The organism is Burkholderia sp. Leaf177, from assembly GCF_001424345.1.
In the GTDB taxonomy this organism is placed as follows: Bacteria; Pseudomonadota; Gammaproteobacteria; order Burkholderiales; family Burkholderiaceae; genus Caballeronia.
On sequence record NZ_LMPF01000025.1, the window covers coordinates 57,191 to 114,861 of the forward strand.

The 57,671-nt window shown below is 60.4% G+C and carries 50 protein-coding genes and 4 riboswitches (2 of these 54 running past the window's edge); of the genes, 22 read left to right on the forward strand and 28 right to left on the reverse strand.

Annotated features, from left to right (window positions below; translation table 11 throughout):
• Both mmsB and ASG35_RS26910 read left to right on the forward strand, forming a co-directional pair.
• Window positions 1-398, forward strand: partial view of a 3-hydroxyisobutyrate dehydrogenase gene (gene mmsB, locus ASG35_RS26905; RefSeq protein WP_056364886.1) — the final stretch only. The gene continues 493 nt to the left of window position 1, outside the view; only the last 398 of its 891 coding nucleotides appear in the window; the start codon falls outside the window, past its left edge; the stop codon is at window positions 396-398.
• Between the two features lie 267 nt (window positions 399-665).
• Window positions 666-1,013, forward strand: coding sequence for a hypothetical protein (locus ASG35_RS26910; RefSeq protein ID WP_056364889.1), 348 nt, complete (start codon window positions 666-668; stop codon window positions 1,011-1,013).
• 120 nt (window positions 1,014-1,133) lie between these two features.
• Here the strand turns inward: ASG35_RS26910 and ASG35_RS26915 are convergent, their stop codons facing one another.
• The 4 genes from ASG35_RS26915 to pdxY all read right to left on the reverse strand — a co-directional run bounded on the left by ASG35_RS26915 (window position 1,134) and on the right by pdxY (window position 6,272).
• Window positions 1,134-2,570, reverse strand: coding sequence for a dihydrolipoyl dehydrogenase (locus tag ASG35_RS26915; RefSeq protein WP_056364891.1), 1,437 nt, complete (start codon window positions 2,568-2,570; stop codon window positions 1,134-1,136).
• 19 nt (window positions 2,571-2,589) lie between these two features.
• Window positions 2,590-4,473 carry a glycoside hydrolase family 15 protein gene (locus tag ASG35_RS26920; RefSeq protein WP_268761141.1) on the reverse strand — a complete coding sequence of 628 codons (1,884 nt, stop codon included), beginning with the start codon at window positions 4,471-4,473 and terminating at the stop codon, window positions 2,590-2,592.
• Complete coding sequence (locus ASG35_RS26925) at window positions 4,466-5,278, reverse strand: SDR family oxidoreductase (protein WP_056364894.1); 813 nt, start codon at window positions 5,276-5,278, stop codon at window positions 4,466-4,468. The genes ASG35_RS26920 and ASG35_RS26925 overlap by 8 nt, the downstream gene beginning before the upstream one ends.
• A gap of 130 nt (window positions 5,279-5,408) precedes the next feature.
• Entirely contained in the window at window positions 5,409-6,272 is an 864-nt protein-coding gene (gene pdxY / locus ASG35_RS26930) for a pyridoxal kinase PdxY (protein WP_056364898.1), read from the reverse strand.
• Window positions 6,273-6,744: 472 nt separating this feature from the next.
• On the opposite strand from pdxY, the gene glgC reads away from it, so the two are divergent.
• On the forward strand, window positions 6,745-8,043 hold the full coding sequence (glgC, locus tag ASG35_RS26935; RefSeq protein ID WP_056364901.1) for a glucose-1-phosphate adenylyltransferase: 1,299 nt from the start codon (window positions 6,745-6,747) through the stop codon (window positions 8,041-8,043).
• A gap of 66 nt (window positions 8,044-8,109) precedes the next feature.
• Window positions 8,110-9,573 (forward strand): glycogen synthase GlgA, encoded by a 1,464-nt coding sequence (gene glgA, locus ASG35_RS26940; protein ID WP_056364903.1) that lies wholly within the window; start codon window positions 8,110-8,112, stop codon window positions 9,571-9,573.
• Here the strand turns inward: glgA and ASG35_RS26945 are convergent.
• From ASG35_RS26945 to ASG35_RS26990, 10 genes are all read right to left on the reverse strand, one after another.
• Window positions 9,570-10,229, reverse strand: coding sequence for a response regulator (locus ASG35_RS26945; protein WP_056364906.1), 660 nt, complete (start codon window positions 10,227-10,229; stop codon window positions 9,570-9,572). The genes glgA and ASG35_RS26945 overlap by 4 nt on opposite strands.
• Window positions 10,226-12,166: a type IV pili methyl-accepting chemotaxis transducer N-terminal domain-containing protein gene (locus tag ASG35_RS26950; protein ID WP_056364909.1), complete on the reverse strand. Its 1,941-nt coding sequence runs from the start codon at window positions 12,164-12,166 to the stop codon at window positions 10,226-10,228. Before ASG35_RS26950 ends, ASG35_RS26945 begins: the two co-directional genes overlap by 4 nt.
• 61 nt (window positions 12,167-12,227) lie before the next feature.
• On the reverse strand, window positions 12,228-12,758 hold the full coding sequence (mobB, locus tag ASG35_RS26955) for a molybdopterin-guanine dinucleotide biosynthesis protein B (RefSeq protein ID WP_056364912.1): 531 nt from the start codon (window positions 12,756-12,758) through the stop codon (window positions 12,228-12,230).
• Window positions 12,755-13,504, reverse strand: coding sequence for a peptidylprolyl isomerase (locus tag ASG35_RS26960; RefSeq protein ID WP_056364915.1), 750 nt, complete (start codon window positions 13,502-13,504; stop codon window positions 12,755-12,757). The genes mobB and ASG35_RS26960 overlap by 4 nt, the downstream gene beginning before the upstream one ends.
• Window positions 13,505-13,523: 19 nt before the next feature.
• On the reverse strand, window positions 13,524-14,201 hold the full coding sequence (narI, locus tag ASG35_RS26965; protein ID WP_056364918.1) for a respiratory nitrate reductase subunit gamma: 678 nt from the start codon (window positions 14,199-14,201) through the stop codon (window positions 13,524-13,526).
• 18 nt (window positions 14,202-14,219) lie between these two features.
• Window positions 14,220-14,888 carry a nitrate reductase molybdenum cofactor assembly chaperone gene (gene narJ, locus ASG35_RS26970; protein WP_056364921.1) on the reverse strand — a complete coding sequence of 223 codons (669 nt, stop codon included), beginning with the start codon at window positions 14,886-14,888 and terminating at the stop codon, window positions 14,220-14,222.
• Window positions 14,885-16,438 (reverse strand): nitrate reductase subunit beta, encoded by a 1,554-nt coding sequence (narH, locus tag ASG35_RS26975; protein WP_056364924.1) that lies wholly within the window; start codon window positions 16,436-16,438, stop codon window positions 14,885-14,887. The genes narJ and narH overlap by 4 nt, the downstream gene beginning before the upstream one ends.
• A complete protein-coding gene (locus ASG35_RS26980; RefSeq protein ID WP_056364927.1) occupies window positions 16,435-20,181 on the reverse strand; it encodes a nitrate reductase subunit alpha in 3,747 nt (1,248 codons plus the stop codon). Before ASG35_RS26980 ends, narH begins: the two co-directional genes overlap by 4 nt.
• Before the next feature lie 28 nt (window positions 20,182-20,209).
• Entirely contained in the window at window positions 20,210-21,595 is a 1,386-nt protein-coding gene (locus ASG35_RS26985; protein WP_056364928.1) for a NarK family nitrate/nitrite MFS transporter, read from the reverse strand.
• A gap of 16 nt (window positions 21,596-21,611) precedes the next feature.
• Entirely contained in the window at window positions 21,612-22,925 is a 1,314-nt protein-coding gene (locus ASG35_RS26990) for an MFS transporter (protein ID WP_082508637.1), read from the reverse strand.
• 221 nt (window positions 22,926-23,146) lie between these two features.
• Here ASG35_RS26990 and ASG35_RS26995 point away from each other — a divergent pair, with 221 nt between their 5' ends.
• Window positions 23,147-25,702, forward strand: coding sequence for an adenosylcobalamin-dependent ribonucleoside-diphosphate reductase (locus tag ASG35_RS26995; protein WP_056364931.1), 2,556 nt, complete (start codon window positions 23,147-23,149; stop codon window positions 25,700-25,702).
• A 49-nt stretch (window positions 25,703-25,751) separates the two neighbouring features.
• On the opposite strand, the gene ASG35_RS32490 is transcribed toward ASG35_RS26995, so the two are convergent.
• From ASG35_RS32490 to ASG35_RS27005, 3 genes are all read right to left on the reverse strand, one after another.
• Complete coding sequence (locus ASG35_RS32490; RefSeq protein ID WP_268761142.1) at window positions 25,752-25,877, reverse strand: hypothetical protein; 126 nt, start codon at window positions 25,875-25,877, stop codon at window positions 25,752-25,754.
• A 37-nt stretch (window positions 25,878-25,914) separates the two neighbouring features.
• A complete protein-coding gene (locus tag ASG35_RS27000; RefSeq protein ID WP_056364934.1) occupies window positions 25,915-26,268 on the reverse strand; it encodes a DUF4148 domain-containing protein in 354 nt (117 codons plus the stop codon).
• 348 nt (window positions 26,269-26,616) lie between these two features.
• Window positions 26,617-27,627 (reverse strand): LysR family transcriptional regulator, encoded by a 1,011-nt coding sequence (locus ASG35_RS27005; RefSeq protein ID WP_056364937.1) that lies wholly within the window; start codon window positions 27,625-27,627, stop codon window positions 26,617-26,619.
• A gap of 207 nt (window positions 27,628-27,834) precedes the next feature.
• On the opposite strand from ASG35_RS27005, the gene ASG35_RS27010 reads away from it, so the two are divergent.
• From ASG35_RS27010 to ASG35_RS27030, 5 genes are all read left to right on the forward strand, one after another.
• Window positions 27,835-28,716 carry an alpha/beta hydrolase gene (locus tag ASG35_RS27010; RefSeq protein ID WP_082508638.1) on the forward strand — a complete coding sequence of 294 codons (882 nt, stop codon included), beginning with the start codon at window positions 27,835-27,837 and terminating at the stop codon, window positions 28,714-28,716.
• A gap of 12 nt (window positions 28,717-28,728) precedes the next feature.
• On the forward strand, window positions 28,729-29,913 hold the full coding sequence (locus tag ASG35_RS27015) for an efflux RND transporter periplasmic adaptor subunit (protein ID WP_056364940.1): 1,185 nt from the start codon (window positions 28,729-28,731) through the stop codon (window positions 29,911-29,913).
• 118 nt (window positions 29,914-30,031) lie between these two features.
• Window positions 30,032-33,226, forward strand: coding sequence for an efflux RND transporter permease subunit (locus tag ASG35_RS27020; RefSeq protein WP_056364943.1), 3,195 nt, complete (start codon window positions 30,032-30,034; stop codon window positions 33,224-33,226).
• An 11-nt stretch (window positions 33,227-33,237) separates the two neighbouring features.
• Entirely contained in the window at window positions 33,238-34,776 is a 1,539-nt protein-coding gene (locus ASG35_RS27025) for an efflux transporter outer membrane subunit (RefSeq protein WP_056364944.1), read from the forward strand.
• Between the two features lie 114 nt (window positions 34,777-34,890).
• Window positions 34,891-35,124 (forward strand): hypothetical protein, encoded by a 234-nt coding sequence (locus ASG35_RS27030; protein ID WP_056366015.1) that lies wholly within the window; start codon window positions 34,891-34,893, stop codon window positions 35,122-35,124.
• 18 nt (window positions 35,125-35,142) lie between these two features.
• Here the strand turns inward: ASG35_RS27030 and ppk2 are convergent, their stop codons facing one another.
• Window positions 35,143-36,039: a polyphosphate kinase 2 gene (ppk2, locus tag ASG35_RS27035; RefSeq protein WP_056364946.1), complete on the reverse strand. Its 897-nt coding sequence runs from the start codon at window positions 36,037-36,039 to the stop codon at window positions 35,143-35,145.
• Between the two features lie 231 nt (window positions 36,040-36,270).
• Here ppk2 and ASG35_RS27040 point away from each other — a divergent pair, with 231 nt between their 5' ends.
• On the forward strand, window positions 36,271-36,840 hold the full coding sequence (locus ASG35_RS27040; RefSeq protein ID WP_056364949.1) for a DUF2878 domain-containing protein: 570 nt from the start codon (window positions 36,271-36,273) through the stop codon (window positions 36,838-36,840).
• A gap of 71 nt (window positions 36,841-36,911) precedes the next feature.
• Window positions 36,912-37,244 carry a hypothetical protein gene (locus ASG35_RS32345; RefSeq protein WP_235527737.1) on the forward strand — a complete coding sequence of 111 codons (333 nt, stop codon included), beginning with the start codon at window positions 36,912-36,914 and terminating at the stop codon, window positions 37,242-37,244.
• Window positions 37,245-37,250: 6 nt separating this feature from the next.
• Here ASG35_RS32345 and ASG35_RS27050 read toward each other — a convergent pair whose 3' ends face one another.
• Window positions 37,251-37,811, reverse strand: coding sequence for a histidine phosphatase family protein (locus ASG35_RS27050; RefSeq protein ID WP_056364952.1), 561 nt, complete (start codon window positions 37,809-37,811; stop codon window positions 37,251-37,253).
• 53 nt (window positions 37,812-37,864) lie between these two features.
• Window positions 37,865-38,021, forward strand: a riboswitch (cobalamin riboswitch).
• A 31-nt stretch (window positions 38,022-38,052) separates the two neighbouring features.
• Between ASG35_RS27050 and ASG35_RS27055 the strand changes: the two genes are divergently transcribed.
• Entirely contained in the window at window positions 38,053-38,286 is a 234-nt protein-coding gene (locus tag ASG35_RS27055) for a CbtB domain-containing protein (RefSeq protein WP_056364955.1), read from the forward strand.
• Between the two features lie 8 nt (window positions 38,287-38,294).
• Window positions 38,295-39,062 carry a CbtA family protein gene (locus tag ASG35_RS27060; protein ID WP_056364958.1) on the forward strand — a complete coding sequence of 256 codons (768 nt, stop codon included), beginning with the start codon at window positions 38,295-38,297 and terminating at the stop codon, window positions 39,060-39,062.
• 44 nt (window positions 39,063-39,106) lie between these two features.
• On the opposite strand, the gene ASG35_RS27065 is transcribed toward ASG35_RS27060, so the two are convergent.
• The 5 genes from ASG35_RS27065 to cobA are packed head-to-tail and all read right to left on the reverse strand — an operon-like array spanning window position 39,107 to window position 42,413.
• A complete protein-coding gene (locus ASG35_RS27065) occupies window positions 39,107-39,349 on the reverse strand; it encodes a DUF1289 domain-containing protein (RefSeq protein WP_235527738.1) in 243 nt (80 codons plus the stop codon).
• A complete protein-coding gene (locus ASG35_RS27070; RefSeq protein WP_056366024.1) occupies window positions 39,346-40,638 on the reverse strand; it encodes a cobyrinate a,c-diamide synthase in 1,293 nt (430 codons plus the stop codon). Before ASG35_RS27070 ends, ASG35_RS27065 begins: the two co-directional genes overlap by 4 nt.
• 1 nt (window position 40,639) lies before the next feature.
• Window positions 40,640-41,242 carry a cob(I)yrinic acid a,c-diamide adenosyltransferase gene (gene cobO / locus ASG35_RS27075; protein WP_056364961.1) on the reverse strand — a complete coding sequence of 201 codons (603 nt, stop codon included), beginning with the start codon at window positions 41,240-41,242 and terminating at the stop codon, window positions 40,640-40,642.
• Window positions 41,242-41,637, reverse strand: a complete 396-nt coding sequence (locus tag ASG35_RS27080) for a cobalamin biosynthesis protein (RefSeq protein WP_056364964.1) — start codon at window positions 41,635-41,637, stop codon at window positions 41,242-41,244. The genes cobO and ASG35_RS27080 overlap by 1 nt, the downstream gene beginning before the upstream one ends.
• Window positions 41,634-42,413 (reverse strand): uroporphyrinogen-III C-methyltransferase, encoded by a 780-nt coding sequence (cobA, locus tag ASG35_RS27085; RefSeq protein WP_056364967.1) that lies wholly within the window; start codon window positions 42,411-42,413, stop codon window positions 41,634-41,636. The genes ASG35_RS27080 and cobA overlap by 4 nt, the downstream gene beginning before the upstream one ends.
• Window positions 42,414-42,549: 136 nt before the next feature.
• Window positions 42,550-42,823, reverse strand: a riboswitch (cobalamin riboswitch).
• Between the two features lie 83 nt (window positions 42,824-42,906).
• A riboswitch (cobalamin riboswitch) is annotated at window positions 42,907-43,151 on the forward strand.
• 147 nt (window positions 43,152-43,298) lie between these two features.
• Between cobA and cobW the strand changes: the two genes are divergently transcribed.
• The 4 genes from cobW (at window position 43,299) to ASG35_RS27115 (ending at window position 49,830) form a co-directional block, all read left to right on the forward strand.
• Window positions 43,299-44,387, forward strand: coding sequence for a cobalamin biosynthesis protein CobW (gene cobW / locus ASG35_RS27100; RefSeq protein WP_056364975.1), 1,089 nt, complete (start codon window positions 43,299-43,301; stop codon window positions 44,385-44,387).
• A 3-nt stretch (window positions 44,388-44,390) separates the two neighbouring features.
• Window positions 44,391-48,164 (forward strand): cobaltochelatase subunit CobN, encoded by a 3,774-nt coding sequence (gene cobN / locus ASG35_RS27105; protein ID WP_056364978.1) that lies wholly within the window; start codon window positions 44,391-44,393, stop codon window positions 48,162-48,164.
• A complete protein-coding gene (locus ASG35_RS27110; RefSeq protein WP_156393379.1) occupies window positions 48,161-49,156 on the forward strand; it encodes an ATP-binding protein in 996 nt (331 codons plus the stop codon). Before cobN ends, ASG35_RS27110 begins: the two co-directional genes overlap by 4 nt.
• Window positions 49,157-49,278: 122 nt before the next feature.
• Window positions 49,279-49,830, forward strand: a complete 552-nt coding sequence (locus ASG35_RS27115) for a vWA domain-containing protein (RefSeq protein WP_235527766.1) — start codon at window positions 49,279-49,281, stop codon at window positions 49,828-49,830.
• Window positions 49,831-49,841: 11 nt separating this feature from the next.
• On the opposite strand, the gene cobJ is transcribed toward ASG35_RS27115, so the two are convergent.
• From cobJ to cobG, 4 genes are read right to left on the reverse strand one after another with little or no spacing between them, the layout of a single operon-like run.
• A complete protein-coding gene (gene cobJ / locus ASG35_RS27120) occupies window positions 49,842-51,518 on the reverse strand; it encodes a precorrin-3B C(17)-methyltransferase (RefSeq protein WP_056364987.1) in 1,677 nt (558 codons plus the stop codon).
• Window positions 51,506-52,231, reverse strand: coding sequence for a precorrin-2 C(20)-methyltransferase (locus ASG35_RS27125; protein WP_056364989.1), 726 nt, complete (start codon window positions 52,229-52,231; stop codon window positions 51,506-51,508). Before ASG35_RS27125 ends, cobJ begins: the two co-directional genes overlap by 13 nt.
• Window positions 52,232-52,858 carry a precorrin-8X methylmutase gene (locus ASG35_RS27130; RefSeq protein ID WP_056364992.1) on the reverse strand — a complete coding sequence of 209 codons (627 nt, stop codon included), beginning with the start codon at window positions 52,856-52,858 and terminating at the stop codon, window positions 52,232-52,234.
• Window positions 52,851-54,155, reverse strand: a complete 1,305-nt coding sequence (gene cobG, locus ASG35_RS27135) for a precorrin-3B synthase (protein ID WP_235527739.1) — start codon at window positions 54,153-54,155, stop codon at window positions 52,851-52,853. The genes ASG35_RS27130 and cobG overlap by 8 nt, the downstream gene beginning before the upstream one ends.
• A gap of 105 nt (window positions 54,156-54,260) precedes the next feature.
• A riboswitch (cobalamin riboswitch) is annotated at window positions 54,261-54,437 on the reverse strand.
• Between the two features lie 115 nt (window positions 54,438-54,552).
• Here cobG and ASG35_RS27140 point away from each other — a divergent pair.
• The 4 genes in view from ASG35_RS27140 to cobM are tightly spaced (at most 24 nt apart) and all read left to right on the forward strand, a layout consistent with a single transcriptional unit that may run on beyond the window.
• The gene (locus tag ASG35_RS27140; protein WP_056364997.1) at window positions 54,553-55,767 is read left to right on the forward strand and encodes a bifunctional cobalt-precorrin-7 (C(5))-methyltransferase/cobalt-precorrin-6B (C(15))-methyltransferase; all 1,215 of its coding nucleotides are present in this window, start codon (window positions 54,553-54,555) and stop codon (window positions 55,765-55,767) included.
• A 24-nt stretch (window positions 55,768-55,791) separates the two neighbouring features.
• On the forward strand, window positions 55,792-56,889 hold the full coding sequence (locus tag ASG35_RS27145) for a cobalt-precorrin-5B (C(1))-methyltransferase (RefSeq protein ID WP_056365001.1): 1,098 nt from the start codon (window positions 55,792-55,794) through the stop codon (window positions 56,887-56,889).
• A complete protein-coding gene (locus ASG35_RS27150; RefSeq protein ID WP_056365006.1) occupies window positions 56,886-57,608 on the forward strand; it encodes a cobalt-precorrin-6A reductase in 723 nt (240 codons plus the stop codon). Before ASG35_RS27145 ends, ASG35_RS27150 begins: the two co-directional genes overlap by 4 nt.
• Before the next feature lie 10 nt (window positions 57,609-57,618).
• On the forward strand, window positions 57,619-57,671 hold the beginning of the coding sequence (gene cobM / locus ASG35_RS27155) for a precorrin-4 C(11)-methyltransferase (protein WP_056365007.1). 676 nt of this gene lie beyond the right edge of the window; only the first 53 of its 729 coding nucleotides appear in the window; the start codon lies at window positions 57,619-57,621; its stop codon lies off the right edge, out of view.

Sequence of the window (57,671 nt, forward strand, 5' to 3'; positions counted from 1 at the left end):
CCGGACAAATCGCGAAAATCTGCAATAACCTGCTGCTCGGTATTTCGATGATCGGCGTGGCCGAAGCCATGCAACTCGGGGCATCGCTTGGAATCGATCCGAACAAGCTCGCCAGCATCATCAATACATCGACCGGACGTTGCTGGAGCGTCGATACGTGTAATCCCTACCCCAACGTGCTGCCGAACGCGCCGTCGTCACGCGGGTATACCGGGGGGTTCGGCGCGGATCTGATGCTCAAGGATTTGGGACTCGCGGTTGATGCAGCGCGTCAGGTGAAACAACCAGTGCTGCTCGGCGCGCTCGCTCAACAGCTTTATCAATCGATGAGCATGCAGGGCTTGGGCGGGCTCGACTTCTCCGCGATCATCAAGTTGTACAGTAACGAGGATGCCTGAATAAAATGCAGCAGTGAAAACACGTCTGTAGGTGCTTTATTAAGCTGCGTTGCAACATGTCGAACGCCTGCGCCATATGAGGCAAGGACATGGGGAATACGATGATTCGCTTCTTCTGAATTTGGCCTATTCTCAAAGCACGACGTTCATGTCTCCGTCTTAATTAGTAAGTAGATGACGAAGTCAGCGAAGCCGCTTTGGAATACTCATTAGGTTTAACCTAGCCGGCAACAACGCCGGCGGCAAGCCAGGATCAAGGAGAGCCAGATGCAAACAACTCGTCATTTCCACGTGGAATTGCGTCATGCAACAATGCCGACCTACGTGTTCAGTTATCTGTTCCCGTTGGTATTAGCGGTATATGAGCTTTGGCGTGTAGGTTCGTGGGTCGCGGTTCATGGTCTCAACTTCACGGACTTCAGCGCGATGAGTTACGAATTCGCGCTCATGCTGGCGGTTTTCTTGATGCAGGTCGTGGTCGAGATTGCGTTCATGGCAGCGGCCATGCTAACGAAACATCATGACGTCGCGCATCGTGCGGGGAATCTGCTACTCGGAATTTTCTGTTCGATGGTCGTGCTTGGTTTCGACCTCGCACTGCAATATGCAATGTAAGCAGTTTTTTTAAACGGCCAATCCGTTCCAGTTCTCGCAGCAATCAAAAGCCCGTTTGAACATGAAGTTCAAGCGGGCTTTTTTTCGTGCTGTGAGCGTGTGCAGATTTTAAGTAAAGCTTCAACAACCCACAGCGCTTGCCAGTTCCGGCGCTTTCTCCGCGCGTTCTTCGAAGCACTTCTTGTTCGCTTCCTTCAACGCCGTGCGCAGACCTTCCTCGACAACCGGATGGTAGTACGGCATCTTCAGCATTTCTTCGACGGTCAGATCCAGTTGCAACGCCCACGCAAGCAGATGTCCCAGATGTTCGATCGACGGCCCGCAACCTTGTGCGCCGAGCAGCTTGCCGGTCTTCGCGTGCGCATAGACATGCAGCAATCCGCGGTTTTGCCTCAGCACGCGGCTGCGACCCTGCGTTTCGAAAGAGACGCTGCCGGTTACCGTCATTTGTTTATCGAGGTCGTCATAAGACGCGCCCACAATCGCCACTTGCGGTTCACAAAAGACTAGCGAAAAAGGCACCTTGCGCTTGACGCTCTGCACCTTGGGAAAGTTGGCGGCGTTGTCGCCTGCCAGCTTGCCTTCGTCGGCGGCGTCCGAGAGAAAAGGGCGCGTATCGTCGCAATCGCCTGCGATAAAAATACTGCTGTCGCCGCATTGCATCGATTGTTCGTTGAAGACGGGAACGCCCTTTTTGTCGAGCTCGATACCGGTGGTTTCCAGATGCAGACTGCTCAGCGCTGGTTTCCTGCCGGTGGCGACGAGCACGAGATCGAAACGCTCGGTACGATCGGTGCCATCGAGCGATTTGAATCGCAGGGTTGGTTGGCCATCCTGCATTGTTTTTTCGTGGATGGTTGCATCCGGATCGAGGTAGAACTCCTCTTGCAATGCCTTGATCAAGGTATCGCGAACCGGCGTATCGGTGATTGCGCCCACCTGGTTTTTCTGGCTGAACATGAAAACGTCCACGCCAAGCCGCGATAATGCTTGGCCTATTTCCAGCGCGATTGGCCCCGCGCCGAAGACCGCGCAACGCTTGGGCAACGCCTTCAGATCGAAGACATCGTCGCTTGTGACGAGTTTGTCGCCAAAGATCTTGAAGTCGTCGGGAATGACCGATGCCGAGCCTGTCGCGATTACCACGCTTGCGGCGTCGATGCGCGTTGCGTCATCCACGATCAACACGTTGCGCGACTCGAAACGCGCGCGTCCGCGAATCACGGTTTCTGGCGGGAACGAACCGATTTCTTCCAGCACGCCCTTGACGAAATGATCGCGTTCACTACGCACATAAGCGAGCACGTGCTCGCTGTTGGCTTCGAGATCATGCGTGCCTTCTATGCCTCGCGCTGCTTGATCCTTTGCATCGTGCAAGCCGTTTGCGGCGGCCAGCAAAAGCTTTGAAGGCATGCAGCCCACGCGCGCGCACGTCGTCCCGAACTCAGCCGCTTCTATGATCACCGCTTCCTTGCCCGCGCTGCGTGCCGCACGATACGCGGCCATTCCAGCCGTTCCTGCGCCGATGACGGCGACGTCCACCTTGATCTGCTTCATCAGTACCCTTTAAGTGTTTCTACGACCATTCCGGATGTTCGCCACCGAGACTTCGGTCAAGCTGGAATGCCGCGCTTATCAAAGCCAGATGCGTGAGCGCCTGGGGAAAGTTTCCGAGCGCTTCTCCACTGATGGCGACTTCTTCCGAATAAAGCCCGACGTGGTTTGCGTAGGCAAGCATTTTCTCAAAGACCAGCCGGCCTTCATCCACGCGGCCCGCGCGCGCGAGCGCTTCGGCGTACCAGAACGAACACGCGCTAAAACCGCCTTCCTCGCCGGGAAGTCCATCGAGCGAATCGCCGCGCGTGTATCGAAAGATCAAGGGGTCGACACCTAGCTCGTTGCCGATCGCATCCAGCGTGGTCAGCCAGCGCGGATCCTTCGGTCCTATGAAACGCACGAGTGGCATCATCAGCGTGGATGCATCGAGCGTATTTGAGTCGGGCGTCTGCACGAAACTCTTGATTTCGTCGTTCCAGAAATTCGTGTAGATATCCTGATGGATTGCGTCTCGTACTGCGTTCCAGTCCTGGAAAGGTGCCGGTAGCGAACGCTTTTGCGCGAGGCGGATCGCCCGGTCGAGTGCAACCCAGCACATGAGCCTGGAATGCAGCAGCGGCCGTTCGCCGTTGCGGAATTCCCAGATTCCCTGGTCTGCGTTCTGCCAATTCTTCACCACGAAGTTGACAGTGCGTGTGACGTGCTGCCAGCCATCGTAGGAAATGGCCTCGCCGTATTTGTTGTAGAGATACATTGCGTCGAGCAACGCACCGTACACATCGAGCTGGGTCTGATCGCGCGCGCCGTTGCCGATCAACGGCGGTTCGGTGCCGCTGCCGTGGAGCGTATCGACTGCTTCCTCGTCGGGCGGTTCTTCGCCGTCGACGGCGTACATCACTTTGAACGAGCCATCGGAATCGCATTGCTGGTTGCGCGCGGCAATCCAGTTCTTGAAGTCGCGCGCCTCGCCTATGTAGCCAAGGCGCAGCAGGGCGTAGACAGAGAACGCGGCGTCCCGTATCCACGTGTAGCGGTAATCCCAGCGGCGGCCGCCATCGGGCGTTTCAGGCAGGCCGAAGGTGGGCGCGGCGACGATTGCGCCGGTTTCGCGCGAGCTCAGCAACTTGAGCAGCAACGCGGAGCGCATCACCACTTCACGATACCGCCCGTGATACGTCGATTTCGCCGACCACGCACGCCAGTAATCGATGGTGTCCGAGAGCGCCTCTTTGCACCGCAGTTCGGTGCAAGCCAGCTCTGATTCTGCGCCGAACATGAAGCACGCCGTCTCGCCTTCCTTGAGATCGAATTGCGCGAAGGCATCGTTTTTATCGATATCCAGCTTGACCGTGGACGCGAGCAGCAGCGATTCGTTCTTGCTCTTCCCCGAAGCCACGAAACGGACGCTGTTTTCATCGGCTTGCGTGGCTTCGTGGCTGCTACGGGCGTAGTCGAAGCGCGGCGCGCACTGCACGCGCACGGACATGTCGCCGTATTTCGCGCGCACCACGCGGACGATGCAGTTGAAATCGCCTTTCACTTCTTCATCGTCTTTTGAAACCGGCATGAAGTCGACCAGCTCACACACTGCCTCGCCGGACATGAAGCGCGTCAGCAGCACATTGGTCTCGGGCAGATACATCTGCTTGGTTCGCGCGATCTCGAAAGCCGGTGCAATGCTGAAGGTGCCGCCGCGTTTTTCATCGAGAAGCGCGCCGAAGATGGTCGGCGAATCGACGCGCGGAAAACACATAAAGTCGATCGCACCTTGCGTCGATACAAGCGCCGTCGTGCGCATATTGCCGATCACACCGTGCGCATCGATAGGAATGCCGTGCGGCGTGGGCGGGTTGGTCTTCACCGGGTTGTCGTCGTGTGGATCTTGCGCGCGAGGATCAGCCATTGTCGGCGAATCCGGGATACAAGGTCATGCCGCCATCCACGAAAAGCGTGGTGCCGGTCACGTAGTCGCTCTCGTCCGAAGCGAGCCAGACCACCGCGTTGCCAATGTCCTCAGCCTCGCCAATGCGGCCGTAGGGCACGAGTTCAAGCAGCTTATTCAGCGCCTCGGGGTTGTCCCAGGCAGACTTGTTGATCGGCGTTTTTATCGCGCCGGGGGCGATGGAATTTACGCGGATCTTGTGTGGCGCGACCTCTTGCGCAAGCGATTTCATCATCATCTGGATGCCGCCTTTCGACGTCGCGTAGTTCACGTGTCCGGCCCATGGAATGACTTCGTGAACCGAGCTCATGCAGATGATCTTGCCCAGCGCCTTCGATACCGGGCGCGGCCCCCGCCGGAGAAATTCGCGAACGGCGCGTTGCGCGGTCATGAACTGACCGGTGAGGTTGACGTTCATGACCGCGTTCCAGTCGGCGAGCGTCATGTCGATGAAGCGGGCGTCTTTCTGCAGGCCCGAGTTGGCGACCACGATATCGACCGTGCCGAAGCGCTGGATGAGCGCGTCGAACATGGAATCGATATCGCCTTCGTCCGAGACGTCGGCCTTGATCGCAAAGGCCTGGCCGCCGTCCCGTTCGATCTGGTTGGCGAGGCTTTCGGCTTCTTCGCCGTGGGAGTGGTAGTTGATGGCGACGCTCGCGCCGGCCTTGGCGAGCGCAAGCACGACGCCGTAGCCAATACCGGAACTTCCGCCGGTGACGAGCGCGACCTGACCTTCGAGTTTCTGACTGGATATCTGAGCCATGGCGTTCCCTGGTTCGATGCGAAACGAGCTCAAGCGCCAGCTCGCGATGCACCTGTTTGGGGCCGGTCCGAGCCGGCGACGTCATGGGTTGCAGCAAGTGCCGGTCCCGCCCGTGGACTGGCGTGGCGCCTTATTCCGCGTGCACGGCGAGCGCGGGAAACAACTCGGTCGGATGCGCGATTTCGTCCTGTGCCGCGACGATTTCCAGTTCGTATCGACCGGCTTCATAAGTGGTTTTTACGACCGCATTGACGGCGGCCAACGTATGTTCGAAAGCTTCGCGAACCGAATCGCCGAGCAACGTGCGCGCGAGGAAGACCGCGCTCGTCAGGTCGCCCACGCCGACCGGCTGACGTGCAAACGGATACAGCGGGCGCTGTGCAAACCACGCCTGCGTCTCCGTCACGGCGAGCATGTTGAAGGTGTCGGCGCGGCTGTTTCTGTCGATCAAATGCTTGACCAGGACGACCTTCGGCCCGCGCGCGATGATCTCGCGGCACGCATCGACGGCTTCTTCCACGGTTTCGATGGTCCGGCCGGTGAGCTTCTGCAACTCGATGTGATTCGGCGTCATGGCGTCGGAGATCTCGGGCATGTTCGTGACCAGATACTCCTGAATTCCCGGCTCCACGATGCAACCCGTCGCCGCGCCCATGACGGGATCGCAGAAATAAAGCGCTTTCGGATTCACGGCCTTCACCATCTTGACGATCTCGACCACCGCCGCGGCCTGGTCGGGTGCTCCGAGATAGCCGGAAAGCACGGCGTTGCAGCGCGGCAGTACGCCGATAGCCCCAACGCCTTCGATCACGCGCGTGAGCTCGCCGGCATCGACCACGCTGCCGGTCCAGCGACCATATTGCGTGTGGTTCGAGAACTGCACCGTGTTGAGCGGCCAGACGTTCACGCCCATGCGGCGCATTGGGAATACCGCCGCGCTGTTTCCGGCATGGCCGAAGACAACGTGCGACTGGATGCTGAGGACGTTATTCATGATGTGTTTTTTCGTCAGTGGCCGGAATGGCAATCGGGCGGTTTATAGCATTTATGGTCGCGCACATTATTGTGCCGTGGCGCATGGCGTCATGACGCGGGCTCGACCATATTTTGCATTTGCACGACACATCGCCATGAACATGTGCGCTTATTGATCCGTTTGGCACGGAGATTGCTCAAATCGCCGAACTCGATGAACACCAAAGTTTTCTTGCATGTTTCGCCTGTGCGGCCGGACGCTTCCGCCGTCGGCTAGATCTTTAGTGGCCGGATATGGAAAAGCAGGTGCGAACTGTTCACCTTTGCAGCAGAATCGTTCTCACGCGCATTGTTTCAAATCCATCCAATTCCTCTGGAGAAAATCGCACTCGTTGCTTTAAATCAACCCGGAACGCGCCGGCGACGCGCATGGTTGGTGGCTGAAAACTATTTAGAAACAGGCCGCAGAGGCCGCAAAAAAGGAGGTCAGTATGGAGACGCTGAACAAGGAAAGACTGTCGCAAAGTCATACGGATCTGCAAAAGAACACGCTGGCTATTGTCCTTGCAGGCGGCCGGGGCACGCGCCTCGGAGCGCTGACCAACAAACGCGTCAAGCCAGCGGTGCATTTCGGCGGCAAGTACAGGATCGTCGACTTTGCGTTGTCGAACTGCCTGAATTCGGGCATCCGGCGAATTGCCGTGGTCACGCAATACAAGGCGCATTCGCTCCTGCGCCATTTGCAGCGCGGGTGGGGTTTCCTGCGCGGCGAGTTCAACGAGTTCATCGATATCTGGCCCGCGCAACAACGCGTGGACGCAAGCTGGTATCGCGGTACGGCGGACGCCGTGTTCCAGAACCTCGACATAATCCGTTCCATTGGCCCGGAGTACATCGTCGTGCTAGCGGGCGATCATATCTACAAGCAGGACTACACGCGCATGGTGCTCGACCATGTGGAAAGCGGCGCGGATTGCACAGTGGGTTGCATTGAAGTGCCGCGCATGGAAGCCACCGCGTTCGGCGTCATGCATGTGGATGAGCAACGGCGCATCACGGCGTTTCTCGAAAAACCCGAAGATCCGCCGTCGATGCCAGGCAAGCCCGACATCGCGCTGGCGAGCATGGGCATCTACGTGTTCAGCGCGAAGTACCTGTACCAGTTGCTCGAAGAAAACATCCTGACGTCGCAAACGGACCACGATTTTGGCAAGGACATCCTGCCTCGTGTGGTCACCAGCGGCCGTGCGATCGCGCATCCGTTCGGGATGTCATGCGTGACGTCGGAAACGGATCCGAACGCACCGCCGTACTGGCGCGACGTGGGAACCGTCGATGCTTATTGGGCGGCCAACCTTGATCTGGCATCCACGATTCCCGCACTCGATCTCTACGATCGCCGCTGGCCGATCTGGACCAACCAGGAACAGTTGCCGCCAGGCAAGTTCGTGCGCGACCTGCACGGGCAGCAGGGCGCGATCAACAACCTGCTGGTCTGCGGCGGTTGCGTGATCGCGGGGTCGCAAGTGGCGCGGTCGGTGTTTTCATCGGCGGTGCGGGTCAACTCGTTTTGTCATATCAACGAAGCGGTGTTGTTGCCGCAAGTGACGGTCGGGTCGAGTTGCCGTCTCAAGAAAGTGGTGATCGACCGGGGTTGCACGTTGCCGGAAGGGCTCGTGATTGGCGAAGATCCGCAATACGACGCTGAACGGTTCTACAGGACGGAAAGCGGTGTGGTGCTGGTGACGCAAGAGGCGTTGACACGTCTCGGACAAGCAAAGCAGTCATAGTTCGCTAAACTGCGTCCAGATCTGCGCCGATGATTCCTGTCGGCGCCACCAGCCAATGGGGAACCGATGACCGTATGCGTGCTGCATGTTGCAGCGGAGATGTATCCGCTTTTGAAAACCGGCGGCCTGGCCGATGTCGTGGGCGCCCTGCCGCCGGCCCAGATGCAAGTGGGCACGGATGCCCGGGTGATCCTGCCGGCGTTTCCGTCCGTGGTGGCGGGTTTGACGCAGATCGAGCACGTGGCGGATCTCGGGCCGGCGTTTGGAATCGGCAATGTCAGGCTCGAACGCGGCGTGCTCGCGCCACATGCAATCGTGGTGTACATCGTGCGCGCCGATGCCTTCTACAACCGGCCGGGCAATCCCTACCTGGATTCATCGCACACGCAATACGCCGATAGCGACCGGCGCTTCGCGTTGCTCGGATGGGCGGCGGCGCGCATGGCCCATGGCGCCGATCCCGCGTGGCAACCGAACGTGCTTCACGCGCATGACTGGCATGCGGGTCTCGCGCCGGCTTATTTGCGGGCGTGGGAGCGGACTTCGGGCAGGCCGCGAATACCATCCGTGATTACGGTTCACAACCTTGCCTATCAAGGCGTTTTCCCGGCGGCCGGATTTGGTGTGCTGCAATTGCCGGCGGATTTTTTTTCTGTCGATGGAATCGAGTTCTACGGCCATCTTTCTTTTCTGAAGGCCGGCCTTTTCTACGCCGATCGCATCACGACCGTGAGTCCGACTTATTCCCGCGAGATTCAGACGCGGGTCCAGGGCGCGGGCCTCGACGGTCTGTTGCGCACCCGTACGCACGACATCAGCGGCATTCTCAACGGTGTCGATAAATCGGTCTGGAATCCGTCGACCGATACCGCCATCAATACGCAATATTCGATCGACAAGTTTTCGGGCAAAGAGAAATGCAAGGCCGCATTGCAGGAGCGCATGGGGCTGGCGCGCGATCCGGAAGCGCTTCTGTTCGGCGTGGTGAGCCGTTTGACGGAGCAGAAGGGCATCGATCTGTTGCTTTCCGTGATTCCCGATATTGTCCAGCGCGGCGGTCAGCTCGTCGTGCTTGGCACCGGCGATCCGGCGCTCGAAAATGGTCTCAAGAACGCGGCGGCGGCCAATCCGCAAGCCGTCGCGGTGGAACTGGGATTCGACGAAACGCTGTCTCATTCGATCATCGCGGGCAGCGATATTGTGATGGTCCCCTCGCGCTTCGAACCGTGCGGCCTGACGCAGCTTTACGCGCTGGCTTATGGATCGTTGCCGCTGGTGCACTGCGTGGGCGGTTTAGCGGACACGGTGGTGGACACATCGCTGGAAAATCTCGCCGACGAAATCGCCACGGGTTTTGTCTTCGAGAAGTTCGACCGGCCGTCGATTGTCGCGGCTATCCGGCGCGCGTTTGCGTTGAAAGCACGCCGCCCGGATTGGAAGGCGGTCGTTCATCGCGCGATGGAGCAGGACTTTGGCTGGGAAGCGTCGGCGCTGCGCTATGCCGATGTATATCGCGACCTGACGTCTTAGGTATCCGTATCGCGTGCGAGCGCGTGAATCGCGATCTGCACGCGACTGGTCAGATTGAGCTTGCGCAGCACGTTGCGCACGTGAATCTTGACCGTGCTTTCGGCCAGATCGAGTTCGCGCGCAATGTCCTTGTTGCTTGCGCCGCGCGCCACGATCCGCACGATGTCCCGTTCGCGCGGCGTCAGGGCCGACGATTCGCGGGTATCGCGTGCGGGAAGTTCCTCGGCTTTTAGCGGTGCTCGCATCTTCGCGATCAAGCGTTGCGTCATGCTCTCCGCGATCACCGATTCGCCATTGGCGGCGCGGCGGATCATGGTGGCGAGGGCATCAGCGTCCATGTTCTTGAGCAGATATCCGCACGCGCCTTCGTGCAGCGCGGACGTGAGTTCGTCCACGTCTTCGGATACCGTCAGCATGATGACCGCGGTATCGGGCAGGTCCTGCTGCAACAACTGCAGCGTCTCGATGCCTGACAAACCCGGCATGTTCAGATCGAGCAGCACCACGTCCGGCCTGTGCTGCTTTGCGCGCTTGATTCCCTCGATACCATCGGCGGCATCGCCCACGACCTCGAAATCCGGCTGGCGCTGCAGCAATGCATGCACGCCCGAGCGAAACAGCGTGTGGTCGTCGATCAAAAGAATGCGAATAGTCATGCTGTCTGCCTTCTGCTCGCAGGCAGAAAAAGATTCACTTGCGCGCCGCCGCCCGGCCGGCTTTCAAGTCTGAGTTGTGCGCCAAGACGCGCTGCGCGCTCGCGCATGATGTGAAAGCCGACATGCGCTTCGCCGCGGCTGGCGATATCGGCGGGATCGTAACCGTCTCCGTCGTCCTGCACACTCAGATGAAAGTCCCGGGCATTCCTGATCACAACGCGCACATTCGACGCCGACGCATGCTTGCGGATGTTCGACAACGCCTCCTGCAAGATGAACAGCACCTGCAACTGCTGATCGGAGGGCAAAGGCAAGCCGCTCGCCTCTTCGTATTCGAGTTGCAACGGCGTGCCCGATTGCCGCTCGAATCGCGCAACCGTTTCCTCGATGGCGTCGCGAAGACTTCCAGCGCCGAATTTCGTACGGAAATTCACCAGCAACTCGCGTACGTCTTCGTAGCTTTCCTCCAGCCCGCCGCGCAGCAGCGGCACGATCTCGCGGACTTCGGCCATGTCGTCGCGGTTCGCGGCGGCATCGAGCAGATGCAGTTGCATCTTCAGGAAATTGAGGCTTTGCGCGATGCTGTCGTGCAAGCCCTGCGCGACCAGATGACGCTCCTGCGCGACCGCAAGCTGGCGCGCCGCCGCAGCCAGCCGATGATTCTGCAGCGCCGTCCCGAGATGCCGTCCGAGCGTATCCAGCAAGCGTGTATCGGAAGGCTGGATCTCGCGTTCATGGCGAAAATGCAGCGAGAAGGAGCCAAGGGCAATTTCGTGCGAGACAATACCGAACGCCGCAACCGCTGAAAAACCGGCGTTTCCGCAATCGGAACCACTTTGCGGCGCACTGAACGAAGGCCGTCCCGCGCGCAGATCCTTGATCACCGCAATGCCGCTGGTCGCCACCGCGCCGCATACGCAATCGCGCGCGGGCATGCATCGCTCGACGTGAGTCATGTGTTCCGGCAATCCCTGGGACACGACCATGTGAAGGTTGTCGTCGTTCTGGGCGAGGATGCGTACGGAGCCCGCGTCTGCATTGAATTGACGGATCACGCGCGTCAGAAAACCGCGGCACAGCACTTCCACGTCGTGCGCGCCGTGCAGGAACGCGGTCATTTCATAAAGCGCGAGCAGTTCGCTATTGCGTGCCGAAAGTTGCGCGGTCTTGTGCGTGACACGCAGCGCAAGATCCCGGTAAAGGCTTTGAAGCTCGCCCGCCATTCGATTGAAACCTTGCGCCAGCCGGCCGAATTCATCGCGCGATTCGACCTGCAAGCGCGCGGTGAATTCGCGTTGTTCGATACGCGATAACCCCCGTTCAAGCCGTCGCACAGGCAATACGAACCACGCGTAAAGCAGATACACGATCGCGATGGTGCCAAGGCAGGCGAGCGCCGCGAGCGCGAGTTGCGAGCGCCTCAACCACGCGGTCTTGCGCGCATTTTCCTGCTCGATGAGGCGCACGAGCGCATCGGCTTGAGCCACGAAGGCGGGCAGGCGGTCGAGATACAGGTACGGAGCGGAAGCGTTTTGCTCGACAGCCGGTTTGAGCACGTTGTGCCAGATCGCGGAGACAGTGTTGAACTGCTCGCGTATGGCGGTGGTTTCGGGAAGAAAAAGTGGCCGGACGGGATCGCCTTGTGCGAGCCGTGCGAGTGTCTGATCGAGCAGGGCGCTCTGCGACGCTACGTTCGCGGGACGAGCGGCGCGAGCTTCAGAAAGCTGGATCGCGATATTGCCCGCGCGCATGCGCAGGCTTCCGGCGTCGTTGATCGCGGCGCCGGCGCCCTCGAGTTGCCAGGAGAGCCACAGCGTCCCGACGATCATTGATAAAAACAACGTCAGCGCCACGCCCGACAACATGACGATGCGAGTGGACAGCCGGTAGCGCAGCGGCGTGACGAGTGAAGTCGCTTGAGGCAGATGGTCGGACATTGAACTGCGGGAAGGCGCCGGAAAAAAGCAAAGGGTCCTGATTATCCGGCGTGCGTGCAGTTCAGGGTGAGAGCCCGACTGTTTTACATATGAACTCCCCAATCTCCGCAACGCCCGCCAGGGGCAGAAGCGGGACATTGGGTGCGTCATGAAGACGCGGGGCGTCATCGGTGGCAATGGCGAGGATGGCTGTATCGGAGAGATAAAGCGGGTCGCGGCCTTCTGCCGGGCGGACGACTTCCAGACGTGGCAACGGTTCGCGCGTGAAGCCTTCCACCAGTATCAGATCGGCAGGACTCAGACGCGCGATCAGATCGGCGAGCGGGGGTTCGGGGCCACCATGCAGTTCGCGCACGATGGCGTATCGATACGGCGACGCAATCAGCACTTCTCCCGCGCCGGCCGCTCGAAACCGCGCGCTGTCCTTGCCAGGCGGTTCCAGATCGATTGAATGATGGCTATGTTTCACCACGTTCACAATCAGGCCGCGCGCGCGAAACCACGGCAACAGCAATTCAATCAGCGTGGTCTTGCCCTGTCCCGATCGCCCGCAAATACCGAAGATGCGCAGCTCCGCCGCCGTTTGCGTCATAGTGCATTCCCGTCCTTCCACCCTTTGATGTCCGCACGCGCTACGGCTTCGGTGACGTAGCGCTGTTCGGCAAGGTCGCGCAGCGCGAGCGACATGGCGTCGCGAATACGCAGTTCGACCTGCTCGAATGGCAACACCTTGCCCGGCGATTTTTCGTGGACGCGGACAATATGAAATCCGAATTCCGTTTCCACGAGCGCAGGGCAGAGCGTTCCGGCGGGCGCGGCGAATACCGCGCGCTCGAATTCTGCCACGGTATCGCCGCGGCCAATTTCTCCGAGCGCGCCACCATCCATACCCGACGGACAATTCGACAGCGTCCGCGCGGCATCGACGAAACGGAGTTCGACATCAGTGCCCGCACTGACCAACTCGTCGAGCGTTTGCTGGGCGCGCTTTTTCAGCGCTGCCAGATCCACGCGTTCGGTCACCTGGAAAAGGATGTGGCTGACGCGCGCGCGCTCGTTGACGCGCCAGCGTTCCTGATCCGCCAGATAGTGGCGCTCGCACTCTTCGTGCGTGGGCGCCGCAGTCCCGGCAAGCTGATGATCGAGCAATGCCTCGATCAACTGCTCGTCGCTGGCTGCCGGCGCCAGCTTCAGGCGCGCGGCTTCGTCGAGCAGCACGCGGCGCAACACGGCCGCCGTGAGTGCCGCCTGATGCGCATCGGGTGTGTCCGCATTGGCGGGCAACTCGCGTTCAATATCGTCGTCCGTCAGTTCTGTGCCATTGACTATCACTGCCATGATGTTCCCCTTCCAGCGATCAACGCGGACGCACGAGTTGCCATGCGCGGCCAAGATACGTCACGGAGCCGAAGCCGCTCCAGACGTGCACGAGCCGCGTGAACGGGAAGATCACGAAGAGCGTCATGCCCATGAACAGATGCGCGCGGAACAGCAACGGCGTTTCAGCGACGAAGCTGGCTGCGTCACCGCGGAACGTGACCACGTGCTGCGCCCACGTCATCAACTGAACCATCATGTGCCCGTCCATGTGACCCGAGGACATGCCTATGGTCGTCAGCCCGAGCATCAACGTGACGAGGATCCAGAGCAGCAGGACCTTGTCGCCGGTACGAGTGACGGCCGATACACGCGCATTAGTCATACGACGGTGAATCAGGATGAGCAGGCCCGAAAGACATAGCCATCCCATGATGCCGCCGGCGATCATTGCGACTGCCTGTTTCGTGCTGTGATCGATGCCGAGAAAATCCCACACCGCGACCGGTGTCAACAAGCCGACTAGATGCCCGAAGAACAACCCGAGAATGCCGATGTGGAACAGGATATTTCCGAGCCGCAGATTGCCGCGATGAAGCAGCTGCGAGCTGTCGGTTTTCCACGTGTACTGCTCGCGTTCGAAACGCGCGAGGCTGCCAAACAGGAAAATCGCGGCTGCAATGTACGGATAAATGCCGAACAAGAATTGATTGAACATGAGCGTTGTCCCTTGAACTCAGTTGGCCGTGGCGGGCGGGCGCGGATGGAAATGCATCGGCTGGGCCATCGGCGTGGACGTGGATGGAGCAAGCAAAGGTTCGACACCGTCTGCGCCCGGGCCGAAGCGTTCGAGCGCCTCGTCCATGTCGCGAATGGGTGGAATCTCGGCAGCTTGCGGCACGACATCCGTCATTGAACGCAAGACGGTGAATACGCGCGCGTACGGGCTTTCATCGCGCGCAAGACGGTCGCCCAACGCAGCGAGGACGTGGATGGCTTCGTCGAGTAACGTTCGCGCTTCGGACGGCTCTACGTTGCCGAGCACCTCCAGGAAGAGCGGCACGTGATCGGGCAACTCGTTGGTCGCCATTTCCAGGCCGTGGCGGCGGTATTCATCGAGCAGATCGACCATTGCTTGTCCGCGATCACGGCTTTCGCCGTGAACGTGCTCGAACAAATGCAGCGAATGCGCGGGATTACGGTCGAACGTCGCGACGTAGTTCTCCTGCAATTCGATCAGCGGCGAAGCATCGAGCAAGGCGAGCAGCGGCTGAAGCGCGGCACGGGTCGTGTCCGGGAACGCGTTTAGCTCCTGATCGATCTCGCCGAGTGCGTCGAGCAATTCCTGCTCGGGGTAATCGAGCAGGCTCGCCAGCAACGTGTAAATGGAAAGCGGATTGTTCACGACGCCACCTCTGCCTTCTTGCGTGACTTCGGCATGTCCGCGAACACTACGCTGCCTTGCGGTTTCTTGCCGAACAACGATCCCTCCGATACCCCGCCCGAGCAGCCGTTGCCGAACGTGAAACCGCAACTGGCTTTGTCGTTGAAGCTGTCTTCCACGATTTCCTTATGCGACGACGGCACCACGAAGCGATCCTCGTAATTGGCGATCGCCATGGTCTGATACATGTCCTCGAATTGCGCGGGCGTGATGTTAAGCCCCGCGAGCAATTCGGGTTCGGCGCGGCCGTGCACGACTTCCGCGCGCTTGAACGCGCGCATGGCGAGCATGCGTTCGAGCGCGGACGTGACCGGCGCTTCGTCGCCCGCGGTCAGCAGGTTCGCCAGATACCTGACGGGAATACGCAGGCTCTTCACGTCCGGAATGATCCCGTCCATGCCGATATGACCCGCGTCCGCCGCCGATTGAATTGGCGAAAGCGGCGGGATGTACCAAACCATCGGCAACGTCCGGTATTCCGGATGCAGCGGGAACGCGATCTTCCATTCCACGGCCATCTTGTAGACCGGCGATTTGCGCGCTGAATCCAGCCAGCTTTGCGGAATGCCTTGCGCGAGCGCTTCGGCCTGCACTTTGGGATCATGGGGATCGAGGAACACGTCGAGTTGCGACTGGTACAGGTCCTTCTCGTTCTCAACCGATGCCGCATCGCCAATCTTGTCGGCGTCGTACAGCAGCACGCCGAGATAACGAATCCGTCCGACGCACGTTTCCGCGCACACGGTCGGCTGACCCGCTTCGAGCCGCGGATAACAGAAGATGCACTTTTCGGCCTTGCCGCTTTTCCAGTTGAAGTAGATCTTCTTGTACGGGCAACCGGAAATGCACATGCGCCACCCGCGGCACTTGTCCTGATCGACCAGCACGATGCCATCGTCTTCACGCTTGTACACGGAACCGGACGGGCACGACGCCACGCACGCCGGGTTCAGGCAGTGCTCGCACAGACGTGGCAAATACATCATGAAGGTGTTTTCGAACGTGGAATACATCTCCTTCTGCACGTTCTCGAACAATGCATCACGGCCACGCGATGAAAACTCGCCGCCCAGGTCGTCTTCCCAGTTCGGACCCCATACGATCTTCTCCATCTTCTTGCCGGTGATGACGGAAACAGGGCGCGCGGTCGGCGGTGTTTCGCTCAGACGCGCTTTTTGCAGATGCTCGTAGTCGAACGTGAACGGCTCATAGTAGTCGTCGATAGCCGGCAGATTCGGGTTCGCGAACAGGTTCGCAAGCACCTTCAGCTTGCCGCCCTGACGCGGACGCAGCCGGCCGGCCGCGTCGCGAATCCAGCCGCCTTGCCACTTCTTCTGGTTCTCCCATTCCTTCGGATAGCCGATGCCCGGTTTCGTTTCCACGTTGTTGAACCACGCGTACTCCACGCCATCGCGCGACGTCCACACGTTCTTGCACGTCACGGAGCACGTATGGCAGCCGATGCATTTATCCAGGTTCAGCACCATTGCAACTTGCGCACGAATTTTCACGATGCAGCTCCTTCACTTTCCTTGAGCGGACCTTCGAGCCACGCCACTTTTTTCATCTTGCGCACGATCACGTACTCATCGCGATTCGATCCCACCGTGCCGTAGTAATTGAAACCGTAGGCTTGCTGCGCGTACCCGCCAATCATGTGCGTGGGCTTGAGCACCGTGCGCGTGACTGAGTTATGGATACCGCCGCGCATGCCGCTGGTTTCAGCGCCCGGCACGTTCACGATCTTTTCCTGCGCGTGATACATCAGGCACATGCCGCGCGGCACGCGCTGGCTCACCACCACTCGCGCGGTCAGCGTGCCGTTCACGTTGAAAACTTCGACCCAGTCGTTATCGACAAGACCGGCTTCTTTCGCTTCCACTTCCGACACCCACACGTGAGGGCCGCCGCGCGAAAGCGTCAACATGCGCAAGTTGTCCGTGTAAGTGGAGTGAATGCCCCATTTCTGGTGCGGCGTGATCCAGTTCAGCACGAGTTCATGCTCGCCATTGGGCTTTGCGCCGAGCATGGCGGTGACCGTTTTGGTGTTGATCGCCGGGCGATACACGCACGAACCCTCGCCGAAGTCCAGCATCCATCGGTGATCCTGATAGAACTGCTGGCGGCCCGTCAGCGTGCGCCATGGAATCATTTCATGCACGTTCGTATAACCGGCGCTGTAGCTCACTTCCTCGGATTCGAGACCTGACCACGTTGGCGCGGAAATGATCTTGCGCGGTTGCGCCTGGACATCGCGGAACCGGATCTTGTCGTGTTCACGGCCGAGCGCGAGATGCGCGTGTTCGCGTCCCGTGATCTTCGACAACGCTTCCCACGCCTTCACCGCAACGTGCCCGTTCGTTTCCGGCGCGAAGGTGAGGATCATCTCGGCGGCATCGATGGCGCTATCCAGCCGCGGCCGTCCCTGGCTTACGCCCGGTTCGGTGACGGTTTTCGTGATGTGCGCGAGTTCGCCGACCTCATGCGCGCTGTTCCAGTTGATGCCCTTGCCGCCGTTGCCTTGCGTGTCGAGGAGCGGTCCGACCGACGTGAACTTGCGATACACGTCCTTGTAGTTTCGTTCGACGACCGTCATGGAAGGCGCCGTCTTTCCCGGAATCAGGTCGCATTCGCCGGCGCGCCAGTCCTTTGGCTCGAACGGCTGGCCGAGTTCGCCCGGGGTGTCGTGCATGAGCGGCGTGCAGACCAGGTCGGTGCGCGTGCCCAGATGCTCGCCGCCGATTTCCGCGAACTTCTCGGCAATGCCCTTGTAGATTTCCCAGTCGCTCTTGCTTTCCCACAGAGGCTGCACGGCTTCCGACAACGGATGAATGAACGGATGCATGTCCGACGTGTTCAGGTCGTCCTTCTCGTACCACGTTGCAGTCGGCAACACGATATCGCCGTAAAGGCAGGTCGTGCTCATGCGGAAATCGAGCACCGTCAGCAGATCAAGCTTGCCTTCGGCCGCTGGGCGCACGTTGACTTCGCCCGGCATGATGGCGTCGTTTTCGTCGGAGAAGAGGGCGTTCTGCGTGCCGAGCAAATACTTCAGGAAGTACTCGTGGCCCTTGCCCGAACTGCCCAGAATGTTCGAACGCCAGACAAACATGTTGCGCGGGAAGTTGACCGGGTTGTCCGGATCGTCGCAAGAGAATTGCAGCTTGCCCGACTTGAGGCGGTCGACCACGTATTCCACGGGTTTCATGCCGGCGCGAGCGGCTTCGTCGGTAAGGTCGAGCGGATTGGCGCCGAGTTGCGGCGCGCTTGGCAACCAGCCCATGCGCTCGGACTTGGCGTTCAGGTCGAGCATGGAAAGGTTCGAATACTTCCCCATCTGCGCGGTCGGCGCGAGAATTTCGCTCAGGCCCACCTTCTCATGACGCCACTGGCTCGTGTGGTTGTAGAAGAACGACGTGCCGTTCATCTGGCGCGGCGGCTTCGACCAGTCGAGCGCGAACGCGAGCGGCGCCCAGCCGAATTGCGGACGCAGCTTTTCCTGCCCCACGTAATGTGCCCAGCCGCCGCCGCTCTTGCCCACGCAACCGCACATCATCAACAGGTTGATGATGCCGCGATAAATCATGTCGTTGTGATACCAGTGATTGAGCGCGGCGCCCACGATCACCATGCTCTTGCCTTCGGTCTGATGCGCATTGGTCGCAAATTCGCGCGCGACCTGGATCACGAGGTTACGCGGGACCGTGGTGTGCTTTTCCTGCCATGCGGGCGTGTAGGGAACGTCGTCGTCGTAGCTCGTTGCAACGTTCGGTCCACCGAGGCCCTGGTCCACGCCGTAGTTCGCCATCTGCAGATCGAACACGGTCGCGACAAGCGCGCTGGTTCCATCGGCGAGCGTGACGCGCTTGGCCGGGACATGACGCTCCAGCAGCGCGTTGTGCTCGCTGCCGAAGTACGGGAATCCGACCTTCACGACTTCATCGTGCGCGCCCGGGTGAACCATTGTCAGGCGTGGATCGATAACGCGTCCGCTGCCGCCGTCCTTGAGTTCCAGGTTCCAGCGCCCGACCTTCTCGCCGTTGTTGTGCGACGCCTCGTTCCAGCGGAAACCGACGGTGCCGTTGGGCGCGACGATCTCGCCGCTGGCAGCGTCGAGCACGAGCGTTTTCCATTGCGCGTTGTTCGCTTCGTCCAGGTTGTCAGCGAGATGCGATGCACGCAGGAAATGATCGGGAACGAGCATTCCACCGTTGTCGCGCAGGAGCACCAACATGGGCATGTCGGTGTATTGCTTCACGTAGTCGCGGAAATACGCGGATTTGTTCGATGCATTCGCTGCATGGAATTCGGTGAGCACGACATGGCCCATTGCCATTGCAAGCGCTGCGTCGGTGCCTTGGGTGGGCGCAAGCCAGATATCTCCGAACTTGACCATTTCGCCGAAATCCGACGATACCGCCACGGTCTTCGTGCCCTTGTAGCGGACTTCGGAATAAAAGTGCGCATCGGGCGTACGGGTTTGAGGAATGTTCGATCCCCACACCATCAGATACGTCGAGTTGTACCAGTCGGCCGATTCCGGCACGTCGGTTTGCTCGCCCCACACTTGTGGGGAAGCGGGCGGCAGATCGCAATACCAGTCGTAGAACGAGAGGCACACGCCGCCGATCAAGCTGAGATAACGCGAGCCGGCCGCGTATGACACCATCGACATTGCGGGAATGGGGGAGAAGCCGATCACCCGATCCGGCCCGAACTTGCCGATGGTGAACGCATTCGCCGCCGCGATCATTTCGTTCGCCGTGTTCCAGTCGGCGCGCACGAAACCGCCGAGTCCACGCACGCTCTTGTAGCGCTCGGACTTCACGGGATCCTGGCTGATCGATGCCCACGCCGCGACCGGGTCCAGGCTTTGGCGGGCTTCGCGCCACATTTCCATCAGGCGGCCGCGGATCATCGGGTACTTCACGCGTTGCGCGGAATACACATACCAGCTATACGATGCACCCCGCGGGCAGCCGCGCGGTTCGTGATTGGGCAAATCTGCGCGCGTGCGCGGATAGTCGGTCTGCTGCGTCTCCCAGACGATCAGGCCGTTCTTCACATACACCTTCCACGAGCACGAACCCGTGCAGTTCACGCCGTGCGTGGAGCGCACGATCTTGTCGTGCTGCCACCGGTTCCTATATCCGTCTTCCCACTTGCGGTCTTCGTTGACAACCGCGCCGTGGCCGTTTGCGAACGTCGATTGCGTGCGCTTGACGAACTTCAGGCGATCCAGAAAATGACTCATTGTTGTGTCCTGTGTCGAATAGGGCGCGTCAGCAAGGCATGCCGGCGTTGCGGCGTGCATAGAAGAACCACGTGATGGCGACGCACGTCACGTAGAACGCGATGAATACATACAGCGCGGGAACGGCCGAGCCGGTCATGTCGAGCGCCGTGCCAAATGTTTTTGGAATGAAGAAACCGCCGTACGCGCCGATCGCTGCAGAAAAGCCCAGCACGGCCGCGGATTCCTTCGCTGCGTTGTGCAGCGCCTGGCGCTGGCCGGCGGCATCCATTCCCTTCGAGAGCCGTTGATGCTGGGTCATGAAGATCACGGGAATCATGCGAAACGTTGAGCCGTTGCCAATCCCAGCCAGCATGAACAACACGATGAACGCGCCGAGAAAACCGCCGAAGTTGCCGGTCGTACCCGCGCCCGGCATGAACGAGATGACAACGAACACCGCCGCGATCATGCCGACGAAGGTCCACAGCGTCACGCGCGCCCCGCCCAGGCGGTCGGAAATCCAGCCGCCGATGGGGCGCGTCAATGCGCCTGCAAGCGGTCCGAGGAACGCATAGGCGGTCGGATTGATCGATGGAAATTGCGCCTTGGTCAACAACGCGAAACCCGCGGAGAAACCAATGAACGAACCAAACGTACCGATGTACAGCCAGCACATGAGCCAGTTATGCATGCGCTTGAAAATGACGGCCTGATCGGCGAATGAGGCCTTCGCGTCGGCGATATCGTTCATACCGAACCATGCCGCGATAGACGACACGACAATGAACGGAACCCAGATAAACCCGGCGTTCTGCAACCAGATGCCGTGCTCGACGCCGTCTTTGACAAACGTTTGTCCGCTGCCCGCAAACGATGCGAACGCGGCGGTTGCGATCACGATCGGCGTCACGAACTGGACCACCGAAACCCCGAGATTGCCGATACCCGCATTCAAGCCCGTTGCCAGTCCCTTTTTTGCCTTGGGAAAAAAGAAGCTGATGTTGGCCATCGACGAACTGAAGTTCGCGCCGCCGAAACCGCACAGCAACGCGAGCACGAGCATGGTGGAATAGCTCGTGGATGGATCGCGCAACGCGAAACCCATGCCGAGCGCGGGGATCAGCAACGTGGCCGTGGAAACCGCGGTAAAACGCCGGCCGCCAAAAATGGGGACCAGAAACGAATAGAAGATACGCAGCGTGGCGCCTGAAAGCGCGGGCAATGCAGTCAGCCAGAACAGCTCGTTCTTCGTGAAGTGAAAACCGCCCTTGTCCAGATTGACGACAACGACGCTCCACAACGACCACACCGAAAACGCGAGCATCAACGCCGGGATAGAAATCCACAGGTTGCGATTGGCAATCGCCGCGCCGCGTGTTTTCCAGAAAGCCGGATCTTCCGGCTCCCAATTTTTCAGCACATAGTTGGACATGATTTTGCCGGTGGGATTAAACGGATGCGCGTGGCTGCACAGCGGTGCCAGGCGCGCGGAAGGAGAAATACATCCAGATCAGGCTGACAGCCGTCGCGCCGAAAAGCAGCATGAAACAGGAGCTGGCAACGCCAGTCAGGTCCGCGAGCGCGCCGAAAAGAATCGGCAGCGCGAAGCCTGCAAGGCCGCCGGCAAGACCGACAACGCCGGATACGGCGCCGATGTTGCCGGTGTATTCGTCGGAGACGAACTTGAATACCGAGGCCTTGCCGATCGCCATTGCAATGCCGATGGTGAACATCAGCACGGTGAACAACGTGGGCGAGAGCGCGATGTTGAACGCCAGCGGGCCTTGCGCCGATTGCACGATCAGCGCGGTGTCGGGGTAGCTCAGCACGAACAGGCATGCGAGCACGGTCCACATCACGATCCACGTGGTTTTTTGCGCGCCGAAGCGATCCGACAACCAGCCGCCGACTGCGCGCAGCACGCCGCCGGGCAGCGAGAAACACGCCGCCAGCAATGCGGCCTGTTCGATGTGAAAACCGTAGTGACTGACGTAGTAATGCGGCAGCCAGAGCGAGAGGCCAACATAACCGCCGAACACGACCGAGTAGTACTGCGAGTAACGCCACGCGCGGCGATCCTTCATCACGCTCAACTGACTTGCAAAACTCGGCGGGTTTTCCACGCGATGCGCAGGATTGGTCGCGGACGTTAGCCAGAACAGGATGGCCGTCACGAGCATGGCGATGGCGTAGACCTTCGGTACGATCGTCCATGTGCCGGCCGTCACGATCAGCACGGGCGCAACGAATTTGGTCAATGCCGTGCCGCTGTTGCCTGCGCCGAAGATGCCCATGGCAAGGCCCTGGCGGTCCTTCGGAAACCAGCGCGCCACATACGGCGTGCCGATCGAAAAACACGCGCCCGCGAGGCCAACCAGCAGACCCAGCACAATGAATTGCCAGAATTGCGTGGCGTAAGCCATCAGCCAGAGGGGAATGATGGTGACGAGCATCGTCAGGAAAAAGACGATGCGTCCGCCAAAGCGATCCGTATAGATGCCGAGCGGCACGCGCGCGAGGGAACCCGACAAAACCGGCGTTGCCGCGATCAGGCCGAATTCGGTATCGGAAAGGCCGAGCTGCGTTTTCAGCGGAATGCCGAGAATCGCGAACATCATCCAGATCGCGAAGCAGATGGTGAAAGCGAACGTGCTCGACCACAGCACGCGCCAGGCGCGCGGATCGGCGGTCGATGCAGCGTCCGGCCTCAAGGGTGGCGGAATGGAACGGGATTTGCCAGTTGGCGTGCGTGCGGCCGTCATGGAGCGTGCTCGTCGATTAAGTTTGCGTTGAAGTGCGGATCGACTGCAAGATTAGGAACTGCGCGGCGTGCCGCCCATTCGCCGATGGGATGACGCGACTTCATGTCGCTCCTCCAGGGGGACTACTCCGGAAGGCGTAGTCCCGTGATGAAACGACCACGGGCGGGGCTTTGGCGTCGCGGCACCAACCAACGCATGACTGCGGGACATGAGGACAGAACATGGCTGAAGACGACTTGAAGCTGACGGTTTCACCGCAGCAGTTTTCCATCGACGTAATGCTGGAAAAGTACGCGAAGGGCGACGAAACCCGTATCGACGATATTTACCGGCGGGTCGCGCGCGGCGTGGCGCTGGCGGAGCCCGAGGCGCTTCGCAAACAGGCCGAAACCGAGTTCTTCGAGAATTTCCAGCGCGGCGCGCTGGGCGCGGGCCGCATCATGAGCGCGGCCGGGACGGGCATTCAGGCAACGCTCATCAACTGCTTCGTGCAGCCGGTAGGCGACGCAATTCAGGGCGTCGATGAAAACGGCTTGCCGGGCATCTACGTGGCGCTGCTGCAGGCAGCCGAAACCATGCGGCGCGGTGGCGGCGTGGGCTACAACTTTTCCGCTATCCGTCCGAAGGGCGCGCGCGTGCATTCCACGGGTTCGGCGGCGTCGGGACCGTGCAGTTACATGGATGTATTCGATGCATCGTGCAGGACCGTGGAAAGCGCGGGCTCGCGGCGCGGCGCGCAGATGGGCATTCTCGATTGCACGCATCCGGACCTGCTCGAGTTCATCGCGGCGAAGCACGTGAAGGGACGGTGGAACAACTTCAACGTATCGGTCGCGGTGACCGACGAGTTCATGCAGGCTGTATCGGACGATGCGTCGTGGCAGCTCGTGCATCGCGCTGAACCATCGCCCGCGTTCAAGGCTTCCGCCGACGCGCATCAGCGTGACGACGGTTTGTGGGTGTATCGCGAGGTGCAGGCGCGGGAGGTGTGGGACACGATCATGCGATCGACCTACGACGTGGCCGAACCGGGCGTGGTCTTCATGTCGCGCATGAACGACGACAACAACCTGCGCGCCGTGGAAACGATCCGCGCAACGAATCCATGCGGCGAGCAACCCTTGCCTGCATATGGATGCTGCAACCTCGGGCCGTTGAATCTGACGCGTTTCGTGCGCGATCCGTTTGCGCAACAGCACGGCGGCACGCCGGTTTTCGATTGGGACGCGCTTGCCAAAAGCACGCGCACGCAGGTTCGTTTTCTCGACGACGTGCTCGACGTCACGCTCTGGCCTCTGCCCGAGCAAGACAAGGAAGCGCAGGACAAGCGGCGCATTGGCGTTGGGTTCACAGGTCTCGGCGATACACTCGTGATGCTCGGCGTGCGTTATGACTCGCGGGAAGGACGCGATTTCGCCACCCGCGTGGCGCGCACGATGCGCGACGAGGCGTATCGTGCATCGGTGGGACTGGCGCGTGAACGCGGCGCCTTTCCGCTCTTCAATGCAGAAACGTACCTTGAAACAGGCACTTTCGCGTCGCGCCTGCCCGACGACCTGAAGGCCGAGATCCGTCGCGACGGCATTCGCAACAGCCATCTGCTTTCCATTGCGCCTACCGGAACGGTGAGCCTCGCGTTCGCGGACAACGCGTCCAACGGCATCGAACCCGCGTTCTCGTGGACTTATACCCGCACGAAACGCATGGCCGACGGCAGCAGGCAATCGTTCGCTGTTGAAGATCACGCGTACCGGTTGTATCGCGAGCTTGGAGGCGATGTGAAGTCGCTGCCCGACTATTTCGTGAGCGCGCTCGACATGTCCGCGCACGATCATCTGGAGATGATGGCGGCGGTTCAGCCGTTCGTGGATACATCGATTTCAAAAACGGTAAACGTGCCCGCCGATTATCCCTTCGACGCCTTCAAGGATCTTTACTTCGATGCATGGCATCGCGGACTCAAGGGGCTTGCCACGTATCGGCCGAATGAAACGCTCGGCGCCGTGTTGTCGATTACGCCGGAAACGCCGGCTGTGATCGCTTCGGATCCGTCGGATGCAGCCGACTCGGAAGTGCAGCTCGATCCGTTGCGCATTGCCATCGATCACCGGCCGCGCGGCGAGTTGCCGGCGATTATCGAGAAGGTGGAATACCTCACGCAAGCGGGCAAGAAGTCGCTTTACGTGGCGGTGTCGTTCATGGAGATCACCGGGCGGCTTGGCGGCGAAGATGTCACCATCGAGCGGCCTATCGAGTTCTTCATTCCAACGGGTCAGCGCGACGAATCGCAGCAGTGGATCACGGCGACCATGCGCTCGTTGTCGCTTGCGGCGCGCGGCGGCTTCGTGGCGCGCAATCTGCAGGACATGCGCAAGGTATCGTGGGATCGCGGCCAGGTGCGGCTAGGTGACGTAGAGCGTCTCGATGGCCACAGGTCGCCGCGTTGGCATGATTCCGAAGTGGCCGCGCTCGCGTATGCGATCCAGCAGATCTTGCATCGACGTGGTTTTCTCGATGTCGAAGGCGGACAAGTGCCGTCGCGTCTGCTTGCGCAACATCGCAAGGAAAGCGCGGCCGTGACGCTCGGCGCTCAAGAACTCGCCGATGACAGCGCCGACATCACGGCCGTTGTCGAGGAAAACGCCGATGCCGCCAATCCTCATGCATTGCTGCCTATCCCCGGCCGCAAATGCCCGACGTGCGGTGCGAACGCAATGATCCGCAAGGACGGCTGCGACTTCTGTACGGCGTGCGGCGAAGTGGGCGCTTGCGGGTAATACAGTTTGAATCGTTATTGTCCGCGGACCTCGTGCGTCCGCGGTCAATTCAATTCTCTAGCTCTACAGCAGCTTCTTCGTGCATGACCGGCCTGAAGGGCGTCCATAGCGGCGGTGCTTCGGGCAACCAGTCATCGAGTGCGGAGAAGTCTTCCAGCGGTGCGAGATCGTCCATGATCGGCTCCTGATTATTCAGCGTGAATTCAACGCAATTACCGGATTTGCGGCTTGCCGCTTTGCGTGACCGAGCCGTTTGCGAACTCGACTATGGAACGATTGCGTTCTTCTGCAATCGCCGCATCGCGGGCACGTTGTTCATGTTGAGCCGCGATCGCAACGCCTGCCATGCTGCGATCCGGATACGTATTGCGGTTCAGTGCCGGCAACGTTCCGTTCGCATACGAAGCCGCGAGTTCGGCGCGAACCTGCTCGCGTGTCATCGTGCTTTGCGCGGTGGTCGAGGTTTGATATGTTCCAGCGCGGCCAATGCCGCCATCGGCAAAAGCGGTCGTTGAAACAAGTGCGGATACAGCGGAAAGCGAGAGCGCTGCGATTGCGGTTTTCACGGTGTTGCTCCTGTCGGTTCAAGCGAACGCACGATTCAATCGATGCCATTCGAATAGATGCACGGAGCAGCGAACGGCAAATGTGAGTGCCGCGCTGCGACAGGACGAAATGTAGTCAACCGCGACTGCCGGATAAATGATGCTTAGGCGAATTGATTAATCACAAGATCCGAACAATCGCAAAGCGCCTTATTCCAAGGGGTTTTGGAAGAATGCTATTGAAGCGATAGCGGCTTTAAGCCCTTACATTGGAAGTGGTTGAAGAAGGGAATTGGAATGCGAATGACATTAAGCGGCGAAGGGTTTAATTGCTTTAAATGCAAGCGGCTAAACCCTTCAGCACGATATTTAAACAACCACTTCAGCGGTTCCTGCAACATCCGGCGTTCCGTGCTTCACGACAACCGAACGCGCCGTCGCGGTCGGCAAGCAGCGTTCTTCTGCGTCTTCCTGACCGGACAGTAATGGGCAACGCTCGAACAGTTCGGCGGCCCAGTCGACGAATACGCGCACCTTCGGCGACAAGTGCCGGTTATGCGGATACACAACCGAAATAGGCATGGGCAACGGCTTCCATTGCGGCAGCACTTCGACCAGTTCGCCGGAACGCAAATGCGGGAGCGCCATGAAGCGCGGGACCTGAACGAGCCCTACGCCCTTTACGCCGCAAGCCAGGTAAGCCTCGGCGTCGTTCACGGCGATGGCGCCGCGCATCTTCACATCGACCGATTTCCCATCGATGACAAAATCCATATCCATCACGCGGCCAGTCCGGCTCGAAAAATAATTCACCGCCGTATGCTGCTGCAATTCCTCGATGGTATGGGGCACGCCATGCAGTTCCAGGTAATCCGGACTAGCCGCGGTCAGCCCTTGAAAAACGCCAATCCGTCTTGCAACGAGACTAGAATCCTGCAAAGTCCCCACGCGAATCACGCAGTCCACGCCTTCCTGAATCAGGTCGACCGGTTTGTCGCCGAATCCGATCATCAACTCGATGTCCGGATAACGCGTATGGAATTCACACAATTGGGGCATGACGATCATTCGTCCGATCGACCCAGGCATATCGATCCGCAATTTGCCGCGCGGACCTTTACCCGTATTTGCGAATGAACTCTCGGTTTCTTCTATGTCCGCGAGAATCCGCACGCAGCGCTCGTAGTACGCGGCACCGTCAGGCGTGAGGTTCAAGCGTCGTGTCGTACGCTGCAGAAGACGCACGTTGAGAAACGCTTCAAGGTTCTGAATAATCGTTGTCACCGAGGCGCGAGGCATATCCAGCGTGTCTGCCGCGCGCGAAAAACTATTGGTATCGACGACTCTTGTAAATACCTGCATAGCTTGTAGCCGGTCCATTTTTCTCTCACCGTCAAATCTTCGCAGCGAATGGAATAAAGGCGCTGCGAGGATGTTGTAGGAATGGGCAGTGTCAATCGATCGTGATTGTTCAGCGCGACCGAATTGTGTTGCCGGATTATAGGCATTTATTTCGAAAGACACAGACCTCAGAATTCGTTCCATCGCAACTAAGGTGGGACAAGCGCGGACGCGCTGTAAATAACCATGGCATCGACGCTGGATCTGGGCCTCTGCATAGAGGATGTTCGAATCGCGGGACATGCGCAACCCATAACCTTGCGCAGTTATCGCCCCGCATCGGACGGCACCGTTCTGCCGGTCGTGCTTTATTTTCATGGCGGCGGTTTTGTTCGCGGCACGCTGGACGACGCGAATATTGCCGCCACGACGATTGCCCGCGACACACCCGCATGGGTCGTCTCGGTCGGTTATTCGCTCGCGCCGGAGTTTCCTTTTCCGGCGGCGCCCGAAGATGCATATCGGGCGGCGCAGTGGGTGGTAGCGAACGCTCGTGCGCAAGGTGCCGATGCAAATCGCATCGGCGTGGCGGGACACGATGCAGGCGGCAACCTCGCTACGTGTCTTGCGGCGATTGCGCGGGATCGCGGTGACATTGCGATTCACGCGCAGGCCTTGCTCGCGCCGTTGCTCGATCCGAGCATGACGCGCATGGCCGACGAGGCCAAGGTGCTCTCGCCGGACATTTGCGCGTCCGAGTGCGCGCAGTGTTACCGGGCGTATTTGCCCAATGCCTCGCAACGGCTTCATCCGTATGCGGCGCCGCTGGAATCGCGGCGCCTTGCAGGGCTGCCGCCGGCGCTGATTGCAAGCGCCCAGCACGACTTGCTGCATATAGAAGCCGAGAAATACGCGGGTGAATTGATCGCAGCAGGCGTGCCGACTGAAGTGACGCGGCACGTCGATGCATCGCATTACGGGTTGGTCGCGGATCCGTCCGCGCTCGCCGATGTAGTGGCGTTTTTCAAAAAGCGGCTTAGAGACAGGGCCGATCGTGCAACGCGTACGAGCGCCAGGCCGAAGGCTCACGCGGCACCCCAAAAATTTAAAACAATCTCAACGACTTAATTGGAGCATCGCATGTCCATCACTCGCAAACGAATTACCGTCGCGCTAGGGGCGACGCTCGTCGTGGCAGGCATCGGCACATACACCGCCATGCATGGTTTCGGCCTGCCCGTGAACAACGCCGAGGCCGCTGTTCAGGCCGCGCCGCCGGCAACCGAAGTCGATGTCGCCACGGTGGTCTCGAAGACCATCACCGACTACCAGAACTATTCGGGCCGCCTCGAAGCCGTCGATAAAGTCGATATCCGGCCGCTCGTGCCCGGAACGATCGTCGCCGTGCATTTCACCGATGGCGCGCTGGTCAAGAAGGGCGATCCGCTCTTCACCATCGATCCGCGTCCGTACGTGGCGGCAGTCGATCAGGCCGCGGCGCAGCTTGCGGCCGCTCAGGCGCGCAACGGATATACGTCGACGGATGCAGCGCGCGCCGAGCGTTTGCTTACGGACAACGCGATCGCCAAACGCGATTACGACGAGAAGCAGAACGCCGCGCACGAGGCGGCCGCCAATCTGAAGGCGGCGCAAGCGGCCCTCGAAACCGCGAAGATCAACCTGACCTACACGCATATCGTGGCGCCGGTTTCCGGCCGCGTGTCGCGTGCGGAAATGACGGTGGGCAATATTGTTTCCACGGGTTCGAGCGCACCGTTGCTGACCACGCTGGTTTCGGTATCGCCCATTTACGCATCGTTCGACGTCGATGAACAAACGTACTTGCGTTACCTGAGCCGCGACTCGCGCTCGAGCGTGCCGGTTTCGCTGGGTCTTGCAAATGAAGATGGTTTCTCGCGCGAGGGCAAGGTTGCATCGGTGGATAACCAGCTGGATACCGGCTCGGGCACCATTCGCGTGCGGGCTCGCTTCGACAACAACGACGGTTCGCTGTTGCCGGGCCTGTATGCGCGCATCAAGGTCGGCGGCGGCACGCCGCATCCGGCGGTGCTGATCGAAGATGCGGCGATTGGTACGGACCAGGACAAGAAATTCGTCATGATCGTCGATAAAGACAGCCGCGTTCAATACCGTGAAGTCACGCTCGGCACCCAGAGCGATGGTTTGCGCGTGATCGTGAAGGGCTTGCAGCCGGGCGAACGGATCGTGGTGAACGGTCTGCAGCGCGTGCGTCCGAACGATGTCGTCAAACCCAATTCGGTAGCAATGGCGAGTGCGTCGCCAGCAACAAAAGAAGCTTCATAAGACGCGCTTTATAGCCGCTTAACGGTGGCTCCTGGCGTGCGTCGACAGCGGCGGATCTTTCACGAGACCCGCTGCGGGAAACGTGCGCGCAGCCTCTCATGCTTATAAAGAAACCGTCATGAACATTTCCAAGTTTTTCATCGACCGCCCGATCTTTGCGGGCGTGCTCTCGGTGCTTATTTTGCTGGCGGGTGTCATCGCCATGTTCAAGCTGCCGATCTCCGAATATCCGGAAGTCGTGCCGCCGTCCGTGGTCGTCCACGCGCAATATCCGGGCGCGAACCCGAAGGTGATCGCCGAGACTGTGGCCTCGCCATTGGAAGAGCAGATCAACGGCGTGGAAGACATGCTGTACATGCAGTCGCAAGCAAACAGCGACGGCAACCTGAACATCACGGTGACGTTCAAGCTCGGCACGGACCCGGACAAGGCACAGCAACTGGTGCAGAACCGCGTGTCGCAAGCATTGCCGCGTTTGCCGGAAGACGTGACGCGGCTTGGCGTGACGACGATCAAGTCGTCGCCGACGCTCACCATGGTGGTTCACCTGAACTCGCCGAATAACCGCTACGACATGACGTATCTGCGCAACTATGCGCTGATCAACGTGAAGGACCGGCTCGAGCGTATTCAAGGCGTGGGGCAGGTCCAGCTCTGGGGTTCGGGCGATTATTCGATGCGCATCTGGCTCGATCCGCAAAAAGTCGCGCAACGTGGCATGACCGCGACCGACGTGGTGAACGCAATTCGCGAGCAGAACGTGCAGGTGGCGGCCGGTGTGATCGGCTCGTCGCCGACGTTGCCGAACGTGCCGTTGCAACTCAACGTGAACGCGCAAGGGCGCTTGCAGACCGAACAGGAATTCCGCGACATCGTGCTGAAGACTTCGCCCGATGGTGCCGTCACGCACTTGCATGACGTCGCGCGCGTGGAACTGGCGGCATCGGAATATGGCTTGCGTTCGTTGCTCGATAACAAGACTGCCGTTGCAATGGCGATCAACCAGCAGCCGGGCGCCAACTCGCTGCAGATTTCCGACACGGTGCGCAAGACCATGAAGGAATTGCAGGCGGATATGCCCGCAGGCGTTGAATACCAGATCGTGTACGACCCGACGCAGTTCGTCCGCTCCAGTATTGACGCCGTGATTCACACGCTTGCCGAAGCAATTGCGCTGGTCGTGCTGGTGGTGATCGTGTTCTTGCAGACGTGGCGCGCGTCGATTATTCCGTTGCTGGCCGTGCCGGTTTCGATCATTGGTACGTTCTCGTTGCTGCTTGCGTTCGGATTCTCGATCAACGCGTTGTCGCTCTTCGGGATGGTGCTCGCCATCGGGATCGTGGTGGACGATGCAATCGTGGTCGTGGAAAACGTCGAGCGAAATATCGAAGCTGGTTTATCGGCGCGGGAGGCGACCTATCAGGCGATGCGAGAGGTGAGTGGGCCAATCATCGCGATTGCGCTGACGCTGACGGCTGTGTTCGTGCCGCTCGCGTTCATGTCGGGCCTGACGGGTCAGTTCTACAAGCAGTTCGCCATGACCATCGCCATCTCGACGGTGATCTCCGCGTTCAACTCGCTGACCTTGTCGCCGGCTCTCGCGGCATTGCTGCTGAAGGGCCACGATGAACCGAAGGACTGGCTCACGCGCGGCATGGATCGTGTGTTCGGCGGTTTTTTCCGCCAGTTCAACAAGGTCTTCAAGCGTGGTTCGGAAAAGTACGGCAAGGGCGTGACGGGCGTCATCAACCGCAAGGCCGTGATGATGGGCATCTACGTGGTGCTGCTGGCTGGCGCCGTGCTGATGGGCAAGGTCGTGCCGGGCGGCTTCGTTCCCGCGCAGGACAAGGAATACCTGATCAGCTTCGCGCAACTGCCTAATGGTGCATCGCTGGATCGTACGGAAGCGGTGATTCGCCAGATGACCGATATCGCGCGCAAGACGCCGGGCGTGCAAAGTGCGGTGGAATTTCCGGGTTTGTCGGTGAACGGCTTTACCAACTCGTCGAGCGCGGGCATTGTGTTCGTGACGCTCAAGCCATTCGATGAACGCAAGGGCAAAGCGTTGTCAGCAGGTGCAATCGCGGGTTCGCTGAACCAGCAATACGCGGCGATCAAGGGCTCGTTCATTGCCGTGTTCCCGCCGCCGCCGGTGCTTGGCCTCGGTACGCTGGGTGGTTTCAAGTTGCAACTGGAAGATCGCGGCGCGCTGGGTTATGCCGCGCTGAACGACGCAACGCAGGCGTTTATCAAGCGTGCATCACAGTCGCCTGAACTCGGGCCGACGTTCTCCAGCTACCAGATCAACGTGCCGCAACTGAACGTGGATCTGGACCGTGTGAAGGCGAAGCAACTGGGTGTGTCCGTCACAGATGTTTTCAGCACGATGCAGGTGTATCTCGGCTCGTTGTACGTGAACGACTTCAACCGCTTCGGCCGTGTGTATCAGGTCCGGGTGCAGGCGGATGCGCCGTTCCGTGCCAACTCGGACGACATCGGTTTGCTGAAGACGCGTAACGCGAATGGCGAAATGGTGCCGCTGTCGTCGCTTGTCAAGGTGACGCCTACGTATGGTCCGGAAATGGTCGTGCGCTACAACGGCTATACGTCAGCCGATATCAACGGTGGTCCGGCTCCGGGTTATTCGTCGGGTCAGGCGCAAGCTGCCGTTGAACGCATTGCAGCGGAAACGCTGCCGCGCGGCATCAAGTTCGAATGGACCGACTTGACGTATCAGCAGATCCTCGCAGGCAATGCGGCGTTGTGGGTGTTCCCGATCAGCGTGCTGCTCGTGTTCCTGGTGCTGGCTGCGTTGTATGAAAGCCTGACGCTGCCGCTCGCCGTGATCCTGATCGTGCCCATGAGCATTTTGTCGGCGCTGATTGGCGTATGGCTGACCAATGGCGACAACAACATCTTCACGCAGATCGGCTTGATGGTGCTGGTGGGCTTGTCGGCGAAGAACGCCATTCTGATCGTGGAGTTCGCACGCGAGCTGGAAATGCAGGGGCGTTCCATTGTGGAAGCAGCCATCGAAGCCAGCCGCCTGCGTCTGCGCCCGATTCTGATGACGTCGATTGCCTTCATCATGGGCGTGGTGCCGCTGGTGATTTCATCGGGCGCCGGTTCGGAAATGCGTCACGCGATGGGCGTGGCCGTGTTCTTCGGCATGCTCGGCGTGACCTTGTTCGGCCTGATGCTTACGCCGGTGTTTTATGTGCTGTTGAGAAAGCTGGCTGGCGGCGAACATCTCGTCGACAAGCATGGCCACAATCCGCACATGCGCGGTGTCAATGCTTCGCTTGAAGCATGAGAGAGATTGAAATGAAAACGCTGAATATCAAACGATGGCTCGGATTGTCGGCGCTGCTCGGGTCGCTGCTGGTGGTCGCGGGCTGTTCGCTCGCACCGACCTACGCCAAGCCCGACGTCAAGGAACCGGCCGCGTTCAAGGAAACGTCGCAGACGGTGCTCGCCGCCTCCGAGCAAGGCACGTGGAAGACGGCGCAACCGTCGGAACAGGTCATGCGCGGCGAATGGTGGACCGTCTTCAACGACGACACGCTGAACGATCTCGAACGCCAGGCCGCCGATGCCAACCAGAACCTCAAGGCAGCGGCAGCACGCGTGAAGGAATCGCGCGCGATCAACCAGACGGCGCGCGCGGGGTTGTTCCCGACGCTCGATGCGGGTTTCGGCCCGACGCGCGAGAAGTTGTCGCCCGCGTCGCAGCTTCAGCCGCAGAACGTCAACATCCCTTCGCAGACCTTGTGGCGTGCGCAGGCTAGCGCTTCGTACGAAGTCGATCTGTTCGGGCGCGTGTCGGATTCGGTGAAGGCTGCGAACGCCGACACCGCGCAAAGCGAAGCGCTGTTCCGCTCGGTGCAACTGGCGTTGCAAGCCGACGTGGCGCAAAACTACTTCAATCTGCGCGAACTCGATGCCGAGAACGACGTGTTCGCCCGCACGGTCGCGTTGCGCGAGCAAAGCCTGAAGCTCGTGCAGCGCCGCTTTGCCGAAGGCGATATCAGTGAGCTGGACGTCGCGCGCTCACGCTCCGAACTGGCAAGCGCGAAGTCGGATGCGATGACCGTGCAGCGCATGCGCGCGGCATCGGAACATAGCCTTGCCGTATTGCTCGGCAAGTCGGCATCGCAATTCACGATGGCCGCCAACCCGCTGACGCCCGTCGATATCAAGATTCCGCCGGGCCTGCCTTCGTCCTTGCTCGAACGCCGCCCGGATATCGCGGCGGCAGAACGTGCAATGGCTGCGGCGAATTCGCGTATCGGCGTGGCGAAGTCGGCTTTCTTCCCGTCGCTGAACATCACGGGTTCAGGCGGTTTTGAATCGGCGACGCTCGGCGATCTCTTCAACTGGTCGAGCCGTACGTTCCTGCTCGGACCGTTTGCCGGCACGGCGCTCAACCTGCCGATCTTCGATGGCGGACGTCGCAAGGGCAATCTCGCGAACGCGCGCGCCATCTACGAAGAGGATGTGGCGAACTATCGGCAGCAAGTGCTGGTGGCATTCCAGGAAGTCGAGGACAATCTCTCCGACCTGCGCATTCTGGAAACGCAAACGCAGACCCAGGCTGAAGCCGTGAGCGCGTCGAATCGTGCAGCCCAGCTTTCGCGCACGCAATACACCGAGGGCGCAATCAATTACCTCGATGTGATCGATGCCGAGCGCACCGTGCTGCAATCGCAGCGCACGGCGGTGCAACTGGCGGGCGTGCAGGCGACGTCCACGGTGAACCTGATCCGTGCGTTGGGCGGCGGCTGGGGCGATATGCCGGTGGCATCGGCTGAGCCGGCTCCGGCTGCATCGGACGCGTCGAGCGCGAGCGTGGCATCGCGTTAAGCGGTACGACTGAAGTGCGATTGTTCAATCCGCGCGACAAGTGTCTTCGATTACAGCGGGTTTATCCGGAGGCTCCCGATCCGTAGAATTCTAATTATGGATACGGGAGCCGTCATGAAAGCTTTAATTGAACGACAACTCTACCGGCCTGCCGTCGTACTTCCTCTGTTGGTCCTGATGCGCCTGATGGTGACGCTCGATTTCAACCTGATGCAAGTGACGTTCGTCGTGGTCATGAAGAGTTCGCAATACATATTTCAAGTGGTATTCAAGCATCGCCATGATCGTGGCGATGCTCAAAAACAGCAGCACGTTCATGCAATGCATGAAAAGACCTGCCACTGCTGAAACGCGTTTCAACCAGCCTCAATACACTTCCGGAACGATCATGTTTTGCGGCACAGGCTGGCGCAGATAATCATCGTTGTACACGCGGTCGGGCAATTCGATCGTGGGGTGTTCGATCTCGTGATACGGCACCTGGCTCAGCAAATGGCTGATGCAATTAAGGCGAGCACGTTTTTTATCGACCGCTTGCACCACCCACCAGGGCGCCTCGGGAATATGCGAGCGAGCCAGCATCACTTCCTTCGCCTGCGTGTAAGCCTCCCAGCGGCGGCGGCTTTCAAGATCCATCGGACTCAGTTTCCACTGCTTGAGCGGGTCCTGAATGCGCGCCTGAAAGCGGACTTCCTGTTCGTCGTCGGTGATCGAGAACCAGTACTTCAGGATTTGCACACCGCTTCGCGCTAGCATCTTTTCGAACTCAGGCACTGACCGAAAGAACTCTTCATATTCGTCGTCGGTGCAGAAATTCATCACACGCTCCACACCGGCGCGGTTGTACCAGCTGCGGTCGAACAGGACGATCTCGCCGCCTGCCGGCAAGTGTGATACGTATCGCTGGAAATACCATTGCGTGCGTTCGCGATTGTTCGGCGCGGGCAGGGCGGCCACGCGGCACACGCGCGGATTCAGGCGCTGCGTGATGCGCTTGATCGCGCCGCCCTTGCCGGCGGCGTCGCGGCCTTCAAAGATCACGACTAGCCGATGCCCGCTTGCAACCACCCAGTCCTGCAGTTTCACGAGTTCGCCTTGCAGACGAAACAGCTCGCGGAAGTAGACCTTGCGCTGCTCGCGCGCTTCAGCGGAAAACGCGCCGTCGCCGTCAAGAATCCGGTCATCGACTTCCATTTCCAGTTCTTCGTCGTAGCTGTCGATCAGGTCTTCTTCGAAGCGGCGCTGTTTATCCTGCGAATTCATGAGTAGCTCCGTTGGTTTGGCGTGTTGGCGGCGTCGTAGGAATCGGGACGCAATACTGCAGAGTAACGATTATCCGGCTGCTTGATTTCAGGAATGTTACGGCAGCAGGCGATAAAGCGGACAGCGGATTCGTTGGATGATTCGGCATCGTTTTGAAAACGCGAGGCTGGAACGCCGGTTCATTCGATGCGTTAGCATCGTCGCCAAGCCCATTCCACGACTGCGAGACGCATGGTTCACTCATCCGGTAAATCCTCGGCTAGCACCACCTTCGCGCGTTTGGCGCCGACTGTTTATTTTATCGTCGCGCAGTTGGGGTGGCTTGCGTGCGTTTTGAGCGCGGCGCACGACGTACCGTGGATCGGCGTTGCGGTTACGCTGGTGATGGTCGCCGTGCATCTCGCGCGCGTCATTCAGCCGATGCAGGAAATCAAGCTGCTGGCGAGCGTTGTCGTGATTGGCGCCGTGTGGGAAAGCGTGCCGGTTGCGGCCGGATTGCTCGTCTATCCCAACGGTACGGTCATTCCCGGTGCCGCGCCTTACTGGATTCTCGCGTTGTGGGCGCTCTTCGCCGCGCAGTTCAACACCACTTTCGGCTGGCTCAAGTCGCGCATGTTGCTCGCTTCGGTGCTGGGCGCGATCGCCGGACCGTTGTCGTTTCGAGGCGGCGCCGCGCTCGGCGCGGTTCGCTTCGCGCAGCCTTTCGCGGCAACGGTCACGCTGGCTATCGGCTGGGCGGTCTTGCTGCCGGTGCTGATCCTTTTGTCGCGGCGCTGGGATGGCGTGCACGGCGACGCCTGACGTGTTCAACGTGGAATAGTCCTTGCTAACGTATTGGTCATACGACTTACGGATAGCCCAAGGCATTACCGATGACACGCAACACCGAATTCCAACTCAGCGAAACCGGCTGGAGTCCCCAGCGCGACGTCGCGACGATTGCGAGGCAAGCATGCTCGGATGCAATTCCTGCGTCCGCCTCCAGCGCGCGCGGCGCGACGCCTCCGGCGACTTATTTCATTTCGGTGCTCGAACTTGCAACGGGTGAAAAGCTCGGCAACAACGAGCGGCTTCGCGCCATTGCCATGCTCGAAGCACATTTTGCAGCGGGCCGTCCACGGACGCTCAACGAGGCAGTCCGGATCTGCGCGGGCGCGATCGATTCATCGACGCTTCAGCGCATGGCACGCGGCGCCGGGGCCTGATCCTGATCAGACCAGCGGTTTGTATCGAAGGCGCCAGGCATTGTCTGAACGGGTCAGCGTGATTGCCGAAAGCGGTTCCAGATCCATCCGATAAACCGCCGCCAGCGGCGCCTCGAGCACAACAGCCAGCGCGACCTTGACCACGATTGCGTGCGTCACTATCAGTGTGACGCCCTCGTGCGGTTGAACATCGAGCGCGCTTGCAACCCTTGTCCGCAGGGCTTCAAGGCTTTCTCCGCCATGCACGGCGCTGTCCGGTTCCGACAACCACGCGCTTAATCCATCTGCGTCCTCGTCGTAAATCTCCTTCAAAGATCGCCCTTGCCAGCGGCCATGATCCAGGTCGCTCCACTGTGCATCCGTAGACATTGCCATGCCAAACGCGCGGCCCGTTTCCACGGCGGCGAGCGCCGGACTCGTGACCACGCGCTCCGGTGTGTACGCCGATGCAAGCGCCGAAAGGAGCGGACGTTCAAGGTGCTCGATGGGGTCATCGAGCGTAGGAAAAAAACCTGCTTTCATGGCGTGCGTCGCCGCGTGACATAGCAAAATCAGTTCGTTTTTCATGATTTTCCGGCTCGTTTCTCTCGATGCATTGCTTTACTTTCAGTGCACACATCTTAGAATGGCAAGCTTGCAGCGCGAGGAAGCCGGTGAGAACCCGGCGCGGTCGCGCCACTGTGAGTGTGCCCAACGCGGTTTTCAAGCCCTGAAGCAAGGGTATGAAAGCCATTCGATGCACGCAAGTCAGACCCCCGCTGCAGCCTTTCTTTAATCTTACGGGACGCGTTTATCCCTTGGAGCAATCATGAATCAAGCCAACGCAACGGCGAATCTATCCGGCATTAATCCCGCATTTGATGCACCCGTACCTATTCCGGTGCGCGAAGTGCTGCCATGGGCGGTTTTTATCGGCCTGCTTTTGCTGATCGCGATTTATTTCGTGGGCGCGGAGCAAGGCGCAACGTCGATTTTTCAGGGCATGTATATCCACGAGTTCGTGCACGATGGCCGTCACCTGCTCGGTTTTCCTTGCCACTGAGACCCTCCATGATCAGAAATCTTCTTATACGCGGCATGATCGCGGGACTGGTCGCGGGCCTGCTCGGCTTCGGCTTTGCAAAGACGTTCGGCGAACCGTCCGTCGATCGCGCCATTGCATTCGAATCGCAGCAGGAACACGCGCATGAGCAGGCGGAAGCGGCCTCCGGGCATTCGCACGACCATGGCGACGATGTCGAGCTGGTCAGTCGCGGCACGCAGGCGGGGCTTGGTTTGCTGACGGGCGTCGCGGTGTTCGGCACGGCGCTCGGCGGTTTGTTCTCGCTCGTATTCGCGTTTTCGTATGCGCGGCTCGGTGCGTTGCGCGCACGCGGGACATCGGCATTGCTCGGCTTGTTCGGCTTCGTGACGATTGTCATCGTGCCGTTCCTGAAGTATCCGCCGAACCCGCCGTCCGTGGGAAATCCGGAGTCCATCGGCGCGAGGACGGCGCTGTTTTTCGGCATGGTCGCGATCTCGCTCGTCGCGGCGGTGTTCGCTGTCCGGCTGCAACGCCGCATGCAGCCGGCGCACGGCAACTGGAACGCATCGCTGATTGCGGCGGCGGTTTATATCGTGTTGATGGGAGTGGCGTACGTCGCTCTGCCTCCAGTCGATGAAGTCCCGGCGCAATTCTCGGCGACCTTGTTGTGGAATTTCCGCGTGGCCGCAATCGGAATTCAAGCGTTGCTCTGGACCACGCTCGGTCTGCTTTTCGGCGTGCTTGCGCAGCGGCAAGTCGAACGTGTGCCGGCGCGGCGTGTAGCGGCGGCTTAAGCTATTGTTCAAAAGAGAAGGGCGGCCTGTGAGCCGCCCTTTTTTTATGCCGCCGCTTTTCTGTCCAGCAACGCGGGGAACAGGCTGAGTTTGTCGGCGTCAGGCAGGGTCTTCCATGCCTTGATTTCTTCGCGGCTTCTGAAGCAGCCTTCGCAATAACCGGTGGTTTTATCGAGCCGGCATACGTCCGTGCACGGTGAACCTACGGGCTGAAGCTGGCTTGCACGCTCAATAGTGAATGCGAGTTCAAGCGGCGTTTTTACAGGTGTTTCCGAAGGCATGGTCATAGTGGTTCGCCGCGAAAGAGGGCGGCTGCTGCCGCCGGATTCGTCGGCCAGTAAGTGTGCATGTAGGTCGCGGTGATCGGGCCATGTTGATAGACAGCTTCGCCTTCCTTGCGCGTTGTTGCGTGCGTCGCGGTAAGAACGGGCGGCATGCTGGTCGTCACCGATGAATAGTGGAATGTGTGCCCCGTACTCATGCCATGGCGACTTTCGATACGTTGCATGGCGAGACGCGAAAGGCGTTTTTGCATTTTCGCGTGGCCGGGCAAGAGGCCGAGCATGCTGTGCTGCGCGCCGTCAATGTCAGTCAGCGATTCGAGCAGATACAGCATGCCGCCGCACTCGGCGACCACGGGTTTTTCAGCTTCAATATGCGCGCGAACCGATGCCGCCGTCGTCGCGTTTGCAGCAAGCCTCGCGGCGTGCAACTCGGGATAACCGCCCGGCAGATAAAGCGCATCGGCTTGAACGGGTTCGTCGGCTAATGGCGAGAAGCTCGAGAGCGTTGCGCCCATCGCTTTCAGCAGATCGAGATTGGCCGGGTAGATGAACGAAAACGCGGCATCGCGCGCGACTGCGATATGGACGCCTTCGAGCAAACGAGGTGCTTGTTCGCGAGGTTCATCGGCGAAATGGATTGCTGGCGGAAGTTCGCTTAACGTAGTTTCGCCGATAGCATCCGCCGCGCGGTCCAGCCGTGCATCCAGGTCCGCGACTTCGGCCGCTTGCGTCAGGCCAAGATGCCGCCCGGGCAACGCGACGTCGTCCATAGTCGATAAACATCCGCAATAACGCACGCCTTCGGGAATCGCCTCGCTCAGCATTTGCGCGTGCCGCTCGGATGCCACGCGGTTTGCGAGCACGCCATAGAACGGCAAGTCGTCGCGATACCGCGCGAGCCCGAACGCCAGCGCGCCGAAGGTCTGCGCCATGCCGTGGGCGCCGATCACGGCCAGCACGGGCACGCCGAAAGCCGTGGCGAGATCGGCGCTGCTCGGCGTGCCGTCGAAGAGACCCATCACGCCTTCTATCAGGATCAGGTCGGCGGTTTGCGCGGCTTCGGCGAGCAACGCGCGGCAGCCGCGTTCGCCGACCATCCACAAATGCAATGCATAAACGGGCGCGCCCGAAGCCCGTTCGAGGATCATCGGATCGAGGAAATCCGGGCCGGTCTTGAAGACGCGCACGCGCCTGCCGAGCCGCGTGTGATAGCGCGCGAGCGCTGCGGTCACTGTGGTTTTACCCTGATTCGATGCAGGCGCGCTGATGAACAAAGCGGGGCAGGCGCGCACGTCAGAACTCGACGCCACGTTGCGCCTTCACCCCTTGCTCACGATACGGATGTTTCACCGGACGCATCTCGGTGACGAGGTCCGCCGCTTCGACCAGCGCTTCGGGCGCGTGACGTCCGGTCACGACCACGTGCAGCATTTCAGGCCTTGCGTTGAGCACCCCGAGGACTTCATCGAGTGGAAGGTATTCATATTTCAGCACCGTGCAGAGTTCGTCGAGCACGACCATCTGGTACTCGCCGCTTTCGATCATCGTACGCGCCGCGTCCCAGCCCTTGCGGGCGGTGGCGATATCGGCGTCGCGGTTTTGCGTGTCCCACGTGTAGCCATCGCCCATCGTGATGAAATCGCAGTTCGCGATTGCGCCGAGGAAATCGCGCTCGGACGTATGCTGCGCGCCCTTGATGAACTGCACCACGCCGAGCCGCATGCCATGACCGAGTACACGCACGGCCATGCCGAACGCGGCCGTGGTCTTGCCTTTTCCCGTGCCCGTATTTACGATCAGCAGGCCTTTTTCAATCGATGCCTGCGCCTGCTTTTTCTCGTGGCCTTCCTTGCGCCGCTGCGTCATGCGCAGATGCGCTTCTTCGTCCGTTTTCATCACGTTCTCTCGTTGTCTGTCTGTTGAATCGAATTGTCTTCGGCAATGGAAACGGCCACGCCATCCAGCGCGATCTTGCTCCGCACGATCCGTCCATTACGCGATGCCAGGAGCGCGCAAGGCTCGCACACACCGTCGATACCAATCAGCGCCCGGACTTGTTCCGAGACGCATGTATGGACTTGCGCGACGCGTTCTTTCGCTAAAAATTCTATCGGCAAGTGGTGAAGCGCGGCGAATTCGATCAATGCAGTTTCGTCCCGCTTGTCCTCGATCGATGCCAACGCGCGCACGTTCGAAAGTGATTCGTGGCCGAGCGCTGCGAACACCGCCGCATGAATCTGCGCGACGCTGACGCCCCGCCGGCATCCAATGCCGATCACCCACGCGCTCACGTTTGCGACGCCACGAAATCCAGCGCGCTCGCTAATCCAAGTCCCGCGACCGAACCGATCACGACGATTGCCGGCGCCGTGATCCCCGCACGCTCGACCGCTTCCGCAAGATGTCCCACGGGCGCGCGCAAGTGCCGTTGATCGGGACGCGTGGCGCGTTCGATTGCCGCTGACGGTGTATCCGGATCGAGTCCTGCCTCCATTAGAGCGGCCACGATATCGGCCAATCGCCGCACGCCCATATACACGACCAGCGTCATTCCGGTCGCGACCAGCGCGTGCCAGTCGGGCTCGACGGCGCCCGTTTCGCGGCTCGCTCCATGGCCCGTGACGAACACGACGCCCATGGTGTGATCGCGGTGCGTGACCGGAATGCCGACCGCCGCCGGCGCGGCGATTCCCGCCGTGATACCCACGACCACGTCAACTTCGATGCCCGAGGCTTGCAGTGCCTGCACCTCTTCGCCGCCGCGTCCGAAGACGAACGGATCGCCGCCCTTGAGCCGCGCGACGACACGTCCGGCGCGCACATGCGCGAGCATTTCTTCAATGATCACCGCCTGTGGCGTCGACGGATGACCGCCGCGCTTGCCGACGTACTGAATCTGCGCGCCGGCGCGGGCGAACTTGAGCACGTCGGGATTCACGAGGTCATCGACGAGCACGACGTCCGCTTCCGACAGCGCACGCACGGCCTTGAGCGTCATCAGTTCGACATCGCCCGGACCTGCGCCGATCAGCCAGACACGCGCGCGCTTTCCGATAGATGCACTCATTGTTCTGCTCCATCCGCGCGTTCGAAACACGTGGAAAAAAGCCGGCGAAAGTACGGCAAATTTGATTTCATGTAAGACGATAAATGCATTACGTCCTTCATCCGTCCGTCGCGGATGCGGCGTTCGGCGCGTCTTCGACGTGCCACTTGCGCTGGCCGGTATCCGGGCTTGGCGACCGCATTCGCTTGAGCCTTCCCGCCTTGCAAGGCAGTGGCAGTGAAGCAAATGTGCTTCGATTGAACCCTTGTTCCAGGCGATTCGAACCGACGCGGGGGCGCGTACCGTTGCGGGGACAGCACAGGTTTTTCATATGCAGCGGCGCCTGAAACATGCGCACCTGCATCCTGTTTCCCGTTTAACTACGCACGCAGGAAAAGCGCGCGTGAGCACCAGACGCGAGCCAAAGATAGCACAGGCGAGCATGCTGGCGCTTGGGTTTTCCGAGTCCTTTCAGATCGCGGCAACCTTGACCTCACGGCGTCACCGGCCTAGACTTGGCGCAGTTTTCTGGTGCTCGCGCGCGGTCTCTTTCTGCGCGCAGTTAAACGGGAAGCAGGGAGCGCCGCCGGACATTCGTGCGCGCCAACCTGCGCTGCCCCCGCAACGGTAAGCGAAAGTCGCGCAATATCAAATCGCGCGGCAAAGCCGGCTTCGAACACCACTGCACGCGCATTGCGTGCGGGAAGGTGAAGCGGCATTTTCGCCAGCCCGGATACCGGCCGGAACGATGCAACTTCAGGAGCCGAAGTGCCGCGGGGATGCGGTACGGGCTCGACACTTTCACCATGCTTCGCCGGTCTGAGTCCATTCTGCTTTTTGCTTGCACTATTCGGGCGCAGGACTTTTCCGGCATCAGGCAGTCAATCGATAAAAACGGAGTACAGGATGCACATGCGCAAAATCCCGGTCACGGTCGTCACGGGTTTCCTCGGCAGCGGCAAGACCACCTTGATGCGACACATCCTCGAAAACGCCAAAGGGCTGCGGATCGCGGTGATCGTGAACGAGTTCGGCGAACTGGGTATCGACGGTGAAATCCTGAAGGGTTGCAGCATTGGTTGTGAGGACGAAACCACGACCGATCAACCGAACCTCTACGAGCTTTCGAATGGCTGCCTGTGTTGCACGGTGCAGGAAGAGTTTTATCCGGTGATGGAGCAACTCGTCGAGCGCCGCGAACAGATCGATCACGTGCTGATCGAGACATCGGGCCTTGCGTTGCCCAAGCCGCTGGTGCAAGCGTTCAACTGGCCATCGATCAAGAATGCGTTCACCGTCGACGCCGTCGTGACCGTGGTCGATGGTCCCGCCGCCGCGAGCGGCCAGTTCGCGGCGAACCCGCAAGCTGTCGATGAACAACGCCGCGCCGATCCCAATCTCGACCACGAATCGCCGTTGCATGAACTATTCGGGGACCAGTTGGCGTCAGCCGATCTGGTGATTCTCAACAAGACCGACCTGATGGATGAAGCCCAGCAACGCACGGTCGAAACGCTGATTCGCGGCGAAATTCCCGCTGGCGTAAAGATCGTTCCGGCCACCATGGGACAACTCGATCTACATGCGTTGCTCGGGCTCGAAGCGGCGTCGGAGACGACGATTCATCTGCGTGTTGATCATCATGGTTCGGTGGATGACGAAGGTCACGCCGATCATCATCACGATGACTTCGATTCCGTTGTGGTCGAGGCGCGCGTGGAATCGCGCGACGCGGCGGTCGCGGCATTACGCATGTTGGTCGATGCCAACACGATTTATCGCGTGAAGGGATTTGCCGCGTTGCCGGGCACGCCAATGCGGCTTGTAGTGCAGGGCGTGGGACAGCGTTTCGATACGTATTTCGATCGCCGCTGGACGCCCGCAGAAGCTGCGGTTGGAACGAGCCGTTTTGTGCTGATCGGCGAAGATCTCGATCAGCCGCGCTTGCAACAAGCGCTTCTCGACGCGCTTGCAAACGCAGCCGTGCAGGCTTAAGCCGTGCATCTTCTACGCACGACGCCCGGTGGTTTTGTCGATGACGCGGCGGGCGTCATGCGCATCGATCAGACGCCGGCGCCGATCGTCGTGCTGAGTTCGGCTGACACCACGCTGTCGCTTCTTGCGAGCGTCGTGCCGAATCTCGAAGCGGGTTTTCCTGCGGTGCGCCTCGCGAATCAGTCGTTCCTGCGGCAACCGGCATCGGTGGATTTTTACGTCGATGACGTGCTGAAACACGCGCGCGTGATCGTGATCGACCACTTGGGCGGCGAGGCGTATTGGCCTTACGGGATCGAGAGCATCACCGCGCTCGCGCGCAAGAACGGGCAGATGCTCGTGATGTTCTCCGGCGACTTGCAGGAAGATCCGAACCTCGTAGCAAAGAGCACGGCCGAGCCCGCGTTGTGCGATCAGCTTTGGCGTTATTTGCGTGAAGGCGGCGCGCAGAATGCCGAGGCGTTTCTGCGTTGCATCGCTTATCGTGCACTGGGTTACGGACGCGAAGCCAACTTGCCAACGCCGCTGCCCGCGGTCGCGATCTATCATCCGGCGCGGCAGATCGCGACCATTAAAGACTGGCAGGATAGATGGACGCGAGACGCGCCCGTGGTTGCCATGTTGTTCTATCGCGCGCATCTGCAGTCTGGAAATACAGATGTATTCAATGCATTGATCGATGCGCTCGAAGCGCAGGATTTGAATCCGTTGCCGATCGCAATGGCTTCGCTCAAGGACCCGTTGAGCCGCGAAGTCGTGCAGCAATTGTGCGCGGATAACAATGCATCGCTGGTGCTGAATACGACCTCGTTTGCGGCCGGCGTAATCGATGACCCCGCGCCGTTCGAACTCGCCGGCGACGCACCCGTGCTGCAAGTCATATTGAGCGGCGGGAATCGTGAAGACTGGGTCAAGGACAATCACGGCCTGACATCGCGCGATATCGCCATGCATGTCGCGCTGCCCGAAGTCGATGGCCGCATCATCACGCGCGCCATCAGTTTCAAAGGTCTCGCGTACCGCTGCAAACTCACGCAAGTCGATGTCGTGCGTTATCAACCCGACCTCGAGCGCGTGCGTTTCGTCGCCGAGTTGAGCAGACGATGGTGCCGCCTGAGACAGCTTCCGAACGCCGACAAACGCGTGGCGCTCGTGCTCGCAAACTACCCGCTGAGCGAAGGGCGCATTGGCAATGGCGTGGGTCTCGATACACCGGCATCGGTCGTGAATATTCTTTCTATGCTCGCGCGCGAGGGGTATCGAACGCAGGACATTCCCGCCGACGGCGACGCGTTGATGCAGGCGCTGACATTGGGCGTGACGAACGATCCTGTTGTTCGCGACATGCGTCCCGCGCTGCAAAGCCTCGCGCTCGACGATTATCTCGACGCGTTTCACCAGATTCCTGCAGACGTCCAGCGAGACTTGAATTCTCGTTGGGGTCCGCCCGAAAGCGATCCCACCGTGCGTCGCGGCCGCTTCATGATCGCGGGCTGGCGCTCGGGGCATGTGTTCATCGGCATTCAACCTGCGCGTTCGCGTGAGCGCGGTGACTACGCCAGTTATCACGACGCCGAACTCGTGCCGCCCCATTCGTATCTCGCGTTTTATTTCTGGCTGCGCTTGCGTTTTAACATCGATGCAATCGTGCACGTCGGCAAGCACGGCAATCTTGAATGGCTGCCGGGAAAGAGCGTTGCGTTGAGCGCATCGTGCTGGCCCGACCTGACGCTCGGCGCCATGCCGCACCTTTATCCGTTCATTGTCAACGATCCGGGCGAGGGAAGTCAGGCGAAGCGGAGGGCGCAGGCGGTGATTATCGATCACTTGATGCCGCCGCTCACACGTGCTGAAAACTACGGGCCGCTGCAGGATCTGGAACGTCAGGTCGATGAATATTATGAAGCGCTAATGGTCGATCCGCGCCGCGCGAAGCTTCTGCGCAAGACTATTCTGGCGAGCATCGTGGAGCATCGGTTGCACGAGGAATTGGGCATTGAAAAGCCTCGCGATTCGGACACGGAAGACGCCTTGCTCAATCGCGCGGACGCTTATTTATGCGAGCTCAAGGAAGCGCAGATCCGCGACGGTCTGCATGTATTCGGCGTGTCGCCGCAAGGCGTACAACGCCGCGATACCTTGCTTGCCTTAGGCCGTTATCCAACTGGCGACGGGCAAGGTGCAAACGCGAGCGTGCTGACTGCACTGGCGCTCGATTTGCAGCTCGGCGATGACTTCGATCCCTTGGATTCCGACTGGACCGCAACGTGGACCGGCCCGCGCCCGATTGAACTCACCAGGATAATCGATGCTCCCTGGCGGCATCACGGCGATACGCGCGAACGCCTCGAACTGGTTGCAACATCGCTACTGGATGGTCCCGCTGAAGCCGTCGGTCCAAACACATCGCAAGTATTGACGCGTTTGAACGGCGACCTTCTTTCCCGCCTCGATGCATGCGGTCCGCAAGAGTTGCTGCAACTTCAGCGCGGTCTCGGAGGACGTTTCGTGCCGCCGGGCCCGAGCGGTTCGCCATCGCGAGGAAGACCCGACGTCCTTCCCACCGGCCGCAACTTTTATTCCGTCGATACTCGTGCCGTTCCCACGCGCGCTGCGTGGACGCTCGGCCTGAAGTCCGCGAATCTGCTGATTGAACGGCATCTTCAGGAACACGGCGATTATCCGCGCGCGATTGGCTTGTCGGTGTGGGGCACGGCGACCATGCGCACCGGCGGCGACGATATCGCCCAAGCCATGGCGCTTATCGGCGTGCGCCCGAAATGGGCGGCGGGCAGCAATCGCGTGACCGACTTCGAGGTCTTGCCAATCACGATCTTCAATCGTCCGCGTATCGATGTCACGCTGCGCGTTTCCGGTTTTTTCCGCGACGCCTTCGCGAACCTGATGCATCTCTTCGATGCCGCCGTTCAAGCCGTCGCCGAACTCGATGACGAAGACGAAGACATCAATCCGATCCGCGCACGCATCATGCGCGAACGCGACCAACACATCGCTCGCGGACTGGACGAAAAGGAAGCGCGTTTGCGTGCGGGCTGGCGCGTGTTCAGCACGAAACCGGGCGCGTACGGGGCGGGCTTACAAGAGATGATCGACGCAAAGCAATGGCAGAACGACGCCGATCTCGCACGCGGATTTCAAAGCTCGGGCGGTTACGCATACTCGCAAAAGGGCGATGGCGTGGATGCGCGCGATTCGTTTGGCGCGAGGTTATCGAGCATTGATGTCGTCGTGCAAAACCAGGATAACCGCGAGCACGATTTGCTCGATTCCAACGACTACCATCAGTTCCAGGGCGGCATGATCGCGGCCGTCAGGCATCTCTCGGGCACGCAACCGCAAGCGTACAACGCCGATCACAGCAATCCCGCATCGCCGCGCATCCGCACCTTGCAGGAAGAGATATCGCGCGTGATCCGCTCGCGCGTGGTCAATCCGAAATGGATCGACGGCGTGAAACGGCATGGGTACAAAGGCGCATCGGAACTCGCGGCAACGGTGGATTATCTCTTTGGCTACGATGCCACCGCGCGCGTGGTCTCGGATCATCAATACGAACTCGTCGCGAATGCCTACGTGAACGACGCCGGCACACGCGAGTTCATGCAGCAGCACAATCCGCACGCCCTGCATTCCATCTGCGAGCGTTTGACCGAAGCCATGCAGCGCGGCTTGTGGCAAAACCCGGGTGAATATCAGGCGCAAATCGAACACCATTTGCTGGATGCCGAACAGCACCTCGAAGGGCAACGAACGTGAACGACATTCTCTTTCCTTTCGCCGCACTCGTCGCGCAAGAGCCCTTGCAGCAGGCACTTTTGCTCGCCGCGGTCGATCCCACGCTTGGCGGCGTGCTGGTGAGCGGTCCACGCGGCACGGCCAAGTCCACGACGGCGCGAGCCCTCGCCGAACTGCTTCCGGAAGGGCAGTTCGTCACCTTGCCATTGGGTGCGAGCGAGGAGCAACTGATTGGATCGCTGGATATCGAAACCGCGTTGCGCGATGGCGGCGTGCGTTTTTCGCCTGGCTTGCTCGCGAAGGCGCATGAAGGCGTGTTGTATGTGGATGAGGTGAACCTGCTGCCGAATCAGCTAGTTGATCAATTGCTCGACGTCGCTGCGAGCGGCGTGAATGTGATCGAACGCGATGGCATTTCGCATCGGCATGAAGCGCGTTTCGTGTTGATCGGGACGATGAATCCGGAGGAAGGCGAACTCAGGCCGCAGTTGCTCGATCGCTTCGGGCTTGCGGTTGAATTGCAGAATTGCTTCGATGCCAGCGTGCGTCGCGAGATCGTCAAGGCGCGGCTTGCGTTTGACGAAAACCCCGCCACGTTCCGTCAGCGCTTTGCGGCACAGCAAGAGACGATGGCGCACAAGATTCGGCGTGCGCGCGCAGCGCTTTCGAACCTCGAATTCGATGACGCCGTTCACGCTCGGGTAAGCGAGCTTTGCATCGAAGCGAATGTGGATGGCTTGCGTGCCGATCTCGTCATGTTGCGCGCGGCGCGTGCGCTCGCTGCATTTGAAGAGGCCCATGCGGTTCGCGTCGATCATGTCGAGCGCATAGCGGAGACGGTGCTTTTGCACAGACGGAAGCCTGGCAACGCGCCGGTAAGTAATCGCGAACAGAAACAACAACAACCGCAGCAACAAGACGCTGACGAAGCCACTTTCGGCTACATGCAGCCCGAGCCCGTCGATATAACCGCGGTGAAAAATGTAAGGCCGCTCACGTCAAAAAAATCCTGAGCCATCTAAGGCCGGAAACACGCGCCGACCCTGGCCGCCTTCGATGGCTCGATACTTTCGCCCCAGGCAAGACACGATCACGCGACGGCGCCGCGAGCGCGCGCATCGACTGGATTCAGACGCTGTTGGCCAAGCGCAATCGGCCACTCGACGTGGAGCATTTGCGCTTTCATCGCGAAGAAGGTGCGGCGAGCGCGCTGCATTGTTTCGTGCTCGATTGCTCGGGTTCGATGCTGAACGGGAAGCGCCTTGCATTGGCAAAGGGTCTTGTCGTTGCGTTGTTCGATCGCGCGTATCGGGAACGTGCTGAAGTCGCGCTTGTTTGCTTTGGCGGCGCGACGGCCGAGGTGCGTCGCGAGCCGGGCGCCGCGCACTGGTGGAACGACCGGTGGCTCGCGCCCATTGGCGGCGGAGGCGGTACACCGCTCGCGTTGGGCGTGCGCACGGGCGCGAACTTGTTGCTTCGAACCGCGCGTCACAAGCCTTCGCAACGTCGCATCTTCTGGTTGCTCACCGACGGACGCAGCGCCGAGACGCCAGCGCGTCCGGATTCGGCGGACCAGATTGTCATTGTGGATTTCGAAAGCGAGGCCGTGAGTCTTGGGCGCTGCGCGAAGCTCGCCGAGTCGTGGCATGCAGACTATCGCACCGCCGCAGACATGACCCAGACCTGACCGCTCGCCGTTTATTCGTACCAGCGCGGCGTGTACGCCCAGTCGCCATTGCCGTCGCCACGCGGAAAACTTCGCGTGGTCGATGAACCGATGATCACCATCGTACGCATATCGACCTGATCGGAGCGCAAGTGTTCGAGCGTCGTCGTGGTCAACGTTTCACCCGGCCGGCCGATATTCCTTCCCAGCACGACCGTCGTCGTTCCGCTGCGATACTCGCGCACGAGCTCGAGCGCGCGATCCAGTTGCCACGGCCGCGCGCGCGACACCGGGTTGTAGAACGCCATCACGAGATCGGCTTGCGCGGCGTGTCTCAAACGCGTTTCGATGACAGTCCACGGCTTCAGGTTATCGGAAAGCGACAGCAGGCAGAAGTCGTGTCCGAGCGGCGCACCCGCACGCGCGGCCGTCGCCAGTGCAGCCGATACGCCCGGCACAATGTTCAGGATTACCGAAGACCACGCCTCGTTCGATTGCCCTTCGTGGAGCGCTTCGAGCACGGCGGCGGCCATGGCAAACACGCCAGGATCTCCCGACGATACAACCGCGACCCTACGTCCTGTACTTGCCAGTTCGAACGCATGGCGTGCGCGCTGCATTTCTTCGCGGTTGTCGGTGCAATGGAGCGTTTGATGCGGCTTGAAAGGGCCGGCCATGCGCACGTAGGTTTCGTAGCCGAGGATATCGTCGGCTAGAGACAGCGCGTGTTTCGCGGCCGGCACCATCAGGTCCGCGCTGCCGGGACCGAGACCGATAACGGTCAGCGTGCCGCGCGCTTGTCCGAGCTTTTCCACATCCACGACGCCTGGCGTAACGACGATTGATACATCGTTGTCGTGCGGCGTATGCGTTTCGAACCCTTCTGGCAAGGCGCCAAATCGCAAGGGTACGTCGAGCGTACATGCCGCTTCGGCCAGTTCCGCGGATGTCATCAGCGTCGCGGGCGCGAGTATGGCCGCAACGGACATCGGCGAAATTTTTTCTTCGAGCAATGCATGACGGATGCGCTCGACCAACGATTCATGCGATGGCATCGCGTTCACGCAAACAACCACCGAGCGCGGATGAATCAAAAGCTCGCGCGAATCGTCACTCGTATGCGGCGAAATCCGGATCGCATGGTCTGCATCGTTTGAACGGGGCAATTCGACTTGATCCAGCCACGGCGCATCGCCTTCAACGCGCGTCGTGCCACCCGCCAGCAAGTCGGAAACGAAGCGCTTCCCATGTTCGATATCGGCAAGCACGTATCCCGCCGGCGGATTCAGCAGGCACGTGCCGAAACGCAATTCGCCGCTCGTCGTGATCGCGGGCGCGACCTGCAAGGCGGCCGCAATCTCACGCGCGATGACGTTGGCGCCCGCAATTCCGCCCAGCAACGGCACGACCGCGCTGCCATCTTCGGCGACGGCGAGCACTGGCGGTTCGGTGGTTTTATCGGCGAGAAGGGGAGCCAGGCAGCGGATCACGATTCCCGCTGCGCACAACGCAACAATGGGCGTATTGCTCGCGTAGAGTTCGCGCAGATGCGTGCTCAGTTCCGTGAACGCAACGTCCGTCTGCACGCGGCTCGCAAGACCATGAATCAGCGCGTGCGGATAACGTGTCTGAATGCGCTTCGCGGTCTCCAACGCACCCGTTCCGAGCACCACGATCGCCAGCGGTTTCCCCTCGATCAACCGCGCCATTTTTCCCCCGGCACCACGAGCAACGAAAAGTAGGGCGATGCCATTGGATCAACATCGTCGAGCGGCACGATGCGCTGATTCGCCATGGTCGCGCGTTCGACGTAGAGCGCGCGTTTATCGAGTCCGAGGTCTTTCAATACGCGGCGAACCTTGTCGAAGTTGCGGCCGAGTTTCATGATCACGGCGGCGTCCGTGGCTCCAAGTTTTTCACGGAGGTCCGCTTCCGGCAACACACCCGATAGCACCGACAAACTCTGGTTCCGGTACACGAGCGGCACGCCGAGCACGGCGACGCCGCCGAGCATCGAACATACGCCGGGTACGACTTCGGCCTCGAAGCGTTCGGCCAAGCGATCGTGCAGATACATGTACGAACCGTAGAAGAACGGATCGCCTTCGCAAATCACGGCGACGTCGCGGCCCGCTTCCAGATGATCGGCAATGCGGATAGCGGATTCATCGTAGAAATCACCGATGATCGTTTCATAGCAAAGCGGCGGTTCGAGCGCTTCGGTGGTCACCGGATAAACCAGCGGCATGCGCGTTTGCGTGTCCTTCAAATGCTCTTCGATAATCCCGAACGCGTTGCCCTTCTTGCCCTTCGCGACGAAGTAAGCGACCACGGGAGCCGATGTCAGCAAGCGCAGCGCTTTCACCGTGATCAGTTCGGGATCGCCCGGACCAACGCCGAGTCCATAGAGACGTCCGCTCATTTATTCGGTCTCCGAAGCAAGCGCGTTCACTGCGGCCGCTGCCATTGCGCTGCCGCCGCGCCTGCCGCGCAACGCGACGAACGGCACGCCGCGACTGTCGGCCGCGAGCATTGCCTTCGATTCCGCCGCACCGATAAACCCGACCGGAAAGCCGAGGATCAACGCGGGCTTGGGCGCGCCTGCGTCGAGCATATCGAGCAGATGAAAAAGCGCGGTCGGCGCATTGCCGATCACGACCACGCTGCCTTCAAGGTCCGCACGCCACAATTCGAGCGCGGCGGCCGAGCGCGTATTGCCGAGCTCGCGCGCGCGCTCGGGCACGGATGCGTCGTTGAGCGTGCAGATCACGCGGTTGTTCGAAGGCAGGCGCGCTCGCGTGATGCCTTCGGCGACCATGCGGGCATCGCAGAGAATGGGCGCGCCTTGTTTGAGCGCTTCCCGGCCTGCCGTGCCCGCGCCGTTCGAGAACACGAGGTCATCGATCACGTCCGTCATGCCGCACGCGTGGATCACACGCACGGCCAGCTTTTCCAGGTCGGCAGGAATGGCGGCGAGATTCGTTTCGGCGCGGATGGTCGCGAACGACGCACGATAAATCGCCTGGCCGTCGCGGATGTAATCAAGCATCGGTGGTGCTCCGGGCGAGCCAGCGGGCTGCCTCTTCAATGGTTATATAGCAAGCGATGGGTTCGGGCGCGTGCGTGTACAGGTCGTAACGGCCGGGCGCGACGGCAAGCAGGGTGGTATCGACGTGATGAGCCGCCGCGCAGGAACGGGCGCAACCGCTCAGATGGACGGTGCCCGTTTGCGGCATCGAGGACGCGAGTTGATGCGCGTCGGCTTTGGTATCGGAGAAGCTCTTCCCGCAGCCTTGCGAACCCGTGCACGCGATCAGGCGCGCGAAGGGTTCGTTCGGCGTTGTCGCGAGGCCGAGCGCCTTGAGTTTTTCGACGATCGACCCAGCGTCTGCGCGCGGAACGTCGAGCAACATCACGCTTTGCCACGGCGTCATGCGCAAGCGCGGCGCGAGGCTGGCGAGCGCGTGCAGCATGGTTGCATCGAGACGGCCGAGCGGTATCTGCGCGCCGATGCACACCGCGCTTTCCTTCAGTTGCGGATGCACGCCGAAACGCAACCGAGCATCCGATGCTGGCCGGCGCCAATCTTTTGCGTCCTGCTTTAGCGCGAAGCCGAGCTTCTTCTGCACGTGCTCAAGAACCGCATCGGCCGAATGCGTCTGAAGCAGGTCGCGCATTCTGGTCTGCTCCTGGCGCGCGAGATCGATGAACGTATGCAGCAAAGCAATCACCAGCGTGGGCACCTGCGCGGAATCAACTGAAGCCAGCGCAGGCGGATGTTGCGCAAGCGTAGGCGGACAACCGGCGAGCCCAAACGCAAATCGATTCGCCGATACCGCCGAAAACCACACGTCGTGCGGATGATCGAGCATCGCCAGACGCTCGCCGCCGTCCAGCATCATCGCGAATTTAGGCGATAACGCGCGCAGACGCACATCGCGTTGCAACCTGTCGAGCAAGCTGCTTGCAATTGGCGTGACGTCCAGCAGGGCGTATGGATCAAGACCGGCGAGCGGACTGAGCATGAGGTTGCGCACATCGTCGGAAGCGGGCGTTGCCGGCCCGAGCCCGGCTTCGATCAAGCGTGAGATCAACTGATGTTCGGCGCCGGCACGCACGCCGCGAATCTGCAGGTTCGAACGATTCGTTGCATCGATAAAACCCGATCCGCACGCACGCGCCACCTCCGCGACCGCGCGCCCCTGCGCCGCGCTCAGCTCGCCACCGTTGAGGCGAATGCGGCACAGGCCGCCGTCGCGCGCAGGCACGATCCGCATCAGGCCGGGACATGCCGATGGCCTCGATGCCGGTTCCAACCCGCGTTCAGTAAAAAGTGGTGCGTTCAAAGCGTGACCCGTTCGGTCTCGCGCGGCGCCCCGACCTCGCCTTTTAGCAGCACACGAAAAAAGGCGGGATCGTGGCATCGGTACACCCCGCCCGATGTTGGCTTGCACGAAGAATTCCGGTCGGCAGGTCTCTTGGCTGGCAGGTCGCCGCCCGCGCGAGCCTTCCCAGTCGAAACCAGTGGCAGTGGAGCGCGGACTCGCTGCGTACAATTGCGGGGGCAGCCACAGTTTTGCTGTGTTCCCTGTTAGGCCCGTCAGGGCACCGACTAAACGCGATATTATGCCCGTTTTTGCAGCCGATAAAGCCAATCGCCGCAAGGTTTGCCGCATGATCGCGGCAACTGGACGAGCAGCGTAATCTACGTCGTTAACAAATAGATCGAGCGAGGACCGGCGGATGGCAACGTGGTTGACCGTGGTGGGAATCGGAGAGGAGGGCTGGCACGGGCTCGGCCGGAATGCGCGCGACGCGTTGCTCAGAGCCGATACCATTTTCGGTGGTACGCGCCATCTCGACTTTTTGCCGGAACACATTGCCGCTGAACGCCGCGCGTGGCCTACGCCGTTTTCGATTGCGCCAGTGCTTGAATATCGTGGCAAGCAAGTTTGCGTTCTGGCAAGCGGCGACCCGATGATGTTCGGCGTCGGTACGACGTTCGCGCGTGAGTTGGAAGCGGACGAATTCGACGTGCTCCCCGCGCCGTCATCAGTGTCTCTTGCTGCAGCGCGTTTGCGTTGGGCGCTGCAGGATGTAGCCGTCGTATCGCTCGTCGGGCGTCCGGTCGCGGCGCTTGGCATTCACCTTCATCCGGGTATGCGCGTATTTGCTCTCAGCAGCGATGGATCGAGCCCTTTTGACGTTGCGAAGCTGTTGAACGCCCGCGGTTTCGGACCCAGCCGGATGAGCGTGTTCGAACATCTCGGCGGCGAGCGCGAGCGTCGTATCGACGGCATTGCAAACGCGTGGCAACACCAAACCGACATAGCCGCGCTGAACCTTGTCGCGATCGAATGTATCGTGGAACAAAACGCACCCCACGCATTGCGTCTGCCGCTCACGCCTGGTCTTCCCGACGATGCCTACCGTCACGATGGCCAGCTCACCAAACGCGATGTCCGCGCCATCACGCTCGCGCGGCTCGCGCCCGAACCCGGCGAATTGCTGTGGGACGTGGGCGCAGGATGCGGGTCGATCGGCATTGAATGGATGCGCTCGCACGCCAGTTGCCGCGCGATCGCAATCGAAGCGGATAGCGGGCGTCAGCGTTTTATCGAATTCAATCGCGGTGCGCTCGGCGTGCCCGGCCTGCAACTCGTCAAGGGTGAAGCGCCGGCCGCGCTGGCGGAACTCGCATCGCCGGATGCGATTTTTATCGGCGGCGGCGTGACGGCACCCGGCATGCTCGATACGTGTTGGGCTCATCTGGAGAAAGGCGGCAGGATGATCGCCAACGCCGTGACGATCCAAAGCGAAGCGGCGCTCGTGGCATGGCGCGCGGCGAACGGCGGCGAGCTGACGCGCATTGGCGTGGCGCACGCACAACCGCTCGGCGCCTTCGATACATGGCGTCAGTCGCTTCCCATCACGCTGCTGCATGCAGTGAAATCATGACGTGCGCCTCGACCCAAATCCGCCATGCGTGACGAGACGCCCGAACAGCCCGCGCCGTTGCGCACCGGGCTCACCACAGGCACTTGCGCGACGGCGACGTCGCTCGCGGCAGCGCGTCTGCTGCTTGGCGGTATCGTGACGGAACACGCGGATATCACGTTGCCGAAGGGTCAGCAGGTCGTCTTGCCAATCGTGTTCTGCCGTCTGGTCGAAGGCGACGTTTCGAGTGCCGAAGCGGGAACCGTAAAAGATGCCGGCGATGACCCCGACGTCACGCACGGCGCAATCGTATTCGCGCGCGTGCGACTGATCGCCGATCCGGGCGTGCGGTTTCTCGCCGGACCCGGCGTTGGCACGGTAACGCGCGCAGGCCTCGCGCTCGCCATCGGCGAACCCGCGATCAATCCTGTGCCGCGAAAAATGCTGTCCGAACACCTCGCCGCGCTCGCACAGGAACACGCCTACGACGGCGGATTCGAGGTCAGTATCGGCGTGGAGAACGGCGCCGAACTTGCCCTCAAAACCATGAATCCGCGCCTGGGGATAATCGGCGGATTGTCGATACTCGGTACGAGCGGCATCGTCCGGCCGTTTTCTTGCTCGGCATATATTGCATCGATTCATCAAGGTATCGACGTTGCGCGCGCAAACGGTCATGTGCATATTGCGGCGTGCACGGGCAATCAAAGCGAAGACGCCATGCGCGTCCGATACAACCTGCCCGACATCGCCCTCATAGAAATGGGTGACTTCGTGGGCGCGGTGCTCAAGCATTTGCGACGCGCGCCCGTGCAGAAACTGAGCCTGTGCGGCGGCTTCGGCAAGATCAGCAAGCTCGCCGCCGGGCACATGGATTTGCATAGCCGCAACTCGAGCATCGATCTGCCGCAACTCGCCAGCTGGGCCGCGAACGCCGGCGCGAGCGAGCCGCTGACGGCAGCCATGCGCGGCGCGAATACGAGTCAGGAAGCGTTGCTGATCGCGCGCGAACAAGGCGTGCCGCTTGGCGATATCGTCTGCGAACATGCGCGGCAATTTGCGTTGAGTGTCGTGCCTGGAGGTATTGGCGTGGAGTGTTTCGCGATCGACCGGCAAGGGCAGATTGTGGGATCGGCGCAATGACGCGCGTGCTGCTGCTTGGCGGAACCGGCGACGCACTGACGATCGCGCGGCATCTCGGTGCCGAACACGTTTATAGCCTTGCGGGACTGGGGCGCAAACCCGCCGATCTGGCGTGCCGCGTGCGCGTTGGCGGATTCGGCGGAGTGGCGGGACTGAAGGCATTTATCGAAGCCGAGGCAATCAGTTTGATAATCGATGCCACCCATCCTTACGCCGCGCAAATGAGCCGTCATGCGGCCGCTATTTCCGCATTGACGAACGTTCCATGCTGGGCGCTTCGTCGTCTTCCATGGCAAGCGCAAGCCGGCGACGACTGGCGTGAAGCAACAGATTTCGCTTCGATCCTTGAAGCCATCGCACCGTATGAACATCCGCTGTGGACGCTCGGCCGCGAGCCGCTCGATCATCTGGATGAGATTCCGTTACGGCAGCACTGGACCATTCGCTGTCTCGATCCACACGATGGCAACGCGCGCGCCACGATCATCGCGGCACGCGGACCGTTCACACTGGATGGCGAGCGTGCGCTGTTCGACCAGCAACATACCGATGTAGTGATCAGCAAGAATAGCGGTGGCGCCGCGACCGAAGCGAAACTTGCTATAGCGCGCGAGCGCGGCCTGCCTGTCGTGATGCTCGAACGTCCTCCACTTCCCCGAGTCGAACGCGATTTCACCGATACAACATCGCTCCTGAACGCACTCGACGCCTCTCTATAAAACCCCTCAAATGACGGTCTATTTCATTGGCGCCGGTCCCGGCGATCCCGAACTCATCACCGT

Bases quoted from the DNA above. Each gene is read 5' to 3' on its own strand.
- ASG35_RS27005 (WP_056364937.1), bottom strand. From the start codon at position 27,627: ATGGACCGGCTACAAGCTATGCAGGTATTTACAAGAGTCGTCGATACC.
- ASG35_RS26920 (WP_268761141.1), bottom strand. From the start codon at position 4,473: ATGGCTGATCCTCGCGCGCAAGATCCACACGACGACAACCCGGTGAAG.
- cobJ (WP_056364987.1), bottom strand. From the start codon at position 51,518: ATGGCGCGGTTGATCGAGGGGAAACCGCTGGCGATCGTGGTGCTCGGA.
- ASG35_RS27020 (WP_056364943.1), top strand. From the start codon at position 30,032: ATGAACATTTCCAAGTTTTTCATCGACCGCCCGATCTTTGCGGGCGTG.
- pdxY (WP_056364898.1), bottom strand. From the start codon at position 6,272: ATGAATAACGTCCTCAGCATCCAGTCGCACGTTGTCTTCGGCCATGCC.
- ASG35_RS32490 (WP_268761142.1), bottom strand. From the start codon at position 25,877: ATGGACGATCTCGCACCGCTGGAAGACTTCTCCGCACTCGATGACTGG.
- ASG35_RS27055 (WP_056364955.1), top strand. From the start codon at position 38,053: ATGAATCAAGCCAACGCAACGGCGAATCTATCCGGCATTAATCCCGCA.
- ASG35_RS27145 (WP_056365001.1), top strand. From the start codon at position 55,792: ATGCGTGACGAGACGCCCGAACAGCCCGCGCCGTTGCGCACCGGGCTC.
- ASG35_RS27060 (WP_056364958.1), top strand. From the start codon at position 38,295: ATGATCAGAAATCTTCTTATACGCGGCATGATCGCGGGACTGGTCGCG.
- ASG35_RS27015 (WP_056364940.1), top strand. From the start codon at position 28,729: ATGTCCATCACTCGCAAACGAATTACCGTCGCGCTAGGGGCGACGCTC.
- ASG35_RS27025 (WP_056364944.1), top strand. From the start codon at position 33,238: ATGAAAACGCTGAATATCAAACGATGGCTCGGATTGTCGGCGCTGCTC.
- cobA (WP_056364967.1), bottom strand. From the start codon at position 42,413: ATGAGTGCATCTATCGGAAAGCGCGCGCGTGTCTGGCTGATCGGCGCA.
- ASG35_RS27065 (WP_235527738.1), bottom strand. From the start codon at position 39,349: ATGACCATGCCTTCGGAAACACCTGTAAAAACGCCGCTTGAACTCGCA.
- mobB (WP_056364912.1), bottom strand. From the start codon at position 12,758: ATGACGCAAACGGCGGCGGAGCTGCGCATCTTCGGTATTTGCGGGCGA.
- ASG35_RS26915 (WP_056364891.1), bottom strand. From the start codon at position 2,570: ATGAAGCAGATCAAGGTGGACGTCGCCGTCATCGGCGCAGGAACGGCT.
- ASG35_RS32345 (WP_235527737.1), top strand. From the start codon at position 36,912: ATGACACGCAACACCGAATTCCAACTCAGCGAAACCGGCTGGAGTCCC.
- ASG35_RS26925 (WP_056364894.1), bottom strand. From the start codon at position 5,278: ATGGCTCAGATATCCAGTCAGAAACTCGAAGGTCAGGTCGCGCTCGTC.
- ASG35_RS27150 (WP_056365006.1), top strand. From the start codon at position 56,886: ATGACGCGCGTGCTGCTGCTTGGCGGAACCGGCGACGCACTGACGATC.
- ASG35_RS26995 (WP_056364931.1), top strand. From the start codon at position 23,147: ATGGCTGAAGACGACTTGAAGCTGACGGTTTCACCGCAGCAGTTTTCC.
- ASG35_RS27130 (WP_056364992.1), bottom strand. From the start codon at position 52,858: ATGCTTGATTACATCCGCGACGGCCAGGCGATTTATCGTGCGTCGTTC.
- ASG35_RS27050 (WP_056364952.1), bottom strand. From the start codon at position 37,811: ATGAAAAACGAACTGATTTTGCTATGTCACGCGGCGACGCACGCCATG.
- ASG35_RS27140 (WP_056364997.1), top strand. From the start codon at position 54,553: ATGGCAACGTGGTTGACCGTGGTGGGAATCGGAGAGGAGGGCTGGCAC.
- ASG35_RS27125 (WP_056364989.1), bottom strand. From the start codon at position 52,231: ATGAGCGGACGTCTCTATGGACTCGGCGTTGGTCCGGGCGATCCCGAA.
- cobO (WP_056364961.1), bottom strand. From the start codon at position 41,242: ATGAAAACGGACGAAGAAGCGCATCTGCGCATGACGCAGCGGCGCAAG.
- ASG35_RS26945 (WP_056364906.1), bottom strand. From the start codon at position 10,229: ATGACTATTCGCATTCTTTTGATCGACGACCACACGCTGTTTCGCTCG.
- ASG35_RS27040 (WP_056364949.1), top strand. From the start codon at position 36,271: ATGGTTCACTCATCCGGTAAATCCTCGGCTAGCACCACCTTCGCGCGT.
- ASG35_RS27010 (WP_082508638.1), top strand. From the start codon at position 27,835: ATGGCATCGACGCTGGATCTGGGCCTCTGCATAGAGGATGTTCGAATC.
- ASG35_RS27030 (WP_056366015.1), top strand. From the start codon at position 34,891: ATGAAAGCTTTAATTGAACGACAACTCTACCGGCCTGCCGTCGTACTT.
- ASG35_RS26950 (WP_056364909.1), bottom strand. From the start codon at position 12,166: ATGTCCGACCATCTGCCTCAAGCGACTTCACTCGTCACGCCGCTGCGC.
- ASG35_RS26980 (WP_056364927.1), bottom strand. From the start codon at position 20,181: ATGAGTCATTTTCTGGATCGCCTGAAGTTCGTCAAGCGCACGCAATCG.
- ASG35_RS26985 (WP_056364928.1), bottom strand. From the start codon at position 21,595: ATGTCCAACTATGTGCTGAAAAATTGGGAGCCGGAAGATCCGGCTTTC.
- cobW (WP_056364975.1), top strand. From the start codon at position 43,299: ATGCACATGCGCAAAATCCCGGTCACGGTCGTCACGGGTTTCCTCGGC.
- ASG35_RS26990 (WP_082508637.1), bottom strand. From the start codon at position 22,925: ATGACGGCCGCACGCACGCCAACTGGCAAATCCCGTTCCATTCCGCCA.
- ppk2 (WP_056364946.1), bottom strand. From the start codon at position 36,039: ATGAATTCGCAGGATAAACAGCGCCGCTTCGAAGAAGACCTGATCGAC.
- ASG35_RS26960 (WP_056364915.1), bottom strand. From the start codon at position 13,504: ATGGCAGTGATAGTCAATGGCACAGAACTGACGGACGACGATATTGAA.
- narI (WP_056364918.1), bottom strand. From the start codon at position 14,201: ATGTTCAATCAATTCTTGTTCGGCATTTATCCGTACATTGCAGCCGCG.
- ASG35_RS26910 (WP_056364889.1), top strand. From the start codon at position 666: ATGCAAACAACTCGTCATTTCCACGTGGAATTGCGTCATGCAACAATG.
- glgA (WP_056364903.1), top strand. From the start codon at position 8,110: ATGACCGTATGCGTGCTGCATGTTGCAGCGGAGATGTATCCGCTTTTG.
- glgC (WP_056364901.1), top strand. From the start codon at position 6,745: ATGGAGACGCTGAACAAGGAAAGACTGTCGCAAAGTCATACGGATCTG.